The organism is Liquorilactobacillus ghanensis DSM 18630 (assembly GCF_001435235.1).
Taxonomy (GTDB): Bacteria; Bacillota; Bacilli; order Lactobacillales; family Lactobacillaceae; genus Liquorilactobacillus; species Liquorilactobacillus ghanensis.
Genome location: NZ_AZGB01000030.1, coordinates 57,672 through 115,342, shown reverse-complemented (window position 1 = coordinate 115,342; position 57,671 = coordinate 57,672). Strand labels below are relative to the sequence as shown.

The window sequence follows — 57,671 nt, the reverse complement described above, 5'->3', positions numbered from 1 at the left end:
AAATGCAAATACAAATTAGGGAACAGTTTTTCAGCTGCTTGTACAAATTGATCAACAAACTGATAGTAACGATCACCCTTGATCCGGGTATGGCGATTGCCTAAATACATTGGATCATCCAGTAATTTCTGATTGTTGGTTCCAACATCAAGCACAACCGGCAAAACTTGGCTAGGATCGATTCCAGCTGCTGCGGTATAAACCATCAATTTACCGACAGCAATATCAACCCCATTGGTTCCCCAATCGCCAATGCCTAAAATTCCTTCAGCATCGGTAACAACGATCAAGCGAATCTGCCGATCACCAGCCGCATTTTTTAAAGAACTTTCAATTAAATCCGGTTCATCAATTGATAGAAAAGTTGCATTTTGCGGTTGAACAAATAATTCACTATAATTCTCAATCGTATCGGCAATTGTCGGATCATACACAATCGGCATAAATTCAACAATATGCTGACTAAACAATTTATAGAATAATACTCGATTTTCATTAAAGATTTCCATCAAGAATAATCTTTTTTCCAAATTTGAACTCTTAGTCGCAAATTGAGCATAGGTCTGATCAACTTGCTGATCGATCGTCTGAACATACGGTGGCAATAGACCATCTAAGCCTAATTCTGCACGTTCTTTCTTGGTAAAAGCCGTTCCTTTATTTTTGAACGGATTATTAATAATTGCTAAGCCTTTCATATAAATACCCTCTTTATCTTAAATTGTCTACAGCATAACCGATTGCAATTTTTATAGTCAAAGGTATTATTTCTAATAAGATTTGTTTATAATAGCCTTAAAAATACAGATAAGTCAGTAAGGAGACACTTCCTATGAATACTAAGGATCTCGAATATTTTATAAAATTAACTGAAATTAAAAGTTTCTCTAAGGTTGCCAAGGACTTTTCCGTTAGTCAGCCAGCCATTACCTTTGCCTTGAAACGGTTGGAAAACGAATTAAATACTAAGCTAATCATTCGCTTTCGTGCTCAAAAGGAATTAATTGTCACCGACAGCGGCAAACAATTATTAGAACACGCGAAACGAATCCTGCTTAATTATCAATTAGCCAAAAAGGAAATTGACAATAGCCGTTTACAGCGATTAGCCCTTGGTTTACCACCAATTATTGAAAATAACTATTTTCCGCTGATTGCTAAAAACTTAAAAAACCGTGGTTTATTGGATAAAATAAAAACTTGGGAATATGGTTCAAAAACCACTTTGACTGCTTTGCAAAATGGAGAAATTGATTTGGCATTACTTGGGTCAATTGCTCCACTTAGTGATGAAAAAATCTATACTGAAGAATTCGATCGGCAGCCGTTTGCAATTTTCGTTTCTCGCCATCACCCGCTGGCACAGACCAAACAAGTTTATTTTCGTAAATTAAAAAATGAAGATTTCGTTCTTTTTAAAGATGGATTTATTCATAATCAAGCCTTCAACTTATTAGCTTCACGTAATCATTTACGACCACGAGTTATTTTTCGTTCTAATGGGACTCATAGCTTGATGAACTTGATTGCTCAAGGCGTTGGCATCGGTTTTTTAACTTCGGTAATTAACCCGTTGCGAAATGATATCGTAAAGGTAAAGTTGCTGGATCAAGACCTGCCCCACTTTGTAACCAGTATTGCTTACCGCCGCTCACATATCTTTAATCCGCTACAGCAAGAAATTCTAACTGAAATTCGAAATTCTCTGACTAATAGTCATTTGGAAAAATAATTCAGCAACTTTATCTTGCTGTTATAACTTCGGCTGATCTCACAGTAAAAAGAAATTAATTTTGACAAAATAAACGGGACTGGACAAATTATTAGTTTGTCACAGTCCCGTTTTGCAAGCCAGTTTTAAAGACCAAGCTAGATATTGGAAATACCAAATATCGCCCAAACTGCTGCTCATTTTTTCTTTTTCAAAGTGTTCAAGCTTGCATCCCTTGATTGCCTTAGCTGCTGTCCAGCAAATCTTGCCCAAATCAAATAAAAAACCACTGCACTAATTGATAGCCAAGCCGCGGTAACTAAGCCAGGAACATGATAAGTCAATGAAATTCTAGTAGTGTTTTTAGGAACTCTGACGACCATCATTGAACCTAAAGCCCGCTTGATTTTCAATTTTTGTTGACCATTGTTTGCCGTCCAACCTGAATCAGCAGGAATAGCTAAGTATAGCCAATATCCATGTTTACGTGGGCTAGTCTGAGCCGTTAACTCAGTCTTCCAGCCGTTAGGTCGATAGTGCAATTGAACTGCAGTTTGACTTAATTGCCTGCGCAGTTGGTTAAAAGCTGTTGCATCAAGACTTTTTATTTGTAATTTTTGCAAAATTGCAGCATCAGCAGCTGTAAAAGTTAATTTAAATTTTTGACCCGCTTTGAATGTTCCTAAATATTGAATTGATCTGAAACCATCCAAGTTTTCATCCGTATGAATTATTCGATGATTATCAATTTTGATTGAAGCATAATCTAACCCATTACGCGTCAAATTTTCCAAATAAACCGGTCCGGTCTGCTTGGCTTGTAACGTTATGGCATGCTGATAAATATAATGCGACTGTAAAGTTCTTGAGTCTTTACTTTTTAAGATTTTTACAGTCTTAAAATAATGACTGTTTTGTTGATGCAATACTTGTAAAATCTTTTCTTGATTGTTCAAAGCCGAAAAGTTTTTTTGTTGCAATTGCAACTTGAGAAAGCGCGATGGAACAGAAAAACCCATTCCGATAAAACCTGACTGGGACTCAACTGGCTGATTTTCTGGACTAAACTTAGCAGAAAACTTGATTCCCAACAATAAATCAGTTACCCGTGTTAAACCAAAAGAACTGATTCGACGTTGATTGTGACTGAACAAACCAAGCGAATATAAAGTCTTTCGCACTGAATTATTCAAAGTCGAGCTGTAGTAATTGATATCATGAAAACCAAACAGCATGGGATCATTGTAGTTGTTATAAGGTTCTCGATAAGCAGTATTGATCAAAGTATTCTGATTATCAATGCGAAACAGTACTCGTGACGATCTAGTCAAATTTTGCAACTGCTTGTTTTCCAATTGATAAGCAAACTGATAGTTCTTTTGATTTCCAAATGGAATTCGTGCAAGATAAAGATTAAAATTAAACATCAACTCAATAATCGTCAGCCCTAATACCCAAGTTTTAATTCTGCTTCGTGGTCGAAATCTAAGCAATTGTGTTACCAGCAAAACCAAACCTAAACTAATCAGCAAAATACTTAAACCCGCAATAAAGTTTGTCGGTAATATGATTGCATTACCACTAGCCCAAGTTGCAATCTTGGCTAAACTTCTTTGTTGATCAGCTAACCAGCCGATGATCAGCAATAGTAAATAAGTGCCTAACAAAAAATTTCTTCGTTTGCGTGATAAATGTTGAAAAGCGTTGTTCTGCCATCCTTGATAAGCCAGCATAATTATAAAAAAACTAACAAAAAAAGCATTACGAAAAACGAAGCCGGCTGGTTTTTGTCCTAAATGCCAAATTGTATTAGTTAAGCGCAGCCAAAGTGTCGCCAATAAAAGTAATAAACAAATTCCACTGCGCTGCCGCAATTTACGGTTGATTCGCCGATCAAGTAAAAAAGATCCGAGCAAAACTATTGCTAGAGTTGAACAAAAAATTGTCGGTGCGTGCTGCAAGCGCTGCTGATAAGAAGTCGCCCCAACCGCTAATTGACTGAAAAAACGCAATCCAAACTCCGGAACCAGCAAAAAATTATGCCAGTTATTTTGCGTCTTAGCGGTTTGCAACATTCCCAAAAAAGTCGGCCATAAAACAACTGTTGCTGATGCAACACTGAAAATTCCAGTAGCTGCAAAACGGCTGCTTGCTTGCCAAAATGTTAATTGATCAGCTTGTTTGGCTGCAAAAAAACGGTAACCAAAATAAAAAAGGGCAAACCAACAAGTCATATACCCTAAATAAAAATCAGTTAAAATGCTGATTGTCAGCCATCCAAAGAAGCTACCTGTTTTACCGGTATCAATCAACTTGTCCAAACCATTAATTATCAACGGCAGCCAAACCAGCGCATCTAACCACATAATATTAAAAAAGTAAACTACCACAAAACCGGATAAAGCAAACATTAACCCAAATACAGCACTCTGCCAACTTTGCCGACGAAAATGCTGCTGCAAAAAATAAGTCATTGTTGCTGCAATAGTGGCAATTTTCAGCATAATGATCAAGCTAAGCATCATTGGAATATCAGCGGCACTGGGAGAAAGAAACATAATTATATTAAACGGACTCAGTAAGTAATAGGCAATTAACGGCAGTAAATTACCGCCCAACGATTGCGAAAATGAATATAACTGAAAATTGTGTGTTTCGACTGCATGATAAATATTAGTAAAAAAAGATAAATATTGTGTCCCCATATCACTGATCAATAAGTTTTGCTTGCCAAATGGTGTTAACCCCTGCATAACAAATATTATTGTCACCGCCAGCAGTGCTAAGCCAAATGCTAACCATTCATACTTAAAATCAACAAACAAATTTCTCAGTTTTTTATTTGAAAACAAATTATTCACCGCCCGATTATTAGTATTAGAGTTCTAACTAATTTCACAATAATAAATATATTCCTGAAAACAAAGCAGCCACCTCTGACATGAATTGTCCAGTAAGCGATTTGCTTTTTAAAGAAATTTTATTTTCCCCGCGTTTTAGCCTAATTTGGAAAGTTAAGCGATCGGAAGCTTTAAATTGCTGTCGTTGGTGATTAACAAGTAATAGGTATTTTATTCCTTGATATTTCAACCATGGTAAATTCACTTTTTGCAAATGCGTACTATTAATTTTAATTATCAATTGATTATTGCGATATTTAGTCAGCGGTAACTTAAAACTTCCACTGGCCGTTAAAACTTTTTGCTGCAAAATTGATTTGTTGGCGATAAAAGCGCGTTCGGGATAATAATCAGTATTATCACTAGCTTTAACAAATTTTGAGTATAGTCGATCATTGATCCAATAATGCCTTCCTAAAGCTTTCTTATTCAAATCAGCTAACTGATCTGACTTTTTATCTTGATAAAGCTGCGATTTTTCAGCACTCAAAGTCGGAAAAACAACCAGTAATAGCAATAAGCAGCTCCAAATTAACTTTCCTTTAATTTTCCAGCGATATACAATGCTGTGAAACAAAGCAGCAATCAACCAGGATCCATTTAATGCCAGGAAAAGGCTGGCAATCGTCAACAAGCGCCAAGGAAACTGAATTATAGCTATTGGCGTCCGCTGTAAATATGCCCACGGGAAAAAAGTTGTTGTGCAAGCAACTAGCAAAACCAGTAATATCCAGCTCCAACGATAAAAAAGCGGCATTTTGCGCCATAACAAAAGACAGCCAATTAAAATCAAAGGTAATAGTAAACCAAGATTCTTGGTTAATTGATCATTAAAAGCTAGACGTAAGAAATTACCTAAACTTGGTAATTTACCGGTCGGACTGCGCACTAAATTATACTTGGCTGGAAAATGGATATTGTTGAATAGTGTTAGTTTAACTAATGGATACAATTCAAATAAAAGCAGCATTAAAGTACTTAAAATCAATTTCCCTGCTGCTGTTAATCTAGCTGCAAAATCCCTTGGCCGCAAAATCAACCAACCAATTAGCCAGCTGCCTCCTAAAAAAAGCAAACTTAATGCCAGTGTCAGTACATGTGAATACCCGACCAACGTTAAGCCAATCGTGCCAAACTTCCATTCACTTGGCCGCCCTTTTAATACTTGATACCCACCGTAAAAAATTAACGGCAAAAATAACATTGCCAGCCATTCTCCTAAGTCAAATCTAATAAAGAGGTCGGTTACATGGTAGATTGAAAAATTATAAATAACCGCAAACAAAGCACTCTGCAACTGATCATTATCAGTAAAACGTAATAATAAAAAATAACTGAGCCAGCAACCAAGAAAACTATAAATCACAATCGTTGTATAAAGTGCAAAAATTGGCTGCTTAAAAATGATTTGCAGCAGTGCAAATGGCCATAATGTCAAACTAGGATAAAATGCCTGCACAGCAACACCAGTATTTTTAAAAGACGCAAAGTTCAATGGATTCAGCAATGAATTATGAAAGCGCAAGTCATTAACCAATTCAGTAATTCTTGCCAAATGGAATTTCAAATCATTAGCACTGTAAAAACGACCTTGTTTGCCAAAAATCCAACAACTCCAAATACTTAAAAATAAAAACACTATTAATACTAAATAATTAAAGCGCCGTGAGCGAATTTTATTTGCAAACATAACTTAAAGCTCCCATCATTATACGAATGTTCACAAATATTCTAACAACAGTTGTTGCTTTTAGTTAAGTTTAACCTTAATATTAAAGTAAGTTTATTTTAAATAGCACTTTATTAAACTTCTTAACAATTTTTAAAATATAATCACTTAAAAGGATTAAAATGGTAATCAATTTATACAGGAAGTTAAATATTTTTTAAAATCTGTACGTTTTTTTTAATTAACAAAATTTCAATTCTTTTCACTACAATTAATGTTTAAAATAAGCCTATATTGAATTTTTTTAAGGGAGAGCAAAGCTGTGAATGACGAAGAATTAACTGATTTAAGACGAAGCCGTAATCATCATCCTCAAGCGCACCATCACCGCGGTTGTATGATTCTGATATTATTTTTAATCCTATTGATAGGCGGTGGTTGGCTCATCTGGCGGCACCTTAACCCTACTTCCCATTTTTCAAACTTGAAAACTGTTTCCAATTCGACTTCTAAAATTAAACAGTCAAGTGGAACTTTCAATGTTCTAGTAATCGGCTCTGATGAACGGAAAAATCAAACAGATGGCCATACTGATTCTATGATGTTAGTCCATGCTAATTTAAAAACCCATCAATATCATGTTTTAAGTATTCCCCGTGATTCTCGAATCTATATGCCAGGGTTGGGATATACTAAGTTAACCAGTGTCCAAACCGTTTATCAAACTAAATATGGAGCAAAAAAAGGTATATTTAAAGCTGTACAAACCATCTCAAGTTATTTAAACGTTCCCATCAATTATTACTTAGAAACAAATTATATGGGTTTTCGTTCAATGGTTGATGCCGTTAACGGAATTAATATGGACGTTCCATTCAACGTAACACTGACCCATCCATGGTATGCCGAAGATCAAAACAAAGTAATTACTAAGGGGCAGCACAAACTAAACGGTAAAATGGTCACAGAAATCGTTCATGAACGCGATTCGGTACCTGGAACTGATTTTGGTCGTCAACAATTACAAGAAACAGCTTTAGTTGCCATCATCAATAAAATCACTGACCCTGTCAATGCCTTCAAAATTCCAGCTTTGGCAAATTCTATGTCAAAATTTCTAGTAGCAACGAATATGAGTAAAACTGATATGATTAGTATCGGTTTAGCAGTTAAAGACAATTTTGATGCTACTAAACAGGTTCATTATTTACAACTTCAAGGGAAAAATGAAGTCCTATATGACGATATCTTAGAAAACTATAACGATGAAATCGTCTTACAACAAAGTCAGCTGAAAAAAATTATCGATCAGAATTTCAGTAATTAAATTAAAAAATAGTTGATATTTTTTAATTATTAGTCCTTTAATTAAACAAATGAGCCAGTCTCCGTAAACGTTAGATTTTTAATCTATCTTTTTTGGAGGCTGGCTCTTCTATTATGTTGAGCAGGTCGTAATTATAAAATCTGCAAGGTAAGGGAAATAACTTTACAAATAACTGTATTTAAACTATTTTAAAAGGGACATTAATTACTGATTAGCAGTAAGTTGCTAATATTTATGAAAATATCTCTTTTTTTAAGAAGTGAAATCATAAAACCAAGTAAGTAAAATTTACGGAGGTGGTAGCTACGAAGGATTGAAAAATAATTATTTACAGCACTTTCTCTACCGAGTTAGCGGGAATTATAACTGTTGGTAATTAAGATTGAGAAAGTTGAAGCAACTCCAGCTTTAATTACCAAACCTTGCTAAAGCAAATCACAATTGCACAACAAGGAAAATTTCAAAATAATAAATTAAACGAGGCTTTTCAAATGGAAAATTTCAGTATTCAACCAATTATTAATCTGACCGACAATCTGTCTTCAATGTTTAAAGAATTAGCTGTCAATAAAGACGATGTTTTGCTGACAACCAAACACATCATTGCACCTTACTTAAATCCAGCTGATTTGCCGCTTGATGTTATTTATCTGGAAAACTATATTCATGGCGAACCAACGGATAAAGCTGCCGATCAATTGCTTAAAAAGGCTAATGAAAAAGATTATCGGCGGATTATTGCAATTGGCGGTGGTTCAGTAATTGATAATGCTAAACTATTAGTTTATGGTGGCAACAAAACGATTACTGAGATTGCCGCAACTGGCAATCAGCTTCCTAAAAAGCGGCAACTAGTAATCGTTCCAACGACAACGGGGACTGGTAGTGAGGTTACCAATGTTGCAGTCTTTAATTTTTTGGACAAGAAAACCAAGGTTGGTTTAGCTTATCCTTCAATGTTTGCTGATCAAGTTTACTTGATTGGTGACTTGACCAAAAGCATGCCCTATAAAGTTTTTGCTACCAGTTCAATTGATGCCCTAGTTCATTCGATTGAGTCTTACCTTTCTCCTAAGGCTACTTCATTCAGTCGAATCTTTTCGGCTGCGGCGATGAAGATAATTATTCAAGGTTACTTGAAAATTATTTTAGCGGATCAAATTGGACATACCCCACAAGGAGCTTTGCTGCAAAAATTTTTAGAAGCCAGTACTATGGCTGGAGTTGCTTTCAGCAACGCCGGCTGCGGTCCAGTCCATGCACTAGCTTATCCAATTGGTGCTACTTATCATATCGCTCATGGTCAATCAAATTACTTGGTATTCAACGGAACTTTCAACAAATATCAAGAGCTTGGTGCTGATCTTAGTGCATTGGAGCAAATTCTAGCCGAAATTTTGCCAGTTAAACCCGCAGACACATTGACTGAACTAAATAAATTAATCAATCATATTCTGCCTAATCAATCACTAAGTCAGATTGGCATGACAAGCGAGACTTGCCGCCAATTTGCTGCATCAGTTATTAAAAATCAGCAACGATTGTTGGTCAACTCACCAATTAAGTTGTCTGAAACCGATGTTGCTGACATTTACCAAAGCCTACTTTAAATCAGCTATTTGAATATCAAAAAGCACCCCCTCAAAGAATTGCTTCCGCAATTTATTTCTTTGAGAGGGTGTTCTCTTATTTAATTTAATTTTGTTTGACGATTTGTTGAACCTCTTGATCAAGCCAACCAATCAATTTAGGAGCATCAGCTCGAAAATCAGCAATAAAACTGGACCCTTGAGGTTTAATCGTTCCCACTGGATGACCGATCGCATCTGTGACAATGATCGACTGGTCACTTTTTTCCCAAGCAGCTTCCCAGTAGGGACCTTCCAAAGCTTCTTCCAACATTGCTCGAACATTTTCCAAAACTGCAGCTAAAATCACAGTGTCTTCGCTGGCTTTTTGTCCATGAGCTTGCTCCCATGCTAATTTGACAGCTACTTCTGGTAAACTTACTGGAATAAAATTGCTTAAATCATTCATCGATTTCTAATTCTCCTTAATCAGCGTTATTCTAGTAATTATTATACTCTACTGTCAACCGCTCTTATTAAAAGTTTAACTTCGATCCAGTATTCATAATAACCAAACGGACTGCCTGCTTGAATTTCAGCAAAATCAACATGTTAAACTTGGTAGAAACTCATCAAAGAGACCCGACAAGAAAATTGTCAGTGATCATTCACATTACTTTTGAAAGAAATTCTTTAGTTCGAGGATTAGTTGTCGATTTGAAAATATGTTCAGCGCTGCCGCTATCTGCTATCTGACCCTGATCCATAAACAAAACTTTATCCGCCACATTTTGTGCAAATGCCATTTCATGCGTAACGATGATCATTGTCATTCCATTAGCTGCTAGTTGTTCCATTACCGTTAAAACATCCCCGACCATCTCTGGATCTAGGGCTGACGTTGGTTCGTCAAATAACATCACTTCTGGATTCATTGCTAATGCTCGGGCAATTGCAACCCGCTGTTGTTGACCACCGGATAACGATTGCGGATAAGCAGCTGCCTTTTCTGCTAAACCGACCTGTTCTAAAAGCTGCTCAGCTTGCTGCTTTGCTGCTTCACTTGAAGCTAACTTTAATTTTATTGGTGCGAAAGTAATATTTTCCAAAACTGTTTTATGCGGAAATAAATTGAACTGCTGAAATACCATTCCCATTTTTTGCCGCAACTGATATAATTTTTCTTTACCAGCGTTCATCAGATCTTCATTTTCAAAGCGAACTTCTCCGCTATAGTCACCCTCTAATCGATTTAAGCAACGCAGCAATGTACTTTTCCCACCACCGGAAGGTCCGATCAATACCACTTTTTCACTTTTTTTAACCGTGAAAGAAACATCTTTCAAAACAACATTGTTACCATATGCCTTTTTCAGGTTATTTACTTCAATAATGTTTGCCGAATCCGTCATTTCCTGCACTCCTTTGAAAATTAGTTGTTTTGAAGATATTTTTTGCCCATTTTTTTCTCGGCTAATTGCATTAATTGCGACAAAATAAATGTCAAAACAAAATAAATAATCGCGGCTACAATCAGTGGTGGAACAAAATTATACAGTGTCCCGCCAACTCCCAAAGCCTGAGCTGTAACTTCTTGGACACCAATATAAAATAGGACAGATGATTCTTTAACCAAGGAAATAAATTCATTACCCAATGCCGGCAGAATATTTCGAACTGCTTGCGGCAAAACAATTGAAAACATAGTCGTTTTTTCACTTAATCCTAAGGACAGCCCCGCTTCAGTTTGACCTCGAGAAATCGAGATAATGCCTGAGCGAAAAATTTCAGCTGTATAAGCTCCTGAATTAATTCCTAAAGCAATTGAACCCGGAATTACCCGATCAAGCCCTGAACCTAAAAATTGAATCTGCGGAACCGAGATAACTTTTGATAAGGTATAATAAATCAGCATAACTTGAATCATCGCCGGTGTTCCGCGAACGATTGCAATATAAATTCTCGCTAGATACTCTAAGACTTTAAGTTTTGATTGCCGCATCAAAACAAAAACCAATCCCAACAAAATCCCGATTAGAATTCCAATAATTGAAATCAAGATAGTCTGGGCGGTACCTTCAATAAAAACCGGATAATACTGTTTCAAAAAGCCAAACATGAACTGCCCCCTTAATAGACTTTATTTAGTACCATATTTTGCCTGCAAATCTTGTGCCTGCTTAAATAATTTTGTCATTTCGCCATCTTTTTGCAATTTGGTTATGACCTTATTAATTCGCTTGAGCAAAGCTTTATCGGATTTGCGAACCGCTACGTTAACCGAACGCTGATCTTTCGGTGTTGTCAATTTAACTTTAGCAACTGCATACTTGTTAGGAAATTCCCGCAAATAATTATCTGCAATTTCATTTTCAACAACTACACCTGCTAGTTTGCCTTGAGAAAGTTCAGTTGTCAAGCTGGTTAAGACGCCTTCAGTTACAACATTTGAACCTTTCAACTGATTTTTAGCAATTTGTTCCTGAGTCGTCGTCTGCTGTGCCCCAATTTGTTGGCCTTTAACTGATGCTACCGTATTATATTTATCAGCATCCTTTTTTTGAACTAATAATACATTTTTTACTGTGTAATATGATTTAGAAAAGGCTACTGCTTTTTTACGCTGATTGGTTGAAACCATCCCAGCTAAAATCATATCAATTTTATTGTTTTTCAGTTCTGAAATCAGTGATGGAAATTCGGTGTTTTCAATCTTTAATTTTACACCTAGATTGTCGGCAATTTTTTGAGCAATTAACATGTCATAACCAACAACTTGTTTTTGGCCGTTTTTAACAATTGGAAACTCAAATGGTGCGTAGTCGGCCGAAGTTCCAACAACGATCGTCTTTTTATCTTGAATTTTTTTAACACTGTTATCTTTTTTGCCACTTGAACAACCAGCTAAGACAACCATTAAAGCAGCTGCCGCACCCAAAAATGCTAATCCTTTTTTCCATCCCTTTTTCATATTAGTTTCCTCCCATTTGTTAATTACGGCTCAACGGAAATGTCATACAATGCGGTCCCCCGCCTGCTTTCAATGTTTCGGTAATATCTAATTCAATTACTTCCATGCCATGGGCAACTAGGGCTTGATTAACTGCTTGATTCTGCTTTAACGAAATTACGCGATTTTTGCCTAAACTTTCCAAATTACAACCATGCTTGAAAATTGCTGCTTCCGGTACGGGGATAATTTCAATCTCCAACTGATTCAATAATTGCAAAAACGCTGGTGGCAATCCCTCCTGGTAAGCAACTGCCAAATGATCGGCAACTAGATTAAAACACATATCTAAATGCAGATAACGCGCATCAGCCGGTACGGGGTAAACTTGGTAACCATATGCAGCTAGCCCAGCTTGAACCTCTGCAAAACCAGTTTGATCCGTGCGCTGCAGTAAACCGACTGCAATCGTTTTTTCATTTAAGAAAGCAAAATCACCTCCTTCAAAAAAGCCGTCTTTAACTTCAACAATTTTTGGAATTCCTAACGCTTGCATTTTAGCTTCATATGCTTTTCGTTCAGCAAATCTGATTGGTTCTTTAAAACGTCCTAAAATATAACCTTCTTTAACACAACCGCCAAAATCACGGGCAAAAACCCCATTTGTCATTTCTGGTCGTGCCGGTAATTGCTCGACTGTAATTCCGGCTTGTTGATAAGCTGTAATTAATTGCTGATATTCAGCCGCTAATTTGCTCTGATCAAGCAATTCAAATTGATATTTTTTAGAAATTTCATTAATCGGATCAGCTTTAGTTAAGTAAGTCGGCGGACTTGTCAAAACTCGTTTTAATTCTGCAGTTCCATCTTTGACAAACATTGCGTCACTCCTTTGTGTTCTTCCAAACAGCAGTCGTAAAATCACGAATCAATTGCGGTAAAACTTCAAATGAATATGGTTTATATACCCGCTCCTTCCAAGTATGTGCTCCTTTACCATAAACTCCGATATCCAACGCTGGGATACTTAATGATCGCATTTGGTCAAAAGGTAATGGATAAATTTGAGCAGCTAACGGAAAATTTTCCTGCAAACTTACCAGCTCTTGCGCTGACTCATCAATTGCCAAATAACTGCTGTCAGATAAATAAGGAAAGAATTCTTTCAACTTGAAATTTTCAGCTGCTGGCTGTTGTTCTAATACAGATTGCAACTGCCGATAAACATTCGAATCAGTATCTAAACTGTTATGTGGGCAAAATGGTGGAGCCGCAAATAAAATAATTTTTGCTTGGTTATCATTGGCCTGTTGTTCCAAGAAATCAATTAATTGAAAGCCAGCCGCCCGTTTATCAGTAATATCGACCGTTCGTTTAAAACCTGTCAACAGTTGCTCAACTGGCAATTGTTGTTGCCGCAACGATGTCAGATATTCTGCAAAAGTATAAACAACTACTTTTTTATTTTCTGCCGTTGCTGGAATCTCAAGTTTTTCAAAAAATTTCTGCTGCCGCTTTGTTAATGTTGCTACCAGTTTTTCACAATCAGCCGCAATCGCTGTTTTAAATTCTGCCAGCAATTCGACGGCCGGTTTGCGATAAGTAAAAGTATTAAAATACATCCGCGTGACTTTAGCAGTTTGAACGTTGTAAAAGTCTTTTTGATCACGTAAGAATAAACAAGTTGACGGCAGCACCTCTTCGGTCGGAATAGTTTCAACCAGATCAGGATTGTTATTTAATAATAGATTGATTCGACTGGCCAGCAGTGTTGAATCAATTCCGGAATAAGGGTTGCCAACATGCGTTTCAATTCCCTTAACATAACAACAAGTCAGCATTTTGCCAGCAGCTCCATAATAAATATATTTGTTTGGATCACCGGAATACTTGGGACTAATAAAATCGGTATTAATCGCGACTTGATAGTTTAAATGCTCTTCAATTTGTAAACGATGCAATTCGCTTAAAGCGGCAATTACACCACTATGGTCATTTTCTTCCACGCAATTACCCATAAATAACAAGTTCCCTTGTAATTCATCCATATGTTCACTGTAATAAAGCAAATTCATTAAATTAACCGCATCACCGCTTTTCATATCTAACGCTCCACGGCCGAACAACCAATCACCAGAAGCCGCATCCTGCTGGACTTCTTTATCAGCCTGATAGTGGCTGAAATATGTTTGTAGTGCTGCTGGATCAAAAGCTTTTGCTTCAATTGCACCAAAATCCTTAACTCCCACCGTATCAAAATGCGAATGGTAAATGATTGTTTTGCGACAATCGGTCTTCTTTAGTAAAGCAAATACATTTTTGCGTCCAAGCTGATCGTCAGGAATTCTTTGGGTCCATACCCAATCGGGATGAGCCTTAAAAACTGGGAAACTGCGCAAAATTCTAACCAACTCGGTGGCAAGCGCCGTTTCACCAACTGTGCCATTAATACTGCTGATGCTTACCAGTCGTCGGGTCAATTCCTCAATTCTTTCACCTTGCTGCAAATCTTTTAATTTTTGGTACATAAGCATCACTTCTATTTTTTAAATTTAATTTAATCGAATTATAATTTATTAAAAAACGCATGTCAATTAATATGACATGTGACATCCGCTTGTTTTTTCTATTTTTAAAAGCAATTTTATGCAAAAACGTTTCTTTTTTAAAGCAATACTATTAGGTCAGCTTAATAAAATATATGATTTTTAATGAATACTTCAACTAACATTGTTTGAAAGCAGTTACCAAAATTAGAATTTTTATGTAACAGTTAAATTTTAATTAGCAAAAAAGACCGTGACAAAAAAGTTTGTCCGGTCCGTTTGGGGTTTCAGCAATCAGCCGCAATAAAAGCTATTAACGGATTTTATGCCAAGCTGATGCACTGATTGAAGGAAAAATATGCGCTAATTGCCACATTTGCTGCTGGTCATAGTGAAAGACAATTGCAGGCAATAAAGTATTGATAGCATCTTCGGCCTGTTCACTAAACTCTGTAGCTCCTAAAAGGTGATGCTGGCGATCAAATACTAAGATGCTTTCACCAGCTGATTGACGATCAACTTGACGATACCAGTCAGCGGCTATTTGATTATGAACGATCTCGAATTTTTCAGTATCCTGTTCAGCTGCTGTTGGTGACAAACCAACCCTAGCAATCCGCGGAGATGTATAAACAGTTGATGGAATTGCCGGATAAGAAATCGGCTGCGTAGTTTGCCCACTGAAAAGCTGGTATAAATAATACGATTCAAAAGTAGCTGTTGGTGTCAATTTAGGTTGAATTTTATCAATTACATCCCCGGCCGCATAGATATTATCAATATTAGTCCGTAAAAAGCCATCTACTGTGATCCCTTTTTTGGTATACTTTACACCGGCTGCATCAAGTCCCAAATGTTCAACGTTGGGAATTCGACCAGTAGCATCCAATATCCAGTCAACTTCCTTACTCTGATTTTTTCCAAATTTTACGGCTAAACCATTTGACGTCGGGACAAAAGCTTGTACAGCAGCATTCTTAACAAAAATAACTCCACGTTTCTCCAAATCACGTAAAACCTGCTTAACAAACGGCTGATAAAAAGAACGCAACGCTGTGTCATGATGCATAAAAACCGTTACCTGCGAACCAGCAGCATTAGCCATGGTTGCAAACTCCAAACTAATATAGCCAGAACCAATAATTGCCAGTCTAGCTGGTAATTCTGTAAGTTTCATAAAATCATCACTGTCATGTGCCAGTTCACGTCCCGGAACATTCAACCGGTTAGGCCTTAATCCTGTAGCAATGACGATCTTTTCAGCTGTATATTGCTGACCGTCAACTTCTATTGTGTGCCGATCCTGTAACTGACCAGTACCTTGAATCAATTTCACTCCGGCAGCTGCCAGCTTCCCACTAATTTGATCTGGTAATTTTTGAATTACTTCTTGCTTGTGTGCAACCAGTTCAGACCAATTAATTTTCACTTGGCCATTAACAATTCCTTGCATTCGTTCAATTTCCCGTTGTAAAACCACCGGTTCATCCAAAGTGATCTTAGCATTGCATCCCCGGTTAGGACATGTTCCGCCCCAGAGACCGCTTTCAATTACAGCAACTTTCTTACCACTCGCTGCCAATGGTCCAGCTCCGTCAAAGCTACCATGACCGCCACCAAGATAAATGACATCAAAATCAAAATTTTTCACCATAATATTATTCCCTCCAAGCAAGTTCAGCAATTGTTCTTTTCAATGATATCGTATACTACGTAAAAGTAAATATAAAGAAAAGTCACTTCAGCTAACTATAAAAACTAAATTGTTGGAAAACTTCCATTAGTTTTTGCTGAATTTTTTTGCTTAAAACCCAATCCCGAATCATTACTTGGCAATAAACTCGTTCCCTGGATCGTAAAACCGCCTGTTTCAGCGCTGGGGACACTCATGAAAACCGAATCAAGATCGGCATAAATAACATTAGTATTAGCCGCCGCAAAAGCTGCCGCGGCAGCAATACTCTCACGTGATTCAATCATACAGCCAACCATACATTTAATTCCGGCTGTTTGACATAAGTCATTAATTATTTGAGCTTGGCTCAAACCGCCTGTTTTCATTAATTTAATATTAACGAAATCACAAGCATGCAGCTGAATCACTTTAAGCGCATCTTGGGCAGAATGTACACTTTCATCTGCCATAATCGGAAATGGTGCCATCGCCGTCAGCTGCTGCATACCAAATAAGTCGGTTGCTGAAACAGGCTGTTCAATAAAATCAATTTTCAATTTTGCTGCCGACCAAGCTGCCGCTGCCGCCAATGTTTGCTTGACACTCCAGGCCTGATTGATGTCAATCCGAAAAGAAATATCGGTCGGAACAGCTTTAGCGATTCGTTCAACCAATAAAATATCTGCTGCCGGTTGTTGTTCGCCCAATTTTATCTTCAATGAACTAAAGCCGGCAGCAGTAATTTTTTGAGCACGAGTCAGCATTGCTGCCGGCTTGTCCAAACTAATCGTGTAGTCGGTTGCCACCTGCCGCGGTTTACCGCCCAATAATGCAGTTAACGAAATCTGAAACAATTGAGCCCGCAAATCATATAATGCGATTTCAAAAGCTGCTTTAGCTGGCGTATTACCACGAATCGTCTGATGTAATTTTTCAAGCAAATCATTCCAATTCTGCACATCTTGCCCTAAAAGAGCTGGTTTGATCAATTGTTCCATAACTACGATCATGCTTGCCAAAATATCGCCGGTTACTTGCTCGTTAGGAACTGCTGCGCCAACACCGCTATAACCATTAGCTAGACCGATGCGCACTCTGACTGCCGTAATTTCATTTACCTGATGTAAGGCCGTTACAAATGGTCGCTTTAAAGCTTCATGCTTTTGCTCAATTTTAATCCATTTTATTGTCGTTTCAGTCATAATTAATCACTTCCGGTTCGGCAAAAAATAAGCCGATCGCTAACTTGCGCCATTTTAACCACGCTTGATTCTGACGATGTGGATAAATTCGATTAGTTAAACAGACAAAACCGATTTGCTGCTCCAAATCTAAAGCAATTGAAGTACCAGTAAAACCGGTATGCCAAATTTTCATTCCCTGTGGTGACCAGCGTTGCCAGCCTAAAGTCCGACCATTTTGGTAATAATGCTGCAGTAAAGCAAAACTTGCAGGCTGCAAAATTTGTTTCCCCTTATAAATTCCATGGTGCAAATACATTGCCGCAAATTTACTTAGGTCCGTTAGCGTTGAAAATAAACCCGCATGACCACTTTGACCGGCTAATAAAAATGCTTTTTGATCGTGAACCTTCCCACGAATAATCCCACCCCGCTCAGGCAGATTTTCGGTAGGAACAAAATCGACTGCCGGTCGATCAGTAAGGTTATAGCCGGTTTGCTGCATTGTTATCGGTTCAAACACGTGCTTACTCAAACTAGCTGCTAAATCACCATCAATTGTGGCAATTATCCAACCTAACAAAATAAATCCTAAATCAGAATAAACTGTTTGGCTGCCAGTCGGATAAATCAACTCAGCCTGTTTAATCTGCGCCACCAACTCTGGACGTGTTAGCTGAGCGTGATTAGTAATATCAGCTGGTAAGCCACTATTATGCAGCAATAATTGTTCGATGGTTAGTTCTGGATAATTTAATCCGATCAAAAAATTGCCTATCTGATCGGTCAAATGCAGTTTCCCAACTTCCAGCAATTGCAACACACGTGTAGTTGTCCCAACTACTTTAGTTAATGACGCCAAGTCATATTCTAAATCAGGTCGAATAGCAATTTTATCTGCACCGCTTCCCTGATAACCTAAATAATGCTGTTCATTTTGTTCAAGTCCGATCAATGAATATGAAACACCATAAACCGCTTGTGTTGCTAAAGCATTATTAATTACTTCCGCAATTCCTAAATTATTTGTTACCATTTTCATCACCTAACTGTTGCCAGCTGACCATAATCAGCTAGCAATTATTACACTTATTTTAACCATAATCCCAGTTGAAAGCACATTCAAGTCCATTTAAAAATCAAGTCATCAGTTTTCAAAAAAAGACTGAAAAAATAGCATTTTATCCAGTCTTAGTTATTATTTACAGATTCATATATTCAAAACTTATCTTTATCAGATTAAGCTACAACGATCATATCAAATGGTAACCATCTTTATTCTTCATCTGCCGAATCAAGCATCAATTTTTCTTTAACATTGGTGATCCCGCCGGTTGCCATGGCCAACAATTGTGATAAATCAAATTTTCCCAGCAACTGCTGATTGCCAAATTCAATTACCATTGGCAAATTAATACCCGTAACTACTTCCAAACGTGGATTTTCGGCTAACAACTGAACTGCAACATTTGCCGGTGTACCCCCCAGCAGATCAAGTCCGATAATGATCTGTTCATCAGTTGGAATTGTCCGCAATAGTTCTGTAACTTGGTTTTTTAATTCTTCCGGTCCCATTTCTTTAGTTAAACTAAAAGTTTGTGCTCCCTTTATCTTACCAATAATCATTTCAGCACTTGTCAGCATAGCTGCTGCTAAAGGACCATGACTCATTAAAATTAATTTCACTTCAAATTCCTCCTAGTTTATCAGGCAGTCTTGCCTAAGATTCCTAAGGCTGAACAGATTACCGCAACAATGATCACAATAAAAATTGCTTTGGTTGAAGTCATTTTTTTGCGACCAAGCAGCCAATAAATTAAAGCAACGATGACTCCTGGAACTAATTTTGGCATAATCATATCAAGTTCATTTTGCAAATTAACAGTTACTTTGCCAATATTAGCTACAAACGGTACTTGCACACTAATCAAGGTCGCCACCAAAGCTCCAACCACGTAAACTCCCAACAGTGTTGCCGCATCTGTTAAAGAATTAAGCTTACCTTGCATTTTGGTTACCAGATTTGTACCTTCTCGATACGCTAATGGCAATTGAATCCAACGCAAGTACATTACGCACAAGTTGGCTATCAACCATAACACCAAACCAAATGGATTACCTTGAACTGCCATATTAGCAGCGATAGCCCCCATAATTGCCGGAATCAACGAAGCAAAAATTGAATCACCGATCGCCGCCAGCGGACCCATCAAACCGGTTTTCAGTCCGGAAACAGTTTCTAAAGAGTCTGTTCCCTTATTTTCCTCAATAGCCAAATCTACTCCTTGAATAATTGTATTAACAAATGGATTAGTATTGAAAAATTGATTATGTGCTTTCATGGCCTTTTTCAGTTCTGGTGTATGATCACCATATAATTTACGTAGTTGCGGCATAATAATGAACAGATATCCTGAACCTTGCATTTTTTCATAGTTCCAGCCCAATTGGTTGAAAAACAAGTTGCGCCGGTTGATTTGTCGGAAATCTTTTTTGGTTAATTTATAATTAGTCTTCGTCGCCATAAATTTCGCCCTCCTCAGTAGTTGTTGACTGAGCAACTGGCTTTTGTTGCTGTCTGATCTCCGCCAGCTGCTGCTTTTCATCGTCACGCTTATATTCATTAATTGCAAAAGTTAATCCAATCAAAGCAATTGCCACCATTGAAACAGCGTTGAAAGAACCACTAAAGCCCTTAGAAACTTTGGTCATTGCTGTTCCCAAACTTTGAACATTGGTATATAAGGTACTGAATAAAGCTGTCAAAGTAAAGCCTAAAATTAAATAAGCTAAATGCTTGCGCACTGGTAAGTAACGCAATAAAATTGCAAAACCAACTGCCGGCAGTAATGCTCCAGCTGTCGCCAGACCATTGCTTAACCATTTTAAATTAGTATCCAAGATCTTAACTGCTGACGATACAAAGTTGCCGCCAAATTGCAAAGCCAAAAATACCGGTAGTCCACGTGAAAGTATCCAAGGAATAATTCCATATAAATAATTTCGTTCGATTGCTGGATAATTTTCTTCATCAATTAAGCGATCGATCCGATGTTGAAAAAAAGTATTAGTAAAACGGCCTAAAATATCTGTTTCGATCATCAATGACGCAACCGGTACGCCAATTGCCGCAACAGCTGTTGAAGCATTCATCCCGGTACTGATCGAAAAAGCAGTTGCCAGAATAGTTCCAGAGTTAGCATCGATTTTTGACGATCCGCCAAAGGTTCCGACGCCTAAAACGGTCAGCTGCAAACTACCACCGATAATCAATCCTTTTGTAACGTCGCCCATAACTGCTCCGGCAATCAATCCGGCCCAAACCGGCTGAGCAAGTGAAGATACGATCGTCAAATCATCCCAAATCTGATACATTGAATAAAGTGTCAGCAACAAAACTTGCCAAAATAAAATATCACCATGCATTTTAATTACCTTCTTCCTGCTTCAAGCACTAAAATTTTTTCAACAAATCCATTAAATCAAGTAATGGATCGCTCGGAACCATTTGCGCCGTTAATTTGACTCCAAGTTTATGTAGTTCATTAAAATCAGCTACATCTTGCGGTACCAGATTAATCGAAGACGTTAGAGGCTTAGTTTCATCAGATTGTGACATATTACCGACATTGACGACTTTAATCGGTACCCCGTCTGCAATTAGTTTCAATAAAACAGCTGGTCGTTTTACTAAAATAAAAACCTTCTGCGAATCATAGCGCCCAGCTACAATATTATTGGCAGCCCGTTCTTCGTTTAAAATACTTAAATTTACCCCCGCCGGTTTTGCTAACTTGATTCCCGCTTTAGCCACTGGCGATACTGCTACTTCATTATCGATCACCATAATCCGGGTCGCCCCGACAACATTAGTCCACATGTTGGCCACCTGCCCATGTAATAAGCGACCATCAATCCTAACTGCAGTAATTGCCATAAGAAACATCCTCTCTTTCACCAAAAAAAATAACCTGTTTTGAAACAAAATGCTTTTTGATTTTCAATAATTTGAAAATAAATTGAAAACTTATCAAAAAGGAGTTTGTTGTTTCATGAAACAGATTATAGCATGGTAAATTACATTTGAAATATTATTTCATAATATAAGATGTTTATAAACAATAATTGGTATTTTATTTTATAAAACGAATTAAGACTTCGACTGTTATTTGGATTATTAACCCATTTATTTGAACGTCAGCTGATAATCTTGAAGAATTCTTTTAGAATCTTGGAGAGCCTTGACACTGCAATCAAAATGCTGACTTACAAAATAATAAAAAATCAAATCAACTGCCATAAACTGTGCTAATAATGAACTAGTCGCAGCAATTCGACGTGAAGATTCCGGTGGCTGTGCAGTTTGAATAATAATATCTGCGTAATTAGTCAGCGAATTTTTGCCAAAGCGTGTTAAAGAAGCAATTGCCAGCTTGCAAGAGCGCGCATGTTGCGCAGCTACCAAAATTTCCGGTGTTTCACCTGAGTTTGACACCAGCCAAATCAGGCTATCGGCAGCAGTATTGATTAATTTGGGCAATAGGGAATTGAGATCAGTTTCGACAATTGTAACGTAACCCAACCGACTCCACTTTTGCGCAATATTTTCGGCAACCAACGCTGAAGCCCCAACTCCGAATAAAATTATCTGGCTGGCTTGCCCAATTGCCTGGGTCAACTTGGAAATTGCCTTTTGATCAATCTGATCAGTTGTTTCCAGTAATGATCGCTGAGCATTAGCTAATAACTTTTGCTTGATACTGTCAAAATCCTCTGTGGCTGCAATATCCGCATAAATTTTTTCATCTTTGTCCCCTACCGTGTTTTGTTCAGCCGCTAAATTAATTTTTAAGAGGGTAAAGCTTGCGATTTCTAAATCTTTCAATAATCGGATTACAGTTGCGGGACTCGACTTGGCAGCCGCTGCCAGTTGAGCAACACTTTGCTTGGTCACAGTCTCTGGGTTTTTTAAAATATATGTAGCAACTTTTTGCTTTGATTTTGACAAATAAGGTAACGCATTTAAAATCTTTCCTTTAACTGACAATAAAATCAACCCTTCCTATAACAGTAAACCATATTAACAGTTATTAATTTTAGGGGTAAATTAATTAACGTTCCATCACGTCAATTGCAATTAATTTGACTGAAATAATTTCCCGCCTTTTGCTTAAATTTTATCATTTATCGTTATCTTAACGGAATTTCAACCATTTTCCAAGTTGAACTAAAAAATCTTGCCTTAGAACAAACGGCAAGACCTTTTTTATCAATTAAATTTTTTCAAAATCGTCAACTACTTAATCATCATCCGAATAATTTTTCTCCCAGTCAGCAGCCTTTGTTGTGCCGACAGTTTGAATTTTATAATCATCGCCTTGCTTAACAATTATCGCATTAGGATACGTAAATTGTTGAACTTTTCTTGATTCCCCATTGTCACTGGTATTATTAAAGGTATATTTAATCGAATACGATACTGTTGCTTTATTTTTCCCTGCTGGTGTAACTGAATTTATTTTGGAAATTTCTGCATCATATGTTTCAATGTTATCATTAGTGTTAAATGAATCGAAAAATTTTAGTAAATCATTGTAACTTGAATTACTCTCTTCTCCGGTAAATAATTCAGCTGTTGATGAATCATCATCTCCAGATTCGGCACCTGAAAAAGCTTCCTGGAGCAATTCTTGGGCATCATCTTTGCTTGCAACACCTTTGAATCCCGGTGAAATCGTATGAGAGCCGTATTCAAGCTTGCTATTAACGTCAACCGTTTTTGACTTTAAATTCTTCCCCGCTACCGGAATGGTAATATAAACTTTCAAATCATTACTGATTGGATATTCTTTAAATTTCATTTTACCCTGATCGTTTAATTTACCAACATTCTTATTATTCAAATAAACTGTTGCACCTTGATTGCCGGTAATTGTAAAATTGGCCGTTTTTAATTTTAAAGGAAGAGCTTGTTCGCCAGCAGCTAACGTGTAGGTTGAAGTATTGCTTAAACTTCTACCGGCAATTTTCCCAGTAGCTTTAAATTTGTATTTCCCTGGGAAAAGTGGTCCAACTTTTTTACTGTGATTCATGTTAGTCGTCTTCGCAATCTTTTTTCCATCCTGCAAAAAAGTGACCCCCGCGTGATTAGTTGAAAGCGTTACATAAGCTGCTTCAATATTAATTTTATAGCGCGGAAATAATAACCAAGCATTGCCAGTTTGTTCCAATGAATAAGTATTCTCAAACGTTGTGCCATCTTGCAAAGAAGATTTTAGATCTGCTAACTCTTGCCGATTATCTGCAAAATATTTTTGTGTTGGTTTCAAATTTTTTTCGGATATCTTTTTCTCTAGCGTTGGATCATTAGTTTTAACATATTTTGCCAAATTTTGATCAGGATTTCCCATTGCTGTTATTATACGATTTAACTGATTTTGTGGTTGATAATAATTTTTTAATCCAAAATAGCCACCAACCAAAATGACGACCACTGCAATAATTGCCCAAATTACTCGTTTATCAAGTGGTTGCTGCGGTTGCGGTGCTGTATTACTGCGCTGCATTGAACCATCAGCAGCTTGGGATGAATCAGGATTATTGGTTGCTGAACGGGTTGTCTTTTTTTCATGATCTACTGCAGTCGATTCAACTAATTTGTGCCCGCAATTAGGACAAAACGTTTCCCCTGAAGCGACTTTTGTCCCACATTCTGGACAAAATCTTTCCTTCATTTTTAGCATCCCCCTCTAATTGAAAAATGATGAAATGAACGAACTGGTAGTATCGCCTAATTTAGAAACTATTAATGAAAAAGCAACTCCTTCAATAATTAAGCAAATAACACCAGCAATAACTGCTCCATAAATTCGATCCAACTGACCAGGTGTTTTCAATTCCACTATTCCGCACACCATTGTGATACTCCAGACCAATGAAATTAACAGCAAAATAATGCCATTGACCCATACTGAAACTACTCCAATTGAACCAGATAAAGCAATTAAGAAAAAAAGCAAAGTTAACAATAAAATTGAACTGCTATAGTGAACTAATCGATTTAAATATGTAACAAAATTTTCAGTTCCGCCAACTGCTCGTTGAATCAAAAAAGCAATTCCAATCATCGCCACAGCTGCCAGCAAAATTATTAAGATAACCGTTAAATAAAAATTAAATCCTACTGCGTATTCTGAATTATAAGCCGTCGAATTATTGTTTGAAAAAGCCGAAATAAAATTATTGGTCGCACTAGTTGCTAATGAAGCTGCTCTTTGTGCCCAGTGACCAATCCCCAAAGTAAAAAGCAGGCTTTCCAAAAATAAGGTTAAAATCCCGGTATATTTAGTAGTCGTTTGCACCTTAAATGGCGTTTTCCATGAACCAAGCAGCCACCTCCAATAATTTTGAAAAGCATTTTGCCAAGCTTGTGTATTGACATCAGCATGAGTTGTTGCTGACTTACCAGTAGATTCAGTATTTTGTTGTGTATTACTGCTTTCATCGCTTGTCGTTTTAATTGACTCTGCTGCTGGTTGTTTTTTAGCCACTGTTTCAGAGACCGGAACTAATTTAGTTCCACATTTCGTACAAAATTTAGCATTGTCATTCATCTTGGCCTGACAGTTTGGACATATTCTCATTTTTTACCCCTTTTCAGAACGTTATATCTATATTCTACAATATAAGCTTAGAATTTCAATCGAATTAGCCAAAATTATTTTAATTGTTTTGGTAAATTTTAATGTTCTGCGAATTTAATATTCCCAAATCTCTTTTTAATTTTAAAATGCGGTAAACTGAGTTGTTAATTTGTGATTCTCTAATTTGATGTTTTTTAACCGCTTGAACAATTGCTGGCAAACCAGTTGGCAGATCATTGCTTAAAAGTAGATCATTGCCAGCCTTAACTGCCAGAACATCGGCCGAAACATGTTTTTCAGTCGCAAATTTAGTAATTGCTCCCATCGTCAAATCATCAGTAATGATTACTCCCTTAAAGTGCAGTTTTTGCCGTAATATTCGATGAATTTTAGGCGATAACGATGCTGGATATTTAGCATCAATTGCATTCGCAAAAATATGTGAAACTAAGACCACCTGAGCACCGGCTTGAATGCCGGCTCTAAATGGAACAAAATCATTCTTTTTAAATTCTTTAAGCGATTTGTCATTGGTTGCAAATCCAGTATGAGTATCACCAGCTGAACCGTATCCTGGAAAATGTTTTAAACTTGCAGCAACGTGATTCTTTTGCATAGCCGGAATTTCAGCTTTGATAACCGCTGCTGTTTGCCGGTAGCTCAATCCTAGCGTTCGTGAATAGATAAAACTTTGCTGATTATTTGAAACATCCGCTACTGGAGCAAAATTCAAATTAATTTGCAACGAATGCAAAATTTCTGCAACAGCTGCTGCCTCAGCTGCCACACCTTGCTTGCCACCAGTCTGATACGACTGTTGCGGTGAAGGAAAATTGCGATTACCGGTCAATTCTGGATTAGCTGACAAACGAGAAACAGATCCGCCTTCTTGGTCAGTTCCGATTAACAATGGCAGTTTGACCTGCTTTTGATAGTTATTTAAATTATTAACAAATTGCTGCTTAGTTTGATCTTTAAAATCGTTACCAAATAAAATAATTCCGCCTGGTTGTTCTTTCTGGATAGCCGCAGCTGTATTTTGCTGGTTCGCTTGCGTAGAAATAATATACATTTGTGCAATTTTTTGTTGCAAACTCATTTTTTTAATTATCGTTTTCAATTGCTGATTACTAACTTTTTGATTTTGCGCGTTAACTACTGTAAATGGCATTATTAAACACAAAATAAATGCTGATAAAACGATAGATATTTTCCTCATTTTTTGCCTCTTTTTAATTTATTTCGATTTCAGATCACAGAATAGAGTATACCACTCACCGTAAATAACTTTAAAATCAAACTAAGTGAACTGCCATTTTAAAGTTCATTAAATAGGCTTTTTTAGTGTAAAGTTACAAAATTGAAATTTTCGATTAGAATAGACATCACTTTATTAATTCAAAATAGAAAATTTTGACCATCAGTGACCATTTATAAATCCTGAACTTTTTTAATAATAAATACACAAGAAATTGTTGATAAATTTAAAAAAGTTTCAGCAGCAAAATAGGCAAAACCGTGATTTTAATTTTTAATAAGAATATATTTTTACTTAATTTGTGATAAAATAAACATGAATCAAAAAAGGAGGAACTGTCTTATGGTAAAAAAAGTTGCATTAATCACTGGTGGCGCTCAGGGAATTGGAGCAGAAATTGCTCGTCATTTATCAAAATCAGGATACGATATTGCTTTAGCAGATTTACCTAGACAAGCAAGCAAAGCCCAAGCTGTTATTGAAGAAATTGAAGCGACTGGGCAAACTGGAATTTTTGTACCTTTAGATGTTACTGATCAGCAACAAGTTTTTCAAGCAGTCGACACAGCTGCGACAAAATTACACGGATTTGATTTAATGATCAATAATGCAGGAATAGCTAAAGTCGATAAAATTGACGACATCAAACCACAGGACTTAGAACTCAGTTTTAAAATTAATGTCTTCGGCGTGCTTTATGGAATTCAAGCCGCAGCTAAAAAATTCAAAGAACTAAAAGTTCCTGGCAAAATTATCAGTGCCTCATCAATTGCTGGTATGCGAGCTTTCCCAATTTGGGCTACTTACTCAGCAACTAAAGCTGCTGTAATTAATTTGACCCAAGCTGCAGCTAAGGAATTAGCCCCTTACAAAATTAAAGTCAATGCTTATGCTCCTGGTGTGGTCGGCACAACCGGCATGTGGGATGCAATTGACACTAAAATGTCAGAAATCAACGGCAAACCTTTAGGACAAAATCGTAAAGATTTTATTGGCACCATCCCTTTAGGCAGAACTGTTGAGCCAAACGATATCGCTAATTTAGTAACTTTTTTAGCCAGTGATAAAGCAGATTTTATTACTGGTCAAACGTATGCAGTTGATGGTGGTGGTATTATTTAAATAATAAATAGCACAAAAAAAGAACTGCAATTATGCTATATTCACTTTAAATCAACATCAAGGTTTAAAGTTTAGAACGGCATAATCTTACAGTTCTTTTTTATTAATAAAATTTCATTCCACCATCGACCAAAATAGATTGTCCGGTTATATATTCAGCTGCTGGCGAGGCAAACCAAGCAACCACTTCTGCAACATCAGCCGGAACCGCTTCACGACCTAAAGCTATTTCTGCTAAACAATTTTTTTGCTGCTGCTCAATACTGATATTTTTAATCGCAGCTGTTTTCGCATCAATTCGATCACGCATTGAGGTCCGGACTATTCCCGGATTATATGCATTTACTGTAATTTTATATTTTGCTAATTCTTTAGCCGCCGACTGTGTTAAACCGCGAATACCAAATTTCGAAGCTGAGTACGCACTTTGCAAGGCTGAGGCTTCAACACCGGCTAGTGAGGCTGCATTGATAATTCTTCCCCCAGTTCCCTGTTCAATAAACTTTTTAGCCGCCGCTTGAATACCCCAGTAAGTTCCTTTCAAATTAACATTAAACAAACGATCAATTTCAGCTGGCTCTGAATCAATGATTGAAGCAATAAAAGCAATCCCGGCATTATTAACATAAACTGCCAAGTTTCCCAAATCACTAACTACTTGATCAACCAAATTAAAAACAGCTTCGCGATCAGCAACATCAACTTGATAAGCCTTGGCAGTGTGGCCTGATTTAACGATAGCCTCTGCTACTTTGGCAGCCGTTTTTAAATTAATATCCGCCACGGCTATCGCATAATTACTCTTAGCTAAACGATAAGCAATTCCTTCCCCAATTCCTTGACCAGCACCTGTAATAATTGCGGTTTTCATATCGATTAATCCCTCACTTTTCTAAATACGACAGTGGTTTAGCAACATTTACCTTCGTTCCATAATATTTATCTTTAATATAATTTTGAATATTCTTCTTATGATATAGTGTCACAAGTTTCTTGTAAGCAGCATTGTTTTTATTTTTTTTCGCAGTAGCTAAAATATTTATATTGTCTTTAGTTGATTGATCCACATTTTCATGATAAATCGAATCAGTTAAAACATGCAGATGACCTTCCAAGGCTACTGTATTTGAAATCAAGACTGCATCAACCGTATGCAGCACACGCGGACCGGTAGTATCATCAATTTGTTTAAATTTTAGCTTTTTCGGATTGCTTTTAATATCATTAATTGAGCCTAACGCCGAGCTGAAGTTCTTTTTCAATTTGATCAAACCGGCTTTTTTCAGCAAAATTAATCCGCGAGCCTGTTGTGATGGATTATTAGCCACCGCAATTGTTGCCCCATCAGGAATTTCTGAAACTTTTTTGTATTTTTTTGAATAAATTCCCATTGGTTCCATGTAAGTTGTTCCCAGAGCTGCCAATTTGCCAACTTTACTTTGTTTATTAAAAGCTAAATAATAAGTCCAAGACTGGAAAGCATTAACATCAATATTGCCCTCGGCAGTTGCTTTATTTAATGCAACACCATCAGTTACTTGTTTTACTTTAATTTTCAAGCCTAGTTTTTTAGCATCTTCACTTTTAGCAATATGTTGCCAGATTGCGTAATCAGACCCCATCGAACCAACAGTAATAGTCGAAGTTTTACTTTTTTGACTGCTTAATGCATGCAATCCCAAAGCACCTAAAACCACCACGACAATAACCCCAATTATCCACAAATAACTTTTTTTCATTACGTACACAACCCTTCGTTAAATTAATGCTCAAATTTTTTTGCTACATAATCACCAACAAATTGAATAACAAATACCAGAATCAAAATAATAATCATTGAAAATATAGTGACATCATTTTCAAAACGGGCATAACCAATCGAAATTGCTACATCACCTAAACCACCTGAACCGATTGCTCCTGCCATCGTGGTCAAGCCAATTAAACTAATAATAGTCAAAGTTGATACTCGAATAATATCTGGAAGCCCTTCTTTTAAATACACTCGGAAAATAATTTCAAGCGGACTTGACCCCATTGATTGAGCAGCTTCAATAACTCCGCGATCAACATCCAACAATGCATTTTGAACCTGCCGCGCATAAAATGGGAAAATTCCAACAACTAAGGGAACCAAAGATGCCGTTGTACCAACCGTCGTTCCTACCAAAAATTGTGTCAGCGGTGAAATAACTGCCAACAAAATAATAAATGGGATCGAACGTAGCAGATTGGTAATTTTATCCAAAATCGAATATAAGACCCCATCTTCTAAAATTCCACCCGGTTGGGTAATAATTAATGCTACTCCTAAAAGCAATCCTAGGAACGCAGCTACAATCGCAGAGGCAAAGGTCATGTACAACGTTTCCCAAGTTGCCTGAACAAATTGGCCTTTCATTTGTAAAACATTTGGAATTATATTATTCATACTGACACCTACTCTTTATTTGAATTAATCATCTTAGCAATTATGCCATCTTTTTTCATCTCAGCAATTGCTTCATTAGCTGTTTTTGGTTCCCCAACAAATTCAGCGATCATATATCCAATATCTTTGCCGTCAACTTGATCAACATTTGCAAATAAAATATTCACATCCAAATTATATTCGCGTGAAATTTTTGAAATTATACTTTTTTTAGAAGTTTGTCCAATAAAGTTTAAATAAACCAGTAAATTTCCATTTGAATATTTTTCTTGATTTCCGATTCTCTCAAGCGCATCTTTAACGTTGATAGCAGTCTCAACAAAATCAGCCGTCAACTGTTGCTTGGGTTTAGTAAATACTTCTGCAACCGCCCCTCGTTCAATGATTTCACCATTATCCATCACTGCAACATTATGACAAATTCTTGAAATGACCTGCATCTCATGCGTGATTAAAACAATTGTTATTCCTAGACGCTGATTAACTTGCTGGAGTAATTTCAAAATCGATTTTGTTGTTTTGGGATCTAAAGCGGAGGTAGCTTCATCGGAAATCAACACTTCCGGATCATTTGCCAAGGCCCGGGCAATTGCTACACGCTGTTTTTGACCACCCGAAAGATTATTCGGATATGAATTTGCTAAATTTTTCAAGCCAACTAATTCTAACAAGTTCAAAGCTTTAGCTCGACGATCGCTTTTGGAAATTTTTCCCCCTAACAATGGATATTCAACATTCCCTAGAACAGTCCGGGATTTCATTAAATTAAAGTGCTGAAAAATCATCCCAATTTTTTTTCGAGCCTGTCGTAATTCAACCGGAGCAAGCTTTTGTAATTGCTGCCCATTAAAAATCACTTGCCCGGTCGTTGGTTGTTGCAACAAATTTATTACTCTGACCAAAGTACTTTTACCAGCACCGGAATAGCCGATGATGCCGTAAATGTCACCTTTTTTAATCGTCAAGTTAACTTGCTTAACAGCTTTAACTGCCTTGTCTTGCGTTGGAAAATCCACTGAGATATCTTTCAGTTCAATCACATTATCGGTTACTGTCATCAATTGCCCCACCTTTTTAAAACTGATTATCTGATTAAATTTTTTAATAAAAAAAGCCCCTGAACTGAAAATCAGTTCAAGGGCGAAATTCGCGGTACCACCTTGTTTATCTCAAAATAATTTGAGCTTTATCAGATGCAAAAAAACTACACCTTACCGCTATAATGGGCGGCCCCAAAGATAACTAATCTAATTGACTTGTTATTTTTTAAGCTTCCAGACCATCTTCATCAACACATCATGACTCTTTCTCATCAAAATAAGAGCTCGCTGAACACGAATTTGTTAACTACTCATCTTTTCATCGCTATTAATTAATTATTAATGATATCCTAATTTAATTAGCATACTTTGTCAAGTAACTAATGAAATAATTTCCAATTCTAACTCACACAACTGAAAATTATTCACTTGGATTATTTCTACTCACGAATAACCATTTTTGCCTGACTTTGGCCTTGTCCTTGTTGTGTTATCTGCAATTGATATGGAATCTGGGCACGTAACAACTCAACATGACTGATAATTCCAATCATGCGGCTGCCGCTTTCAATATTCTCTAAAGCCGCTAACGCAGTAATCAGCGAATCGCGATCCAGCGAACCAAATCCTTCATCAACGAACAAAGTATCAATGCTGACACCGCCGGCTTGTTCTTGAATAATTTCACCTAAAGCCAGCGCCAAGCTCAAAGCAGCGATAAAACTTTCACCACCAGACAAGGTATGCACGCTGCGAACTTGTCCAACATGATCATCATAAACATCAATTTCCAAACCAGTATTGGCTAAAGTATTGCCTCGTTCTTGATGCAACCGCAGCCAATAACGGCCGGAACTCAATTGTTGTAAATGCTGGTTAGCCGCTTGCAGAATCATTATTAATTGCTGGCGTAAAACATAACGTTCCAGCCCTAATTTTGCCTCACTATGACCACTAACAGCCGTGACCAGCTGTGCTAGTTGGCTAATCGCCGTTTGTTGCTGCTGAATGGCTTGTTGTCCCTTTGTAATTTCAGTCAATAAAGATCCGTTCAATAACTGACGATCATAAAGTGCCTGATATTGATCGGCGACCGCTGTTAACTGCTGTTGCAACTGCCGTAAAGTTTGTGTTGCCTGCTCCAAATCAAGCGGCTGTTGATCTTGCAATAACTTTTGCTGAGCAGCAATTTGGGCCTTTAGTGCCGCCAGTTGCTGGTAGTAATCGGTTTGCTGTTGCCGCAAATGTGGTAATTGATCAAGCTGCTGCAGCAATTTTTCTAACGGCTGCCGATCCGTTGTCTGCAACTGCTCTTTTAATAACACATCCAACTGCTGAGCAGTGTTTTGCCATTGCGAGTTTAACGCGGTCAAGTCTGTTTCAGTTTGTTCAGCCAGCGAGGCCCCACTGGCAAGGTGCTGCTGCAGTTGCTGCGATTGCTGCTGATTTTGCTGAACTTTTTGTTGATAACCGGCTATTGCTTGCTGCAAATCAGTTAAATGAGCTGTAAGTGCTGCTAAATCGGCAAATTCTGCCGGCAAACCCTGTCTAATTTCGGCTAAACTGGCAGACAAGCGCTGCTGTTGATCATTTTTTGTTTGGAATTTTGTTTGCAGTGCGGTTAAATTCTGCTGAATATCAGTTTGCTGCTTTTTCAATTGTGATTTTTCATTGATCAATTGTTGTTTATCTGTCAATTGCTGTGTCACATCTGCCAAAGCTGTTGTACATTTATTCAGCTGCTCCTTGACTAGTTTGGTTAATTCAGTTAATTCGGCGAGCGGTTCGCTTAAATATTTCAACTGCTGCAGTTGCTGAATTAAATCTTGCTCAGCCTGCTTGAGATCGGCTGTTTGTTTGATCTGCGCCTGCTGTTTTTCCGTTATTAATGCGGTCAAACTGTTAACTGTTGCCTGCGCTTGATTTTTATTTTTTTCCGCCGCACTCAATTGTGCTTTGCTGATTGGTTTACCGGTAGTTACTACTGCTGGATGTGGATGAGTCAAGCTGCCGCAAACGGGACATGGTGCTTCCGGACTCAATTGAGCTGCGAGTACAGCAATTTGATTGTTCAACCACAAATCATGCAACTGCTGATAATTCGTCTGTTGACTGCTTAACAGCTGCTTAGCCTCACCAAGTTCGGTTTGTAATTTCTCTAAATCGACTGATGCTATTTGATTGGTTTGCTGCTGGTTTTGCAAAACAATCAGTTGCTCCTTAAACTGCTGCAACTGTAATTTTTGCTGTTTAAATTGACTTTGCTGCTGTAGTAATTCTGGTAAAGTTTCTTGCAGCTGATCAATTTGTGTCAGTTTTTCGGTCAATTTTGCCAAAACTGCCTGCTGGGTTTGGATTTCTGCCGTCAGCTGCTGAACGTGATGCGTTTTTGCTTGCAGCTGTTGCTGGGTTTTCGCTGCTTTTTCAAATTGATCCTTTTGCTCACTTAATAAGATCTGTTCTTTTTCCCGCTGTTTTTGCAACGGCTGTTGGTCAGTTAAGTCTGCTGCTTGCTGCTGTAACTGTTCAAATTCTTGTTGCCATTTATTTTGCTGTAAACGAGCTGCTTTTAATTTTTGTTCAGCTGCTTGCCGGCGTTGAATTAATTCCTGTTCACGCGAGAAAAGCGGCTGTTGCTGTTGGGCCCATTCTAACAATTTAATTTGTGCGGCTTGTTGCTCCATTGCTGTTTGTTGCTGTTTTAAATCAACCAATTTCTGCTGTTGTTGCTGAAATTCAACAAATTGCTGATTTAATTTCTGACCAGCCGTTAATTTATTTTGCTGCACTTGAACCTTAGTTGTTGCTTGTTGCTTTTCCATTTCAAGCTGCTGCAAATCAGCCTGATCAGCGGTTTGTTGGGCTTTTAATAATTTCAGTTGATCAGCGGTTGGCAACTCATTTTCCAAAGCTGCTGAATCAGGTTTCCAATTGACCCGTTTAAAGGCCTGCTCAATTGCAGTTTGCTGCTGAGTAATTTCTTTTTGCTGCGTTTTCCAGTAATCATGCAAAGTTTCTCCCCAGCGCTGATAAAGCTGTGTTTGGAAAATTTTACGCAGAATTGCTTCTTTCTCATTACTATCAGACATTAAGAAACGGCGAAAATCTCCTTGCGGCAAAAGAACAATTTGAACAAACTGCTGACGATTTAATTGCAGGATTTCCGCAATCTTAAGATTGACATCCCTGACTTTAGTAATTTCAGCCTGCTTTTCATCCCCAGCAAAGATTTCAAGTTTAGCAACAGCAGCCATTTCACGCAAACCATGGCTACGTTTTTTAGCCAAAGTTTGTTTTGGTGCCCGATAAATTCGATAACGGCGATCTTGATGTTCAAACTCCAGTGTGACTGTTGTTGCCGATTGTGGATCAGCAAAATCCGAACGCAAACTGGCAGCCGAACGATCTTCACTGGCTGTTTCACCATATAGCGCAAACGTCAGCCCATCAAAAATTGTCGTTTTGCCACTGCCAGTTTTACCGGTGATCAGGAACAATGGTACTTGCCGTAAACGCTCAAAATCAAAGGTTTGAGCAACATATGGGCCAAAATTGGTTAAAGTTAATTTGAGCGGTTTCATGCTTTTGACTCCTCTCGGACAGTTTGCAGCGCTTTTTTAGCCCATGAAAGCTGCGATCGTGAAAGTTCCTCATTAGCCACTTGCTGATAGAAATCTTGCAAGATCAGCAACGGATCACGCTGTAAAAACTGCTGTGACTGCTGCTGATCATCAAACAACGTGCCATAATCTGCCGTCCGTTGTAAAGCAACGATCTTAGGGTAAATTTCACGCAACCGTGCTAACACATTGGGAATTGGTTTTTGGTCCGTTAAGGTAATCCCAAAAAAGTCGGCTCGTGGCTGCTGACGATAAAATTTTGGATCAAGCAACTCAGTAAATTCAGTAGTTAATTCGTGTAAATCGTGTAATGGTTTAATCTCACGAAACTCCGGTTGCAGTGTGTCAGTGTCGAGCAGTAAAACACCCTTTTTTTGTTGCACTTCACTCAAAGAAAATTTCAAAAGCGATCCACTATAACGAATCTTTTCAGCTTGCAAAGCATTCCTATTATGTAAATGACCTAAAGCAACATAATCAAAATCGGCTAATAAATCGGTTGGCACAGCCGCCAAACCACCAACTGTCAGTTGCGTTTCCGATGCAGTCTGTGTTGACCCTGCTGCAAAAAAATGTCCCACCAGCAAATGTTTTTTGTTAGGCGCAAACTGCTGTTTCATTTTTTTGATCACAGCTGCCATTGCCTGATCCAAATGCTGCAATGAATCATCCTTAAAATATTGCTGGGCCGCAAACGGTTCAAAATACGGCAGTAAAAATAATTGAACGTCCGGCAGTTCAATCGGTCGGAAAGCCTCAGCCAATTGTGTATGCAAATAAAAACCAGTGCTGGAAAACCACGGTGTCCCTGTTGCCAGTCGTGAGGCACTGTCGTGATTCCCAGCAATTGCATACAGCGGCAAATGGTCGGTTAAATTTAAGCGCTGAAGCATCTGGTTTGCCAAGTCCACCGTCTGTTCTGCCGGTAAACTACGGTCGTAAATATCCCCAGCTAAAATAATTCCATCAACTTTTTCAGTCAAAGCAATTTGTTCAATTTGTTCAAAAGCTGCTTGCTGCTCGGCCTGCAAATCAAAACCATGCAGTTTACGACCTAAATGCCAATCAGCCGTTTGCAAAAAACGCATTAACAAAACCTCCATTTTGATTATCATTTATTTTCGATAATATCCTCTTCCAATAATATACCACGTCTATCTAATCATTAATTCTTAAGTCCAAAGAACCGGACAAATTTATTGGCCAACATAAAAAGGACTAGACAAAATTTTCATTTTATCTCTGTCCCTTTCGATTACTTGATTTGATTTAAAATTCAAATTTACTCCAAACTGGTCGTCCTGTATAATGCTTAACTTTTTCAACTTGTTCCAAAACGCGGATTGCTCCCATTTCCATTGCTTTCATTTCTGCTTCGCCAGGATAAACATATATTGGTGCAAAAGAACTACAGTAATCTTTTAAACCAGTTACTATTTCTTGACTGTGTGCAATTCCTCCAGTAATCAAAATTGCATCAACTTTACCATGCAAAATGCTGTACATGGCTCCAATTTCTTTGGCAATTTGATAAATAAAACCACGCCAGTATAAGATTGCTTTACTATCCCCAAGTTTAACTTTGGCTAAAATTTCTCTGACATCCGAAGTTCCAAAAAGATCCACAAAACCGCCTGTTTTATAATTTAAGTCAAACAAATCTTTTTTTGAATATTTACCTGAAAAAGCCAAGTTTACAACTGACTCGACTGATAAAGAGCCTGTGCGAGTTGGTGCCATTGGGCCATCGCCAGCCGCAATATCATTTCCATCAATTATTCTGCCATTTCTATGCGCACTTACACTGACACCGCCCCCTAAGTGACAAATAATTAAATTCAGTTGATGATAATTGAGATCGTGATCTTTGGCAAACTGATAGCCTGTTTCTTTTAAATTCAAAGCATGCAATCGACTTTGGCGAAAAACTCCTTTTTTCCCTGTTAACCGAGCTAAGTCCTGAAACTCATCCATTGATGGACCATTAACAATAAAAGCTGGAATTCCAGCTTGATCGGCCAAAAATTTTGCTAGTGCCGGACCTAAATTCGCCGGATGTTTTAAAAAAGCTTCAACCAGCTTTAAACGATACGGAAACTGAGCTTTAATTGACGTAAAATCTGCTAATTCAGCAGCTGAATGCTGAATCGTTTCTGTAGCAACACATTTTAATTTATCAAAAATTGCTAACTTGGTTGATGTTGAACCGGGATTAATTGTTAAAATACAGTAATCTTTCATATTTCAATTTTTCCCCCTTATCAAAGTTAAGCAAACGTTACCAACAATATCTGCAACTGTTGCAGCTCGTGAAAAGTCAGTAACCCCAGCTTGAAATCCTTGTAACAAAGGGCCAAATGAAGTCCCGTGATCAAACATCTGCATACATTTAACTGCAATATTTCCTGCAGCTAAATCTGGAAAAACTAGTAGATTCGCCCTGCCAGCTACTCTGCTTGATCGTTTGACTTTTATTTTGGCTATTTCTGGTAATAGTGCTGCATCAATTTGCATTTCCCCTTCAACCATTAACTTAGAATTTTTTTGACTAATTTTTTCTAAAGTTGTATTAATTAAATCAACTTGTGGTCCTGCACCAGAACCAAACGTTGAATACGATAAAAGAGCTATTCTAGGAGTATCACCGGTTACCTTTTGATACGAATCAGCGGAAGCAAGAACAATATCAGCCAGTTCTTCCGCATTTGGTGCTAAATTAATTGCACAATCTGCCACACCGATAGTCCGTTTCAAAGTTAAAAGCTGCTGGAAACCAATGCTAGATATAGTAGAATATTCAGCAGTTACCCCTAATAATTGTTGGGCAGCAATTATTACATCAGTCGTTGATGTAACGACCCCTGTCGCGCTGCAAGATGCCATTCCTGCTTTAGTCATCATCATTGATAAGTTTAGTGATTTTTTCGATAATCGTTGAAGTCGTTTTTCGCTTTTCGCAACTGGATCAGCGGTCAAATAAGCATAAATTACTTTTTTTTGTAAATTTTCATCAGCTGCATCAAGCAATTCGACTCCTGATAAATCAATTTTATTTTTTTCAGCTAGTTCCTGCATTTTTTCTTTTTGATCAAGAATGATTGGTTGACAAATTTTTTCATTGATCAGTTCGACTGCTGCTTTAAGGATTCGCAAGTCACTACCTTCAGTAAAAATGACTTTTTTTATCGCTTGATTTGCTAATTCAAACTTCACTCTTTCAATTAAGCCCATAATGATCCCCCTTTAACGCACAACGAATTTTCCAGAAGTATACTTAGGTGGAATTACCGGAGCTAATAGATAAGAATCATAATCACCGCCAGTATAAATTGTATGCATTCCTTGATTAATTGATTCAACTTCTGTTGGCAAAAACCAACTCTTATCTCGAATTGGGCGACCAGCAATATTAACTTGCAAACTTTCCCCAGCATGCCATATTCTAGAAGTTGGCCAGATTTCGATTTCCAATAATGTTGGTTCACCAGCTTTTAATGGCTGACGTTTACTAAAAGTATAAAATGGTATGGCATCGGTGCTCTTTTGCTGATCAAGTTCTCGCAGCGACGCGCGCAGTTGTCCATGTGCTCCTGGGTCAGCCACTCCAAATACCGTTGTTGGAATTAAAGTACCAGTGGCGGTTGTTTTTTGAACTAGTACAAAAACATCAGCATCATCAGTTTCAGAACTAACCATAAATGCAGTTTAAAATGACCAGTAAGTTCTGTATCATTTACGAATGTATAGTTAAAGGAAATGTCTTCTTTTTGACTATCATACTTAACTGTTTTGGTTTCAGTAATTGCTTTAGAATTTAACGAACGATCAGCTGCATTTAAGAAATACTTAGTATATTTAGTGCGCGCTAAAGGAAAATCATCTTCTGGACGATTAGTTTGATAATCATATTCATAAGCATCCATAACCTCTAAGCGAATTCGAGGAGTCATTTCCCAACCATTATGAATATTGCGCAAATATCGATCAAAGAATTTCAATAGATCGATTTGATTTTCTGATCGATTAAAATCAGGCCACTCAAAATCGCGATGTAGGCGTAACCATTTTTTACGAGTCTTAAGTCTTTCAAAACCAGTAATTGCCCCATGAAGATGAAAATGCGAATAGCCAGCTGTTGCATACACCGGAATTCGAATATTTTCAACCGCTAATCGTTTATCATTCCAATAGCTATTCATCAATGGAAATTCCTTTAACATATATCCTGGATCTTCTTGCCAACCTGGACCCCGAAAATCATGAAAGATCATATCACCAAAAGCTGGTCCTGGGATTCCACCAACACATAAACTCTCACGATATAAATCATTTGTACCTTCCCAAGGAGCGATACATACTAAGTGCTTTGGCTTAGCTGCCGCTATCATCCATTGCACCATCGCTAAACCGGAGTTTCCAGCTAAACCGACATTCCCATTACTAAAATTCTGACTGCCGATCCAATCAATAATTTCAGCACCATCACGACCTCCTTGGCTTGTCATAAAAGAATTCGTTCCCGTTGAATGACCAACTCCCGGAGCATCAACATTGATCACACAGTATCCTTGACGACACCAAAATGATGGATCTGGTCCTTCAAATGCTGCCATTTTAGAAATGGTACCTCGAGGAACCCCCAAAGCCTGATGCAATCCCGGAGTAACGCTCGATCCATGCCAATGACGTTTTCCATATGGCGTATAAGCAACAATTACGGGCAAATTATTCAGTTGATTAAGTGGACGATAAATATCTAAATAAACATGACGTTCTTGACTAATTTCAACTTTTACATCGCGATCATACCGGATATCCTCATCAATAATTTCAACACTTGGTTTCAATTCATCATAAAAATCGGTTCTGAACCCTAAAGAAAGCGGCTGTTTATTATAATGAACTGAATAATGATCATTACCAAATTTTTGTTCAAAATCAGCATGTTGATAATCAATAGTTTGTTTTTGTTTAGAAAAACGAGCCATGTTAGCTTCTCGTTCTTGTTGTTTTTTTTCTGCTAAAATTTCTGGATCCAATTGTTTTTCGTTTTCCATCTAGATTTCCTCCTCAACTAATTTAATGATGTCACCAACTGTTGTACAGCGAGTCCGAAACTCTTGATATTGCAAATCCAAATCATATTCATCATCAATATCATTAATAATTGGAAAGTAGTTAGTCGATTTTGCATCTAAATCCGCTAATAAGTTCAACTGATCATTCACTTTTGCCACAGGAATTCCAAAAGCCTTAGCAACCGTTTCATAAACAAAGTCTTTAACGTCTGTCATATTTACCATTCCTTTCAATTTTTCTTAATTCTAACTAGAAACTACAAAAAAGTCCTGACTTTTTTGTAAACGCTGTCAATAAAAAACCTGACAAAATAGTAAGTTTTGTCAGGTTTTAATTAAGAAACTTTGTTTAGATTTGAATTGGTTCAAAATGAATGTTTAAATACTCTTTTTGGTATTCATAAATTTTGATTCTGCTTAACTTATTTATTAATTAACAACTGCTATGGCAATAACAAAGCCATTTTCATAACTTAGCGATAAATCAAGCTGCTGTAATTTTTTACCAGTAAAAATCTCTTTCACGCTACCTGAAATATGGGGAACCGGTTTGCCAAAACCATTATTAAGTGTTTCAATTTCAACAAAAAATTCCCTTTTTATCAGGATATTCAAACTTTTCAAAACAGCCTCCTTTGCAGCAAAACGTTCTGTAAAATAAAGCAACTCGTCGTGACAATGAGCAGCTTCAAGCTGTTCATTCGCTGTAAATTGCTGTAAAAATCCAGCTAACTGATTATCAATCAACGGCTTGACGCGTGCAGTTGTAACTAAGTCAACTCCTACTTTTAAGGGCATTAGCTTCACCTAATAATAACTGTGACAAAAAATTCAAATCCTGCCTAGCAATCTCAGAGGGTAAAATATCTTCAGTATCGTAGTTTACCCAATGGTCTAGTGAGTTCCAGATTCCGCCACTACAGAAATAAATTAATTGATTCGAAGTTTTTGGATCATTTTGCTCAACAAGATACGTCAACATTTTAACTAACAACAAATAACTATTTTTTGAAAAATACTTAGGTGCATACGGACCAATTAAAGCTTGAAAGAATTCTTTTCGTTGCCAAATATAACGATATGCTTGATAAATAGGAATCGACTGAAATGTACGCCGATCAGAACTCAACATCAACATTTGTGAAAAATTCAAATATTGCCATTGAGAAAATAATTCAGCAATATCATCTAAAATACTATTCGAAAGATCTTGTATTAATGTAGTTGTACTTTCAAAATAAACATAAAAGGTCGTCCGGGAAATTTTTAAATTACGACATATTTCTTGAACTTTGATTTGATCTAGGGGTTTAGTCCGCAATAATCCAACAACTTCTGTTTCAATCTTATTTAATGTTTTCATTCGCTCACCTCATCAAAATAAACTGTTTCAAATCAAATATAAAGAATTAATCTGTTTAGTTTAGTAAGCTAACGACACTGAATTTGAATGACTTTTTAACTACCAGCACCACTATCTAATCTGCGCGGCATCATTTAATAATGCACAGCCGCTTTGATATACACTATCAACAATCTCTTTAACGGCCCGTTCTTTGGTCACTAAAGAAACAACTTGTCCTGGCATAACCGCCCCTTTTTGCTCAACATCTCCCGTTTCAGAAGCAATCTTTAAAGAACCGCTGGCAAGCTGTTCTATTTTTTCAGCGGCAGCTGCTTGTGGTAACTCACGCTCAATTGCCAAAATCTTTTTTGAAAGTTCATTTTTAATTTGCCAACATGGTGCTTGGGTTGAATAACCAGTCATAACAAGATCCTCTGCTTGTGCTCTAATGACTGCTTGTTTTACATTGGGATGAATACCATCTTCAATAGCCGCTAAAAAGACCGTTCCCATTTCAATTCCGGCAGCACCTAAAATTCGTGCGGCTGCATATCCGCGACCGTCCGCAATTCCACCGGATGCAACAACAGCTGCTTGTTTTACCACATCAACAACCGCTGGGACTAATGCCATCGTACCAACTTGCGTCATATGTCCGCCACCTTCGTGACCCTTGGCAACAATCACTTCAGCGCCACATTGATCAGCTACAATTGCTTCTTTTGCAGTTGCAACTTTAGCGATCACTTTGATTCCTGCCTGATGCCAAGTTTCAAACCATTTTTGAGTCAATTCTTGGTTTAAACCGGCAAAGTTATCAGCATAAATAAATTCAATTCGGTATTTGCGAGCGATTTCAGTAATTCGCTTAAGATTATCAGCTGCAAATTCACTGATTGTAACATTAATGGCAAAAGGTCGTGATGTTTTTTCTTGCGTCAGTTTGATTTGCTGTTCTACAATCTCTGTAGGAGCAAAACCAACACCCAAAACACCTAATGCTCCAGCATTTGAAATTTCACTTACCAAATCAGCCATTGAAGTCCAAGCCATTGGTCCGCCAATAATTGGATATTCAGTTCCTAAAATCTTTGTTAAGTTTTTCACTTTAGTCACTCCTATTTAACTTGATATAATGTATTATAATTTGAAATTCAATAAGTAAGTTAGACAATCAGCCTGCTCCTGTCTAGTACATTGCCAATCGGAGGACTTTCCCATGACAGAAAAAAAAGATCATTCAAGCTTTCTTGGACTTACTGCAACAAAAGGATTACTCACAAATTTCAATTAGTGAAATTATGCGGCATGTTCATTTAACCAGAACTTACTTTTATCAATTTTTTGATAGTAAAGCAGATTTGGCTCGTGAAGCTTTTTTTGTATTTGTTGCTGATATATTAGAATATTTAGCGAATGCTTTTATTAATCAAAATAAAGTTGATAATCGTAATACCTTAGCTGGTGTTAATTTCTTTTTAAATCACACAGATCAGATGCGGCTGTTACTTTCTTTTCAAACGCCAAATTTTAATCTTGTAAACGAATTTCAAGAGCGCATTAAAGCAATCATAAAAAAACAAGTACAAACCTCCAGCAAAGCACCTGCTAACAGAATCGATTATTTTGCTGAATTATTTGCCGTTTCAACCTTAACTACAATTTCTTGGGCTTTGAACCAACCTAATATTACAGCAACAGAAATTGTTGAACTAATTGATACCTGCATTTCTGATGGATTAATTAAAATTATTTGAAAACAAAAAATCCAGTCAAAGTATCAATTCGCTTCAACTGGATTTTTGCAAAAACATTATATTTTGGAACTTGAAAACCATTATTTTAGTTCAGCTAATAGTTGCCGAACCAACTGTGGAGAAACTGCTTCATAACTTCCTGGAACTTCTTGCTTTAAGTAAGAAAAATCAACTTGCTGACGATAAGCGGTCTGATCAATCTGTTTTACTGTACATGATGCATGAACCTGCTTGATTCCGGTAGTACTAATTAACGAACGAACATTAGCAGGATTGATCCCGCTACCGGCTAAGATTTCGATCTGCTTGCCAAAATTTTTTTGTAATTCAGCTAACACATTCCGGCCGGCCCAAGCAGTCGGCTGCAATCCACTGGTTAAGATTCGGTCCAGATGCAGTTTAATCAATGTAGTCGTATTTTTTACCGGATCGATCGAACAATCAAATGCGCGATGAAAAACTGCTTCTGCATCATATCCATGCGTTATTTCAACTAATTGTCGTGTCCTGTCAATATCAATCTCTCCCGCTTCTGTTAAGAAGCCAAAAGATAATCCATCAGCACCATTGGCTAATAATAGCTCAGCCGTTGTCAGTATCTCTTTAAATTCTGCTTCAGAATAGCAAAAACCGGCTCCTCGTGGTCGGACCATACAAATTACTTTTAAGTTCGTTGTTTGTTTAGTTAGTTGCAAAGCACTCAAAGTCGGAGTTAATCCGCCAAGGAAAAGTGCACTGTTCAACTCTATACGCTCAGCTCCAGCTTGGCTGGCAGCTAAAGCATCCTGATAATTTCCACAGCAAACTTCTAATGTTTCGATTTTAATTCACCTCAAATATTTTATTGTTTTGCAGCTCCTCGTGCGGCAAAATAATTTTCCAGCCATTGCGGTGAAGCCGGCTTGATTTCTGTGTGCTGCCCAACCGCATTAGCCACGTAAACAATCGGATCTGGAGACGTCTGCGTTGCCACTACCAAAGAGAAATCATTAATGTTGGTTGCGCAGCCCCAGTGTCCCCGGTTATCCATAGCAACTACCGAAAGATCTCCAGCTGTTCCTCGTCGCTGACGAAGCTGCTGATCTAAATGGAAAACAGCTTGCTCGCAGGCCTCTTGCGGCGTTTTTCCGGCGCTCATCAAGCGAACTATCTCATAAGAAAGGCATCCCTTCATGATGTCTTCACCTAAACCTGTAGCACTAGCGCCACCAATTTGACTGTCAACGTAAAAACCGGAACCGGCAACTGGTGAATCACCAACTCGTCCGGCTTTCTTCATAAAAAGACCACTGGTTGACGTCGCAGTTGTCATTTTCCCCTGCTGATCCAAGCAAACCATACCAACCGTATCATGTCCAGCATAAGGACGCTTAGTCTGCGAATCTTGTTGAATTTGCTGCCGATAAAAGCCTTTAGCCCGCTCTGTCAGCATGTTTTTTCGTTGAAAATTATTAATGCTGGCATATTTTTCTGCTCCGGGACCAACAAGAAAATTATTAACCTTTTCTTGTGATAATTTTTGGGCAACCGAAACTGGGTTAGCAAAATCTTTTAGCGCACCGACTGCTCCGATCGCTAAAGTATCACCATTCATGTAAGCAGCATCCAACTCAACTTCTTGATTTTCATTGGGCAAGCCGCCATAGCCAACTGATTTATAAAATGGGAAATTCTCCACTTCTTTAACAGCAGTTGTTACCGTTTCACCAGCCGTTTTGCCAGCTGCCAGCATTTGACCGGCAATTTTTAAGCTATCCAGCGACATACTCCAAGTCGCAATAATTCCCCACATACTCAAAGTCCTTTCATTTTAAAAAAACTTATTTTTTAACGATCTTTACCAACGGGACAATTGCCCCAATCAGATTAGCATCATTATAAAAATTAGCACTGACAATTTCAGGGATCGTAAGCGTTCGTTCAGATAAAGGTGATATTTGGTGCCATTTTTTAAATGAGACCCGCAACTGCTTGATCAAAATCGGTTGACTGCTGATTCCGCCGCCGATTACAAATTTATTTAAATCTAAAACGCTTTGAATATTGTAAATCAAAAGCGCTACTTGATCACAAAAAGCGGTAAATGCCGTCCAAGCATAAGTTTCACCAGCCATTATCTGAGCAAATACCCGCTGACCATCCTTGGCGTTTGGTAAATGCAGATGATGGCCGATATCTTCGATCATACCGGTTGCTGAGAGTAATGCAGCTGTTTTTTCAACTCCGGCAGCACTTTGATTGATCACCATAAAACTTGGTTCACTGGCAGCAAAATGATTTCCTCGAATCAAACGATCATTCAAAAAAATAGCTGAGCCAATTCCAGTCCCCAAAACAATCATAGCTGCATTTTTCTCTGATGTTAGCTGTCCTTGCCACTTCTCAGCTAACGCGGCACAGTTGCTGTCATTTTCAATCGTTACCGGCAAACCGTATTTATGCTGCAGATCATTAAAAAAATCACTTTTTTCCAAGAATGACAGCCGTGCTGAGGCTAATAACTTTTTTGTCGTCGGATCAACAACTCCCGGCAAGCTGAAACCCATTCCCTGAATATCATGACAGTGCAAATCAATAATTTTATACAATGACCTTAAAAATTGAGCCTGATCATCAGTATTAGCAGCATTTGTTCCTTTAACAATGATTTGCCCGAATTCATTGATCAATGCATATTTAAGATTTGTTCCTCCGATGTCAATTGACAAAAAGTTCAACTTACGCTCCTCCAGTAACTAATTATTTAAGATACACTTTCTTATAATTATGAGCAGGTCCGGCTGTATTTACAATCAGATTTTTTAATTTTTTACTTTGCAGGAATGAATTTGATTTTTGATACAGCGGAATTGTTATCTGATCGTTCATCAATATTTTTTCTGCTTTAACCATATTATCCCAGCGAACCGATTCATTATTTGACGGATTATTATTAATTTCGTCAATCAACTGATTATAGTTAGGATTATTATAACCGCCAGCATCACCGGAATTACCAGCCTGATATAAATTCAAGAAGGTCACCGGATCCGAAAAATCAGCTCCCCAACCGGAAATTACAATATCAAAATTACCTTTTTGTGAGCGAGAGATTCTAACTGTTTTAGGGACACTTTGGACATCAACAGCTAACCCAGGTAATAAGCTTTCCCACTGACTTTGAACAAATTCAGCGGTTTGTTTGGAAGCATCATCATCGTCACTTAGTAAGCTGACTTTCAATTTTGAAACTCCCAGCTGTTTTAATCCTTTGGTCCAATAATCTTTGGCAGCTGATTTATTATAAGCGACTCCATCCTTAACATATGCTTCAGCAGCAAAATCTGTACCAGTTTTGGGATTTTTAGCCAAATCACTGGTAACAAAACCCTTAGCCGGCAATGAACCGTCACTTAAAACCTTGTTGGTCAGTTGTTTGCGATCCAATGTTAACGAAAGTGCCTTACGAATATTTACATTGTTTAACGCTGCTTTTAAGTCGCTGTCAGCGGGATTCTTTAAATTAAACTGCAAATAAACCGAAGTAGCTGATTTATTCAAAACATAATTTTTCGAACTTTTTTCACTGGCTACTTGACTGCCCAGCAATTGAGTCTGATCCAATTTGCCTGTTTGGAAAAGATTTAATCCAGTTGATGGTGATTTAACGACTTGGAAATTAATCGCAGTTAAATGAACCTGCTTTTTATCCCAATAATTTTTATTTTTAGCTAATTGCCATTTTTCGTTAGTCCCTTTCCAACCCTTTAAGACAAATGGCCCATTAGAAATGGTTTTAGCCGCATTAGTCCCATATTTTGAACCATATTTTTCAACTGCCTGTTGATTTTGCGGATAGAAGACTGGCATCGCCATTAATAATTTGAAATACGAGATGCGATGTTCCAAGTTTACTTGGACTTGGTATTTATTTACAGCTTTGATACCCAAAGTTTGATAATTCTTTTTACCATTCATGATAGCATCTGCATTTTTGATTCCTGAATACAAGTAAGCATACTCAGATGCTGTCTTGGGATTAACCGTCCTTTGCCAACCATAAACAAAATTTTTGGCTGTAACTGGTTGACCATTACTCCACTTGGCATCTTTACGTAAATTAAAAGTATAAGTCAGTCCATCTTTTGACGTAGTAATTTTCGTCGCTAATTCTTTTTCGATTTTACTGTCTTTGCCCAATTGCAAGAAACCTTCACCAGTATTTTCCAACATCTGCATACTAGTCGTATCTGAAGCATGCGATGGATCCATCGTTGCTAAATCACTACTCACCGCAAGATTCAAAACTTGTTTCGACTGTGAACTTTTATTACCACAAGCAGCTAATAACCCACTACACACAATCAGCGTTCCTAATAACGCTCCCAAATGCTTTTTTGTCAGCATAAAATTCATCCCCCACAATATTAATAAATTCTAATTTACTTTTCATATATTAAATTAAAATTAGATTAATTGCAAGCGCTCAGAAGAATATTTATAATCTATTTTTAATAATTAGTTAAAGTCCATCGTTGCTAAAGATTTCAAAGTCAAATATTCAATCAGGATAATTTTTTGCCAATCAGAAACTTTTAACCACTCATTTTCCTTGTGCGCAATGCCGCGTTGCCCTGGGAATGACGGACCAAATGCAACAATATTGGGCAGGAAACGAGCATACGTAATTCCTGTTGTAGTTACCGGTGTACCATCAAGTCCGGTTACTCTTTCATAAATTGCTTGCATCTGTTTAATCATTGGCATTTGTGGATCACGATAAAGCGGAGCAATTGCGGTCTTGATAATTAGTTTACTATTGGCTGGCAAATGTGCTTGTAAGTTTTGCAGTAATTGTGCTTTAGACAACTCGATCGGATAGCGAATAGAAAAGTTCACCTGTAATTGATTAGATGCTTGAAAATACTCGACTCCGTAGACACTGATCTGCAGCTTGCCAGAGGTTTTCCCATTAAAAGCAATTTCTAATTTATTACCGGTTGAATCAGTTGCTGCTAAATATAGCCAATTAAAGGCTGCTCCGAGCTGCCCAGGCAAAAAACGCTGAGCTTCAGCTAAACTTGCTAAGGCATTCTTCCCCAGATCTGGTGCATTGCTGGGGGTCTTTTCTCCAAGATAGGTTAGGTTCACGCCAGAAGTAAATTGAATAACAGCTTTATCCGGAAGATAACTGGGAGAAAAATCACCCATAATAGCCGCCAAGTCGGCATCGCTTTGATCCTGAAAGCTAAACCGCAGTGATAGACGCAACATGCCGCGTTCTGCAAAAACAACTGGATATTTGCCATCAGGTGTAAAGCCGGCGATCGATGGTTTCTCTACCAAGTTATAAGTTTGCATATCTGCACTACCTGATTCTTCATCAGTTCCAAAAATAATTCGAATGGAATGACGGGGGTGAAATCCTGCTTTTTTTAATAATGCCAACGCAAATAAGGCTCCCATGATTGGTCCTTTGTTGTCTAAAACACCGCGACCGTACATATAATCACCTTTAAGCGTTAATTTAAACGGATCACTCTTCCAACCAGCTTGTTGAGCGGCAACCACATCCAGATGACCCAAAGCAGCAATATAACTTTCATCTTTACCAGTAAGCTCCGCCCAACCAACCTGATCATTTAACTGTTTGGTCGTTAAGCCAAGACTTTGGGCAATCATTAATGCTTGGTTTAAAGCTGCTCGCGGGCCTTGACCAAACGGTGCATGTGATTTGGCTGGACCTTTTACACTTGGAATTTCAATCATTTCAGCTAATCGTGCCTGAAAAAAAGGAGTTTTCTCATCAATTGTCTTTTTTAATTCATCTATATCCATTTTTTAGCTCCATTCCACTGAATAAATTAAATTATTGTAATTTTACCACATAATCAAAAAAATAAATTAGAGTTTTATAATTTAATATCAGAAGAAAAGTAAAAAAGGGTAAATAAATCAGGCTGAACAAAAGATTGATTTTGCCGCAGCCTGATGAAATTTATTTAAATTTAACTACCCTGTCTCAAAAATAGCTAGTTGAAAAACTTTGCTTTATTGCAAGTACTCAGTTGTAACTTCTTCATAGATTTTTATAAAGTTACGAAAAACCTTGCTGTTAACATACTGATTTACTTGGTAAGAGGCATTACCGGGACCGATCACCAAAACATCCAATCGTGGATTAGTTCTTACAAATTGTGAAGCATTTTTCCCGTTTGCAGTTCCAATAAAAGTTAATTTTTGGTGTAATTGTTGTTCACTAACTTTTCTGGTTATTTGGCTAATTCTACTGTCGGGACTTAAAATAAGCGGTTCATGTTTAAAGTTGATTTTCAAACTCAATTTTGCCGAAAACTTTAAATTAATTTTCTTGATTATTTGTTCCAGCTGTTTGATCAGCTGTTCATTTGAAATCTCAGGAATCGTTCGAACAAAAACACTCAATTTTGCTTTTTCTGGCATAGTACGCAGTTGTTTACTACCGGAAATTTTAGTTATCACCGGTGTAGTCGGTCCCAAAATCAAACTTTCTTGGTTAGACAGATTTTCAAAATAAGTATTCTGTTCTTGGATAAAAGCTAACAAACTATTAATTGCATTCGCTTCTACACAAGATGAACTCTGGGTTGCTTTTCCTTGGCTGATCACGTCATAGGATAGCGCTCCCCTCCGAGCACTTTCTAGAAAATGCTGTTCAACTATTTGATTACGTTTTAATAATTCAACTGCATCATTTTTGGAAATAATTCCCAATTTTTCTAATTTGGGAGCAATTTTAGCCAAGGTTTGAATTTTCATGCCGCTGGGTTCGCTAACTACTAAGGCATCAAGATCACTGGCTAAGCCGGCAGCAATCATTTTCCGAATGCCGACTGTACTATTCTCATTACCAATCGTTCCATAAACTCTAAATTTCCCTTTCAAAGGAACTTTTTTTTCTTTCAATTCAATTAAAGCAAAAACTGCTGCTGCCAAGCTGACCTCCAGACCGGCAACCTCCTGACCATAAATCTTACGATCAATTTTGGAATCATTTGCAGGTACTGTTGCCTGCTCGGTGGAATTATCCAATAAAGTGGTATCTTCATGACCGACAAAAGCTAATACTGGGCCACGATTATTCCCAATTTCAGCAATAAAACCTGAACAATTTCCAGAAAACCTGATCACCCTCGTCTTTATATCATGGATTTGCAGTAATCTGATCAAATAATCCGCTACCCTGGTTTCACAGGCACCATCATCTCTGATCTGAATAATTTTTTGTAAAATTTCTTCAACTTCGTTCATCGTTGATCCCCCTCATATCAGCAGCCGCTAATTCCTTATCCACTCAAAATCGTGTTGTAACGTCGAAAAATGGCATCTGTCAATTATGTAAGGCCGTCATTATCATAAAAACAACTTTAATTCACAAATTAGTATATGCTGCCTATCTACAAACGCAATACTTTTGAAGAAAGTGCTACAAATTACAGTTTTTGTGACACATTAATAATATAATAAAAATTAGGGAGGAGATTATTAGAAAAATGAATGGAAAACAACGAATTGCCGAACAATCACGTCAGTGGCTATGGAAAGCGTTTTTAGAATTACTCACCGAAAGAGAATTTAATAAAATAACTATTGCTGAGATCGCGCAGCGTGCCCAGCTGGATCGCCGGACATTTTATCGGTCATTTAAAAATAAAGAATGTCTGATTAAATGGTACTTTAAAAAAATGCTTGCTCAATATCATCAAGTACTTTATCAACAGCCGCAGCCCTTATCAGTTGAAGCTGGTCTTCGCTTGTTTTTGAATTTTTGGCTAGTAAGAAAAGATACCGTTCGACTGCTGATCAATAATCACTTAAGTTTTTATTTCTTGGATATTTGGACTAAAGAAGCAATTGAAAATTATCATCTTTTCGATGAAACTTGGCGCACGCATGGTACACCGGTTGAAATAACCTATCTTGAAATTTTTATAACTGGTGGTTTATGGCAGATCATTAATGTTTGGTTAGCAAAAGAACAGCCCGAAGAACCTCAGCAAATTATTGAAATCTTCGTAAAATCATTAAACAAATTAGCCTTAACCGTCACTGAGAATCAAAACCACGAAAAATCCGAGTGACACCATTTTCAAAATAAACTAAAGTAAGTAATTATTTATAAGCAAAATAGCCGCCTGCTCTAAACTAGAACAGACAGCTTAATGAAATACTCTTATTAAGAACTTTTTACTGCAAAATCTGTAACAAATCCTGTTTTGTTAATGATCCACTGGTAATTTTTTGATTATTCAATAAATTATCGGCTAACTGTTTTTTGGCTTGCTGCAGCTGCAAAACCTTTTCCTCAATACTGTTCTTACTGATCAAGGAGTACACATTAACCTTGTTTTGTTGACCAATTCGATGTGCACGATCAGTCGCTTGATTTTGCGCAGCAATATTCCACCAAGGATCAAAATGAATAACCATATCGGCACCCGTTAAATTCAATCCTGTACCACCAGCTTTTAATGAAATCAAAAATATTGGAACCTGATCATGATTAAATTTGTTCGCTAATGCAATTCGCTCTTTTTTAGGCGTCGTACCAAAAAGTTCATAATAGTCCCAGCCCTGCCGCTGTAAATCTTTTGCTAAAAGTTTCAGTAATGACGTGAACTGTGAGAAAATCAAAATTTTATGTTCATCTGCAACTGCTTGACTGAGCAACTCCAGACAAGCTTTACGTTTAGCCGAAACTTGCTGATAATTAGCAAAAATCAGAGCTGGATCACAACAAATCTCTCGCAGCTTAGTTAGTCCTGCCAATATCTGAATTTTACTCTGTTTAACTTCTTGTTCACTCTGGCTTTGGATTCGCTTTTTTAGTGAACTTGTCTGTGCTTGATACAAAGTTCGCTGCTTATTTTCCATTTCAACTAAATAAACCTGTTCAATTTTTTCCGGCAGATCTTTAAGCACTTGGCGTTTTAACCGCCGCAAAATAAAGGGTGCCACCAACTGATTTAGTTTTTGTTGCACTGATTTTTGCTGCTCTTTAATGATCGGATTTTCAAAACTACTGAGAAAATCATGGTATGTGCCTAAAAAGCCCGGCATCAGAAAATCAAAAATACTCCATAACTCACTTAAACCATTTTCAATCGGCGTTCCGGTTAAAGCAAAACGAACCTGACTCTTAATCTTTTTGACTGCTTTCGCTGCTGAAGTCCGCGGATTTTTGATATATTGGGCTTCATCGATAATTTCAAAAGCAAAATTAAACGACTGATATTGTTCCAGATCACGCTTTAATAAATCATAAGAGGTAATAACAACATCAACCGGATCTTCTGCCAAAGCTTGTAGCTGCTGTTGGCGCTGTTTTTGTGTACCAGTTATTAATTTAACGCGCAAACTAGGCGCAAACTTTGCTAATTCTGCTTGCCAATTGTAGACCAACGATGCTGGCGTCACAATTAATGAACTAGCATGCGCAACAAATTTTTCCTGCTGATTTGCTAATAGCAATGTAATTACTTGGATTGTCTTCCCCAAGCCCATCTCATCAGCTAAAATGCCGCCAAAATAGCTTGTTGCCAGTGTCCGCAGCCATTGATAACCGATTTTTTGATAAGGTCGTAATGTTGCCTGCAACAAATTCGGTAAGGTAAACTTTTGCTGTTCAAGCTTTTCAAAGCGTTTGATCAGCTGCTGAAATTGCTGATCTGTTTTTAGTTCAAGATTCACTTGATTGTTTTTCAAACATTGATCTAAAAAGAACGCGCGATTAGCCCCTAATTGATTATGGCCAGTAAATAAGCTTTTTGTTGGCAAGTCTAAGCTTTGCTGCAGCTGGGTAATTGACTGCAGATTTTCATTTTCCAAATCAACAAAACTGCCATTGGGAAGACGGTAAAATTTCTTTTTTAACTGATATTGTTGAAAAATCTGTTGCAATTGCGCTGCCGTAAAGTCTTGACTATTGAGACTTAAGTCCACTAAATTCCCCTGCAACTTAACTCCAACTGTAACTTTGGGAGCTGATATAATAGAAATATTTTTAAGAGCAGCTGATACTTTAACCGTCCCTTGGCTTTGCAAGTGTGGTATGACTTGCGTTAACAAATCATACAGCTGTTCATCAGAAAAACTTAGCATAAATTTTTTGTTAACTTCATCAATTTCGCTAAAAAAAGTTTGCAATTGTTGTTGGACTTTTTTTTCATAACGACGATTACGATACCAAAGCGATGCAGCCGAATCCAACAAATTCAACTGTTTGTTATGATAAGCAACTAGTACCTGACACGTTAATTGCTGTTTGCTCATATCCAATAAAAAAGTAAACTCTGCTTTAGGTGGCAGCTCAGCAGTCGTTAATTGCGGCTGAATTACATTAATATTAGGATCTGCAAGCCAATCTGGTAAATAATAATAGTAAAATTCTGCTAAATTTTGTTTACCAATAACCGCTGTGAACTTATCGTCATAATCGTGATTCAACAATGGTTTAATGAGATCTGCCTGCGCTAATGAAATGCGATGAAAATGCTGATCGGCCACATAATAAGCTGTTCTTCGGCCTAAAAATACTGGTGGAATTTGTGTTGCAAATTTTAGACCTTGAAAAGACTTATTTTTACCATAAACTTTTTTCAATTCAATTATTAGCTTAAGTTGGTGATCGGTTAACTGCAAATGAGTTGTTTCTCTTGCATTACGGTTAATAAATATTACCTTTTTTCCTTGAAATGTAGCATAAAAATCATCAAGTGCTGCCGGGCCAAGCAACAAGGCGCTTTTCCCGTATTCAGGCAAGCGCAATGATTCACTCAAATTTTGATCATTCAGATCATTTTTTTCAAGACTAGTTTGCAAATCAAGCAAAGCCAGTAAGTTTCGGCGCAAAAAATCATATACCGTAAAAGCAGCTGGGGTTAGATCTTCAACCCGCAAAGTTAGGATTTGTTTTTTCCCCAATCGAACGGTTGCTCCATTAGTAAAGTCCTGCAACAGACGCGGTAAATCTTTAACCCGATAAAGCCGCTTGCCTGCTTCACCAACTTTTAAACGCAAAGCTAATGATTTATTACTGTAAGCAACTAACTCCGGCAGCAGAGAAACTTTCTTTTTGCTGTCGACGGCCGGTATATTTTTACTAAGTTGTTCATCTTTGGCATGTTTTAAGTCAGCCAACAACATCGAACCTTGATAATCGGTATAATCACCAGGATTATTTTTTAAGATCTCAGTGACCAAATGCAGTAATAGATTAGTTGTGTGTTCGCAAAAAGTATCCGTTTGGTAACATATGCTGCAAAAAGTTTTCATTACCCGATCTCGTCCAAGCATGACATATACTGCATTTTGAATCATATTGTGCTCGCTGACTGCTTTAATGACTTGCTCACGTTTACTAGAAAAAACACTGCTGTCAGGATCGCGTACATAATCCAGCTTGATTTGACTAGCTACAAAATCAGGATTTTCGTCTAATTGCTGGGCCCCTTGAAAAACCTCATCGTTTATCTTGAGATTTGCTAAAATTTTATTTAAATCAAAATAATAGTCCGCTGTCAATTGCTGCCTAACTTGTCGCTGCAATTTGCTTAATAAATTATAAGTTGCCTTTTTTTTCGGTAAAATATTGATTCCATGATCAGTGCCGACAACTTCTGCTAAAGATTCCAAAGCGCAAAAAACAGCCACTAAATGCTTGCAAGCATACCCTTTAGCTGCAAAGGGGCATGAACAGCCTTCTCTTTGCAAATTGCCCTTATGATCCACATAAATTTTAACCCGATAAGTCCTCGTCCCATGAACAGCAGCTGTCCACGCGTGCCGATATTTATCATAACGTAAATTTTCAACCCTTTTTTGCTTAAAATAACGTTGACCCCGTTTTAAAATTTGATCTGAAAACATATTTTTCCAATTAATCATTATTAGCTCCCTTTATTAAGCTAGAAAATAAATTATAATTTTATATCAATAGTCTTTATAATCATAATTTTACTCAAGTAACCACTGCAATTCAATCTTTAGTTGAATGGTACCGGCTAAAACTTATCAAAGTAACTCTCGATACTTGTTCAAATAAAAATGTTTAACCACCGTTACCAATAACAAATAGGCGAACAACGTTAATCCTAACAACAGCCAAAAAGCTGGTGGCAGACTGGTCAACTGCAATTTATCTCCCAACGGACTCATTGGTAAAAATGTACCAACTGCGATTCCCAAAGAAGTGACTACCGTTAAAGCCGGAGCAGCAGTACTTTGGATAAAGGGAACTTTTGGAGTGCGTAAAGCATGCAAAACCAAAGTCTGGGTCCAAAGTGATTCGACGAACCAAGCCGTATGAAAAAGCAACATAAAAATCGCTTGCTGATCAGGTGCCAGTGATTGAAAACTGCCGCCAGTAATCGCTGGACAAATTATAAAATACATGGCAAGAAAAGTTGTGATGTCAAAAATTGAACTGGTCGGTCCGAACCATAGCATAAATTTGCTGATCGTATTTGTCGTCCATTTCTTGGGCTTGATCAAATACTCTGAATCCATTCGATCCCAAGGAACTGAAACGCAAGACAAATCATAAATCAAATTAAGCAGTAAAATCTGTAATGGCAGCATTGGCAAGAAAGGCAAAAAGATACTAGCTAACAACATTGACAACATGTTTCCAAAGTTTGAGCTGGCAGTAATTTTGATATACTTCATAATATTTCCAAAGGTCTTTCTGCCTAAAAGAATTCCTTGTTCCAAAACCTTCAAGTCTTTATCCAACAGGATCACATCAGCTGATTCCTTGGCAATGTCAACTGCTGTATCAACTGAAATACCAACATCAGCAGCTTTCATAGCCGGTGTATCATTGATCCCATCACCCATAAAACCAACAGTATGATTGTTTTTTCTCAGTGTTCGAATAATTTGCGACTTTTGCTGCGGAGTTAATTTTACAAAAACATCATAATTCTCAACAAGCTTCGGCAGTTCCGCTTCATTGGCTGCTGCCACCGCTGGGCCACTGATTATTCGCTGTTCAGTCAATCCCAATTGTTGGCAAACTGATTTAGTTACCGACTGATTATCTCCTGTCAATAGTTTCAAGCTGACACCACGTCTTTTAAGCGATGACAAAGCCTGACGAGCTGTCTTTTTTGGTGGATCAAGAAAAGCTAAGTAACCAATTAAGACTAGTTCACATTCATCTTTTATTGATAAAACTGAAGCTGCTTGCGGATTAGTTTTTTGAGCAACTCCGACCACACGCATACCTTGCTGGTTCAACTGCTTCACTTTTTCTAAGATATTAGCTTTTACATCGGCTGTTAAAGGCATTATTTGCCCATGCAAATCTGCAAAAGCTGAAACTGCTAAAAGTTCTTCAATTGCTCCTTTAGTAATCATTTGTGTTTTTCCAGTTTGATCTTTGACCACGACACTCATCCGCCGTCGTTCAAAGTCAAACGGCAATTCATCAACTTTTTGATAACTTTCAAATGACGGAGTTAATTTCTGTGACTGGGCAGCCAAAATAACTGCCTCGTCTAATAAATTCTTTAAACCTGTCTGATAACGGCTGTTGAGATAAGCGTGTTTCAAAACCCGTTGGTCAGCTTCACCTTCGCAGTTATAAGAATTTTTCAAAACAATTTTGTCTTCAGTTAATGTCCCGGTCTTATCACTGCATAAAACATCAATTGCTCCAAAATTTTGAATCGAATTAATATTTTTTACAATTGTTCCCTTTTTAGCCATCGCTGCTGCACCTTTAACCAAGTTGGTAGTAACGATCATTGGCAGCATTTCCGGTGTTAAACCAACAGCAATCGATAAACCAAATAAAAATGATTCGCCCCAATTACCTTTAGCAAGGCCATTAATTATGATTACCAGCGGCGCCATTATCGCCATAAATCGAATCAATAGCCAAGAAGTTTTTTGAATACCAGTTTCAAAATTCGTTTTTGCCGGTTTACGGGTCAGTTCCTGAGCAATATCACCAAAAAATGTAGCCGAGCCAGTTTTTATTACTATTGCTGTTGCAGTGCCGCTGACAACATTACTGCCCATTAAGAGCAGGTTTGAATACATCGCCGGATCTTGTTCACTCGCTGAATTCGCAGCGGCTTGTTTTTCAACCGGATAACTTTCACCAGTCAGTGCTGACTGAGAAACAAATAAATCTTTAGCTTGTAGTAAACGCAAGTCTGCCGGGATTAAATCACCAGCCGATAATTTAACCAGATCACCAACAACTAATTCTCCAACTGGCAATTCACTAAATTGCTGATCTCGGCAAACTGTTGCGGTGATCTTGACCATTGACTGCAGCCGATCAACTGCTTTAGTTGATTTGACTGACTGAATCAAGCTCATTGTCCCACTAACGATAACCATTATGGCAATAATAATCACACTAGATAAGTCACGATCTTTGGGTGCGGCCAACTGATAATCACTAATAAATGATAAAATTCCTAAAAGCATTAAAACCACCGTAAAAGGAGTAATATATGCTTTAATAATTTCAATCAACCAAGAGTTCTTCTTATGATAAGCTAATTGATTACTGTCGTATTTTTCACGAGCCTGCTCGATTTGATCATTCCTTAAGCCTTGGGAACTTGAATGAAATGCTGCAAATAATTTTTCGAGCGGTGTGGTTGAAAAGTAGTGATAATTATTTAATTTTTCTTTACGCATTTTTAGATACCTCTTTCCAAGAATTACTAAAAATGACAGTTTAATAGACTGACATTTTTTATTTTTCTGGGATCAAGGCAGGCAAACAGGCAAAAAACAAATAGCCGAAAACAGCTGCTTGTTCTAGCCGATAATTAAATTTGGCCTGCGCCTGCGATCCCTCTTTCTGCGGAC

General features: G+C 37.5%; 47 protein-coding genes, 1 pseudogene and 1 other annotated feature (2 of these 49 cut by a window edge). Of the genes and pseudogenes, 6 read left to right on the top strand and 42 right to left on the bottom strand.

What is annotated here, in order from left to right; translation table 11 throughout:
- Positions 1-698, bottom strand: the start of a protein-coding gene (locus tag FC89_RS12165; protein ID WP_057872802.1) for a malolactic enzyme. It extends 925 nt beyond the left edge of the window; only the first 698 of its 1,623 coding nucleotides appear in the window; it begins with the start codon at positions 696-698; its stop codon lies beyond the left edge, outside the window.
- Between the two features lie 134 nt (positions 699-832).
- Between FC89_RS12165 and FC89_RS12160 the strand changes: the two genes are divergently transcribed.
- Positions 833-1,732 (top strand): LysR substrate-binding domain-containing protein, encoded by a 900-nt coding sequence (locus FC89_RS12160; protein ID WP_057872801.1) that lies wholly within the window; start codon positions 833-835, stop codon positions 1,730-1,732.
- A 176-nt stretch (positions 1,733-1,908) separates the two neighbouring features.
- On the opposite strand, the gene FC89_RS12155 is transcribed toward FC89_RS12160, so the two are convergent.
- Complete coding sequence (locus FC89_RS12155) at positions 1,909-4,563, bottom strand: YfhO family protein (protein ID WP_057872800.1); 2,655 nt, start codon at positions 4,561-4,563, stop codon at positions 1,909-1,911.
- A gap of 43 nt (positions 4,564-4,606) precedes the next feature.
- Complete coding sequence (locus FC89_RS12150; protein ID WP_057872799.1) at positions 4,607-6,301, bottom strand: glycosyltransferase family protein; 1,695 nt, start codon at positions 6,299-6,301, stop codon at positions 4,607-4,609.
- 301 nt (positions 6,302-6,602) lie between these two features.
- Here FC89_RS12150 and FC89_RS12145 point away from each other — a divergent pair, with 301 nt between their 5' ends.
- The gene (locus tag FC89_RS12145) at positions 6,603-7,607 is read left to right on the top strand and encodes an LCP family protein (RefSeq protein WP_057872798.1); all 1,005 of its coding nucleotides are present in this window, start codon (positions 6,603-6,605) and stop codon (positions 7,605-7,607) included.
- A gap of 491 nt (positions 7,608-8,098) precedes the next feature.
- Complete coding sequence (locus tag FC89_RS12140) at positions 8,099-9,217, top strand: iron-containing alcohol dehydrogenase (protein WP_057872797.1); 1,119 nt, start codon at positions 8,099-8,101, stop codon at positions 9,215-9,217.
- Between the two features lie 85 nt (positions 9,218-9,302).
- Here the strand turns inward: FC89_RS12140 and FC89_RS12135 are convergent, their stop codons facing one another.
- The 17 genes from FC89_RS12135 to FC89_RS12055 form a co-directional block, all read right to left on the bottom strand.
- Positions 9,303-9,644: a hypothetical protein gene (locus tag FC89_RS12135; RefSeq protein ID WP_057872796.1), complete on the bottom strand. Its 342-nt coding sequence runs from the start codon at positions 9,642-9,644 to the stop codon at positions 9,303-9,305.
- Positions 9,645-9,843: 199 nt separating this feature from the next.
- Positions 9,844-10,587 (bottom strand): amino acid ABC transporter ATP-binding protein, encoded by a 744-nt coding sequence (locus tag FC89_RS12130; protein WP_083485502.1) that lies wholly within the window; start codon positions 10,585-10,587, stop codon positions 9,844-9,846.
- 20 nt (positions 10,588-10,607) lie between these two features.
- Positions 10,608-11,294: an amino acid ABC transporter permease gene (locus FC89_RS12125; protein WP_057872795.1), complete on the bottom strand. Its 687-nt coding sequence runs from the start codon at positions 11,292-11,294 to the stop codon at positions 10,608-10,610.
- 21 nt (positions 11,295-11,315) lie between these two features.
- Positions 11,316-12,146, bottom strand: coding sequence for a transporter substrate-binding domain-containing protein (locus FC89_RS12120; protein ID WP_057872794.1), 831 nt, complete (start codon positions 12,144-12,146; stop codon positions 11,316-11,318).
- A gap of 19 nt (positions 12,147-12,165) precedes the next feature.
- Entirely contained in the window at positions 12,166-13,005 is an 840-nt protein-coding gene (locus FC89_RS12115; protein WP_057872793.1) for a dimethylarginine dimethylaminohydrolase family protein, read from the bottom strand.
- Positions 13,006-13,009: 4 nt separating this feature from the next.
- Complete coding sequence (locus tag FC89_RS12110; protein ID WP_083485501.1) at positions 13,010-14,653, bottom strand: peptidase M20; 1,644 nt, start codon at positions 14,651-14,653, stop codon at positions 13,010-13,012.
- Between the two features lie 331 nt (positions 14,654-14,984).
- Entirely contained in the window at positions 14,985-16,322 is a 1,338-nt protein-coding gene (locus FC89_RS12105; RefSeq protein ID WP_187329671.1) for a dihydrolipoyl dehydrogenase family protein, read from the bottom strand.
- A gap of 107 nt (positions 16,323-16,429) precedes the next feature.
- Positions 16,430-17,548 carry a dipeptide epimerase gene (locus FC89_RS12100; RefSeq protein ID WP_057872790.1) on the bottom strand — a complete coding sequence of 373 codons (1,119 nt, stop codon included), beginning with the start codon at positions 17,546-17,548 and terminating at the stop codon, positions 16,430-16,432.
- Positions 17,541-18,563 (bottom strand): serine hydrolase domain-containing protein, encoded by a 1,023-nt coding sequence (locus FC89_RS12095; protein WP_057872789.1) that lies wholly within the window; start codon positions 18,561-18,563, stop codon positions 17,541-17,543. Before FC89_RS12095 ends, FC89_RS12100 begins: the two co-directional genes overlap by 8 nt.
- A 239-nt stretch (positions 18,564-18,802) precedes the next feature.
- The gene (locus FC89_RS12090) at positions 18,803-19,213 is read right to left on the bottom strand and encodes a PTS sugar transporter subunit IIA (protein ID WP_057872788.1); all 411 of its coding nucleotides are present in this window, start codon (positions 19,211-19,213) and stop codon (positions 18,803-18,805) included.
- A 20-nt stretch (positions 19,214-19,233) separates the two neighbouring features.
- Positions 19,234-20,052, bottom strand: a complete 819-nt coding sequence (locus tag FC89_RS12085) for a PTS system mannose/fructose/sorbose family transporter subunit IID (RefSeq protein WP_057872787.1) — start codon at positions 20,050-20,052, stop codon at positions 19,234-19,236.
- Positions 20,036-20,953, bottom strand: a complete 918-nt coding sequence (locus FC89_RS12080) for a PTS mannose/fructose/sorbose/N-acetylgalactosamine transporter subunit IIC (RefSeq protein WP_057872786.1) — start codon at positions 20,951-20,953, stop codon at positions 20,036-20,038. The genes FC89_RS12085 and FC89_RS12080 overlap by 17 nt, the downstream gene beginning before the upstream one ends.
- A gap of 28 nt (positions 20,954-20,981) precedes the next feature.
- Positions 20,982-21,464 (bottom strand): PTS sugar transporter subunit IIB, encoded by a 483-nt coding sequence (locus FC89_RS12075; RefSeq protein ID WP_057872785.1) that lies wholly within the window; start codon positions 21,462-21,464, stop codon positions 20,982-20,984.
- A gap of 249 nt (positions 21,465-21,713) precedes the next feature.
- Positions 21,714-22,574: a MurR/RpiR family transcriptional regulator gene (locus tag FC89_RS12070; protein WP_057872784.1), complete on the bottom strand. Its 861-nt coding sequence runs from the start codon at positions 22,572-22,574 to the stop codon at positions 21,714-21,716.
- A gap of 253 nt (positions 22,575-22,827) precedes the next feature.
- Positions 22,828-24,261, bottom strand: a complete 1,434-nt coding sequence (locus FC89_RS12065; RefSeq protein WP_057872783.1) for a zinc ribbon domain-containing protein — start codon at positions 24,259-24,261, stop codon at positions 22,828-22,830.
- A 15-nt stretch (positions 24,262-24,276) separates the two neighbouring features.
- Positions 24,277-25,170, bottom strand: a complete 894-nt coding sequence (locus FC89_RS12060) for a zinc ribbon domain-containing protein (RefSeq protein WP_057872782.1) — start codon at positions 25,168-25,170, stop codon at positions 24,277-24,279.
- A 79-nt stretch (positions 25,171-25,249) separates the two neighbouring features.
- Positions 25,250-26,389 carry a glycoside hydrolase family 3 N-terminal domain-containing protein gene (locus tag FC89_RS12055; protein WP_057872781.1) on the bottom strand — a complete coding sequence of 380 codons (1,140 nt, stop codon included), beginning with the start codon at positions 26,387-26,389 and terminating at the stop codon, positions 25,250-25,252.
- A 381-nt stretch (positions 26,390-26,770) separates the two neighbouring features.
- On the opposite strand from FC89_RS12055, the gene FC89_RS12050 reads away from it, so the two are divergent.
- A complete protein-coding gene (locus tag FC89_RS12050) occupies positions 26,771-27,550 on the top strand; it encodes an acetoin reductase (RefSeq protein WP_057872780.1) in 780 nt (259 codons plus the stop codon).
- A gap of 103 nt (positions 27,551-27,653) precedes the next feature.
- On the opposite strand, the gene FC89_RS12045 is transcribed toward FC89_RS12050, so the two are convergent.
- The 13 genes and pseudogenes from FC89_RS12045 to FC89_RS11980 all read right to left on the bottom strand — a co-directional run bounded on the left by FC89_RS12045 (position 27,654) and on the right by FC89_RS11980 (position 42,171).
- Entirely contained in the window at positions 27,654-28,421 is a 768-nt protein-coding gene (locus FC89_RS12045) for an acetoin reductase (RefSeq protein WP_057872779.1), read from the bottom strand.
- A 13-nt stretch (positions 28,422-28,434) separates the two neighbouring features.
- Positions 28,435-29,289 (bottom strand): MetQ/NlpA family ABC transporter substrate-binding protein, encoded by an 855-nt coding sequence (locus tag FC89_RS12040; protein WP_057872778.1) that lies wholly within the window; start codon positions 29,287-29,289, stop codon positions 28,435-28,437.
- A 23-nt stretch (positions 29,290-29,312) separates the two neighbouring features.
- Positions 29,313-29,981 carry a methionine ABC transporter permease gene (locus FC89_RS12035; RefSeq protein WP_057872777.1) on the bottom strand — a complete coding sequence of 223 codons (669 nt, stop codon included), beginning with the start codon at positions 29,979-29,981 and terminating at the stop codon, positions 29,313-29,315.
- Between the two features lie 8 nt (positions 29,982-29,989).
- Entirely contained in the window at positions 29,990-31,039 is a 1,050-nt protein-coding gene (locus FC89_RS12030; protein WP_057872776.1) for a methionine ABC transporter ATP-binding protein, read from the bottom strand.
- A gap of 75 nt (positions 31,040-31,114) precedes the next feature.
- Positions 31,115-31,353: a binding site (T-box leader), on the bottom strand.
- 108 nt (positions 31,354-31,461) lie between these two features.
- Positions 31,462-34,602: an AAA family ATPase gene (locus tag FC89_RS12025; protein WP_057872775.1), complete on the bottom strand. Its 3,141-nt coding sequence runs from the start codon at positions 34,600-34,602 to the stop codon at positions 31,462-31,464.
- Positions 34,599-35,729: an exonuclease SbcCD subunit D gene (locus FC89_RS12020; RefSeq protein WP_057872774.1), complete on the bottom strand. Its 1,131-nt coding sequence runs from the start codon at positions 35,727-35,729 to the stop codon at positions 34,599-34,601. Before FC89_RS12020 ends, FC89_RS12025 begins: the two co-directional genes overlap by 4 nt.
- Before the next feature lie 181 nt (positions 35,730-35,910).
- A complete protein-coding gene (locus FC89_RS12015) occupies positions 35,911-36,882 on the bottom strand; it encodes a butyrate kinase (protein WP_057872773.1) in 972 nt (323 codons plus the stop codon).
- Positions 36,883-36,885: 3 nt separating this feature from the next.
- Positions 36,886-37,872, bottom strand: a complete 987-nt coding sequence (locus FC89_RS12010) for a phosphate acyltransferase (RefSeq protein ID WP_057872772.1) — start codon at positions 37,870-37,872, stop codon at positions 36,886-36,888.
- Positions 37,873-37,884: 12 nt separating this feature from the next.
- Positions 37,885-39,629 (bottom strand): annotated as a pseudogene (locus FC89_RS12000) (CocE/NonD family hydrolase).
- A gap of 69 nt (positions 39,630-39,698) precedes the next feature.
- Entirely contained in the window at positions 39,699-39,935 is a 237-nt protein-coding gene (locus FC89_RS11995; RefSeq protein ID WP_057872769.1) for an acyl carrier protein, read from the bottom strand.
- Between the two features lie 213 nt (positions 39,936-40,148).
- Positions 40,149-40,517, bottom strand: coding sequence for a holo-ACP synthase (locus FC89_RS11990; protein WP_057872768.1), 369 nt, complete (start codon positions 40,515-40,517; stop codon positions 40,149-40,151).
- Positions 40,495-41,082 (bottom strand): TetR/AcrR family transcriptional regulator, encoded by a 588-nt coding sequence (locus FC89_RS11985; protein ID WP_057872767.1) that lies wholly within the window; start codon positions 41,080-41,082, stop codon positions 40,495-40,497. Before FC89_RS11985 ends, FC89_RS11990 begins: the two co-directional genes overlap by 23 nt.
- Positions 41,083-41,193: 111 nt before the next feature.
- Positions 41,194-42,171, bottom strand: coding sequence for an NAD(P)H-dependent flavin oxidoreductase (locus FC89_RS11980; protein ID WP_083485499.1), 978 nt, complete (start codon positions 42,169-42,171; stop codon positions 41,194-41,196).
- Between the two features lie 128 nt (positions 42,172-42,299).
- Between FC89_RS11980 and FC89_RS11975 the strand changes: the two genes are divergently transcribed.
- The gene (locus FC89_RS11975) at positions 42,300-42,821 is read left to right on the top strand and encodes a TetR family transcriptional regulator (RefSeq protein WP_083485498.1); all 522 of its coding nucleotides are present in this window, start codon (positions 42,300-42,302) and stop codon (positions 42,819-42,821) included.
- 80 nt (positions 42,822-42,901) lie between these two features.
- On the opposite strand, the gene FC89_RS11970 is transcribed toward FC89_RS11975, so the two are convergent.
- The 6 genes from FC89_RS11970 to FC89_RS11945 form a co-directional block, all read right to left on the bottom strand.
- Complete coding sequence (locus FC89_RS11970) at positions 42,902-43,642, bottom strand: copper homeostasis protein CutC (RefSeq protein ID WP_057872765.1); 741 nt, start codon at positions 43,640-43,642, stop codon at positions 42,902-42,904.
- A 20-nt stretch (positions 43,643-43,662) separates the two neighbouring features.
- Positions 43,663-44,613 (bottom strand): glycosylasparaginase, encoded by a 951-nt coding sequence (locus FC89_RS11965; protein ID WP_057872764.1) that lies wholly within the window; start codon positions 44,611-44,613, stop codon positions 43,663-43,665.
- A 28-nt stretch (positions 44,614-44,641) separates the two neighbouring features.
- The gene (locus tag FC89_RS11960; RefSeq protein ID WP_057872763.1) at positions 44,642-45,538 is read right to left on the bottom strand and encodes an ROK family protein; all 897 of its coding nucleotides are present in this window, start codon (positions 45,536-45,538) and stop codon (positions 44,642-44,644) included.
- Between the two features lie 22 nt (positions 45,539-45,560).
- Positions 45,561-47,207 carry a peptide ABC transporter substrate-binding protein gene (locus FC89_RS11955; protein ID WP_057872762.1) on the bottom strand — a complete coding sequence of 549 codons (1,647 nt, stop codon included), beginning with the start codon at positions 47,205-47,207 and terminating at the stop codon, positions 45,561-45,563.
- Between the two features lie 111 nt (positions 47,208-47,318).
- The gene (locus FC89_RS11950; protein WP_057872761.1) at positions 47,319-48,638 is read right to left on the bottom strand and encodes a M20/M25/M40 family metallo-hydrolase; all 1,320 of its coding nucleotides are present in this window, start codon (positions 48,636-48,638) and stop codon (positions 47,319-47,321) included.
- Between the two features lie 213 nt (positions 48,639-48,851).
- Positions 48,852-50,090 carry a M20/M25/M40 family metallo-hydrolase gene (locus FC89_RS11945; protein WP_057872760.1) on the bottom strand — a complete coding sequence of 413 codons (1,239 nt, stop codon included), beginning with the start codon at positions 50,088-50,090 and terminating at the stop codon, positions 48,852-48,854.
- A 242-nt stretch (positions 50,091-50,332) separates the two neighbouring features.
- Between FC89_RS11945 and FC89_RS11940 the strand changes: the two genes are divergently transcribed.
- The gene (locus FC89_RS11940) at positions 50,333-50,920 is read left to right on the top strand and encodes a TetR/AcrR family transcriptional regulator (RefSeq protein ID WP_057872759.1); all 588 of its coding nucleotides are present in this window, start codon (positions 50,333-50,335) and stop codon (positions 50,918-50,920) included.
- Positions 50,921-51,026: 106 nt separating this feature from the next.
- On the opposite strand, the gene FC89_RS11935 is transcribed toward FC89_RS11940, so the two are convergent.
- The 3 genes from FC89_RS11935 to FC89_RS12920 all read right to left on the bottom strand — a co-directional run.
- Positions 51,027-54,725 (bottom strand): DEAD/DEAH box helicase, encoded by a 3,699-nt coding sequence (locus tag FC89_RS11935; RefSeq protein WP_057872758.1) that lies wholly within the window; start codon positions 54,723-54,725, stop codon positions 51,027-51,029.
- A 126-nt stretch (positions 54,726-54,851) separates the two neighbouring features.
- Positions 54,852-57,497 (bottom strand): magnesium-translocating P-type ATPase, encoded by a 2,646-nt coding sequence (mgtA, locus tag FC89_RS11930; RefSeq protein ID WP_057872757.1) that lies wholly within the window; start codon positions 57,495-57,497, stop codon positions 54,852-54,854.
- A gap of 58 nt (positions 57,498-57,555) precedes the next feature.
- Positions 57,556-57,671, bottom strand: the 3' portion of a protein-coding gene (locus tag FC89_RS12920) for a hypothetical protein (protein ID WP_268872029.1). 13 nt of this gene lie beyond the right edge of the window; only the last 116 of its 129 coding nucleotides appear in the window; its start codon lies beyond the right edge, outside the window — the gene reads right to left on this strand; it ends in the stop codon at positions 57,556-57,558.

Excerpts from the sequence above, each read along its gene's own strand:
- FC89_RS12025 (WP_057872775.1), bottom strand. The coding sequence starts at position 34,602 with ATGAAACCGCTCAAATTAACTTTAACCAATTTTGGCCCATATGTTGCT.
- FC89_RS12140 (WP_057872797.1), top strand. The coding sequence starts at position 8,099 with ATGGAAAATTTCAGTATTCAACCAATTATTAATCTGACCGACAATCTG.
- FC89_RS12045 (WP_057872779.1), bottom strand. The coding sequence starts at position 28,421 with ATGAAAACCGCAATTATTACAGGTGCTGGTCAAGGAATTGGGGAAGGA.
- FC89_RS12095 (WP_057872789.1), bottom strand. The coding sequence starts at position 18,563 with ATGGTAACAAATAATTTAGGAATTGCGGAAGTAATTAATAATGCTTTA.
- FC89_RS11940 (WP_057872759.1), top strand. The coding sequence starts at position 50,333 with ATGAATGGAAAACAACGAATTGCCGAACAATCACGTCAGTGGCTATGG.
- FC89_RS12055 (WP_057872781.1), bottom strand. The coding sequence starts at position 26,389 with ATGAGGAAAATATCTATCGTTTTATCAGCATTTATTTTGTGTTTAATA.
- FC89_RS12110 (WP_083485501.1), bottom strand. The coding sequence starts at position 14,653 with ATGTACCAAAAATTAAAAGATTTGCAGCAAGGTGAAAGAATTGAGGAA.
- FC89_RS12130 (WP_083485502.1), bottom strand. The coding sequence starts at position 10,587 with ATGACGGATTCGGCAAACATTATTGAAGTAAATAACCTGAAAAAGGCA.
- FC89_RS12030 (WP_057872776.1), bottom strand. The coding sequence starts at position 31,039 with ATGACAGTAACCGATAATGTGATTGAACTGAAAGATATCTCAGTGGAT.
- FC89_RS12135 (WP_057872796.1), bottom strand. The coding sequence starts at position 9,644 with ATGAATGATTTAAGCAATTTTATTCCAGTAAGTTTACCAGAAGTAGCT.
- mgtA (WP_057872757.1), bottom strand. The coding sequence starts at position 57,497 with ATGCGTAAAGAAAAATTAAATAATTATCACTACTTTTCAACCACACCG.
- FC89_RS12015 (WP_057872773.1), bottom strand. The coding sequence starts at position 36,882 with ATGAAAGATTACTGTATTTTAACAATTAATCCCGGTTCAACATCAACC.
- FC89_RS11965 (WP_057872764.1), bottom strand. The coding sequence starts at position 44,613 with ATGTGGGGAATTATTGCGACTTGGAGTATGTCGCTGGATAGCTTAAAA.
- FC89_RS12080 (WP_057872786.1), bottom strand. The coding sequence starts at position 20,953 with ATGCATGGTGATATTTTATTTTGGCAAGTTTTGTTGCTGACACTTTAT.
- FC89_RS11935 (WP_057872758.1), bottom strand. The coding sequence starts at position 54,725 with ATGATTAATTGGAAAAATATGTTTTCAGATCAAATTTTAAAACGGGGT.
- FC89_RS12125 (WP_057872795.1), bottom strand. The coding sequence starts at position 11,294 with ATGTTTGGCTTTTTGAAACAGTATTATCCGGTTTTTATTGAAGGTACC.
- FC89_RS12035 (WP_057872777.1), bottom strand. The coding sequence starts at position 29,981 with ATGAATAATATAATTCCAAATGTTTTACAAATGAAAGGCCAATTTGTT.
- FC89_RS12160 (WP_057872801.1), top strand. The coding sequence starts at position 833 with ATGAATACTAAGGATCTCGAATATTTTATAAAATTAACTGAAATTAAA.
- FC89_RS11945 (WP_057872760.1), bottom strand. The coding sequence starts at position 50,090 with ATGAACGAAGTTGAAGAAATTTTACAAAAAATTATTCAGATCAGAGAT.
- FC89_RS11955 (WP_057872762.1), bottom strand. The coding sequence starts at position 47,207 with ATGCTGACAAAAAAGCATTTGGGAGCGTTATTAGGAACGCTGATTGTG.
- FC89_RS12100 (WP_057872790.1), bottom strand. The coding sequence starts at position 17,548 with ATGACTGAAACGACAATAAAATGGATTAAAATTGAGCAAAAGCATGAA.
- FC89_RS12010 (WP_057872772.1), bottom strand. The coding sequence starts at position 37,872 with ATGGGCTTAATTGAAAGAGTGAAGTTTGAATTAGCAAATCAAGCGATA.
- FC89_RS12050 (WP_057872780.1), top strand. The coding sequence starts at position 26,771 with ATGGTAAAAAAAGTTGCATTAATCACTGGTGGCGCTCAGGGAATTGGA.
- FC89_RS12020 (WP_057872774.1), bottom strand. The coding sequence starts at position 35,729 with ATGCGTTTTTTGCAAACGGCTGATTGGCATTTAGGTCGTAAACTGCAT.
- FC89_RS12060 (WP_057872782.1), bottom strand. The coding sequence starts at position 25,170 with ATGAGAATATGTCCAAACTGTCAGGCCAAGATGAATGACAATGCTAAA.
- FC89_RS12150 (WP_057872799.1), bottom strand. The coding sequence starts at position 6,301 with ATGTTTGCAAATAAAATTCGCTCACGGCGCTTTAATTATTTAGTATTA.
- FC89_RS12075 (WP_057872785.1), bottom strand. The coding sequence starts at position 21,464 with ATGGCAATTACTGCAGTTAGGATTGATGGTCGCTTATTACATGGGCAG.
- FC89_RS11950 (WP_057872761.1), bottom strand. The coding sequence starts at position 48,638 with ATGGATATAGATGAATTAAAAAAGACAATTGATGAGAAAACTCCTTTT.
- FC89_RS11995 (WP_057872769.1), bottom strand. The coding sequence starts at position 39,935 with ATGACAGACGTTAAAGACTTTGTTTATGAAACGGTTGCTAAGGCTTTT.
- FC89_RS11990 (WP_057872768.1), bottom strand. The coding sequence starts at position 40,517 with ATGCCCTTAAAAGTAGGAGTTGACTTAGTTACAACTGCACGCGTCAAG.
- FC89_RS11985 (WP_057872767.1), bottom strand. The coding sequence starts at position 41,082 with ATGAAAACATTAAATAAGATTGAAACAGAAGTTGTTGGATTATTGCGG.
- FC89_RS12085 (WP_057872787.1), bottom strand. The coding sequence starts at position 20,052 with ATGGCGACGAAGACTAATTATAAATTAACCAAAAAAGATTTCCGACAA.
- FC89_RS12115 (WP_057872793.1), bottom strand. The coding sequence starts at position 13,005 with ATGTTTGTCAAAGATGGAACTGCAGAATTAAAACGAGTTTTGACAAGT.
- FC89_RS12120 (WP_057872794.1), bottom strand. The coding sequence starts at position 12,146 with ATGAAAAAGGGATGGAAAAAAGGATTAGCATTTTTGGGTGCGGCAGCT.
- FC89_RS12040 (WP_057872778.1), bottom strand. The coding sequence starts at position 29,289 with ATGAAAAAAAGTTATTTGTGGATAATTGGGGTTATTGTCGTGGTGGTT.
- FC89_RS12065 (WP_057872783.1), bottom strand. The coding sequence starts at position 24,261 with ATGAAGGAAAGATTTTGTCCAGAATGTGGGACAAAAGTCGCTTCAGGG.